The organism is Massilia sp. TWP1-3-3 (assembly GCF_049897805.1).
Taxonomy (GTDB): Bacteria; Pseudomonadota; Gammaproteobacteria; order Burkholderiales; family Burkholderiaceae_D; genus Telluria_A.
The window spans coordinates 226,218-268,203 of sequence record NZ_JAFCWX010000005.1; the positions used below are offsets into that span (position 1 = coordinate 226,218).

The window sequence follows — 41,986 nt, forward strand, 5'->3', positions numbered from 1 at the left end:
TTGCTGGCGTGTGGCCTGCTCTTCGGATCAGCGGCGCGCGCGGAAGTCGTCAACGTCTACACCAGCGCCAATTTTGCGCCCCTGATGCTGGGCGACGGGCGCGGCATCTATCCTGACCTGGTCAGTCACATGAACAGCCTTCACCTGGAGGGCTACACCTTCAGCTTGCGCTACCTGCCGCGTCGGCGGCTGCAGGTCAAGCTCGAGGAAGGCTCGCTCGACGGCATTGTGATTGGCATGATGCCCGAATGGCTGGCCGACCCCGCGCAGGAAAAATACCTGTGGACGGCGCCCTTTGCAACCGACCGCTTCGTCCTGGTGTCGCTTGATTCCCGGCCGCCTACTTCCCGGCCGCTGGCCCCGCTGGTGCCGCGGACGGCCCCGACGCAGTGCAAGCCGGGCGCGTTCGCCGGCGCCAGCGTGGGCGTCACCACCGGCTACGTCTACCCTGGCCTGGACGACTGGTTCGCCTCCGCGCACCTGCAGCGCAGGGACGGCGCCAGCGACGAGAAGAACATTGAAAAACTGCTGCTCGAGCGGGTCGACTGCGTCATCGTCGCCGAATCGATGGCGCGCTACTTCATGCGCACCCATAAGCTGAACGCGCGCCTGCGCATCGTCCCGATGCCCGGCCCCGGCACCGAGCGCCGCTTCCTGGTGCAGCACCGCGACGCGCGCCTGTATGAAGTGTTGGCGCCCGCCGTGCGGCGCCTCAGGGGAGACGCCGCGTGGCGCCGCGCCAGCGTGGCCTACGAATAGAACTGCGCGCAGGTGCAAGTACGGTCCCAGTACGTTGCAAGTACGCTGCAAGTAACTGCAAACAAGCTAGTCAAGCACGCGCCGAGCTGCCTCGCAGCCCCACCACGCCGCTTCCTCGAAAACAGAAAACCCGGTCAGATCGGCATGCGCGAAAACAATCGCGCCGTCCGCCTCGCGCAAAGCCTTCAGCCCCGCATTACTGCGAAAATGCGGCAACGGCGCCGCCATCGCGTGGCCGCGCAGGGTAATGTCGACCCGCTCCACGCACGGCGCGAACTTGATGCCGTACGCGGCCTTCAGGTCGGCGCTGGCCAGCGCCACCAGGTCGCGCGCGCTCGCTTCCTGCATCCACTTGCGCGCTTCCAGCGCGCTGCGGTCCGACAGCGCGACGTAGGCGCTGAACACGGTTTTTGAAGGCGGCGCGGCGCGAATGTCCTGGTGCGTCGAGACCACGTAGCCCAGCCCCGGCTCCTGGTAGACGACGTTGTCCCATGACAGCGGGGCCGCCGGCAGTTCGGCCGGAAAAGCCTTCATCAAGAAATTCGCCACCAGCCACGGCGCGTAGGTCGGCATGTGCCGCTTGGCGTCAAAGCCCAGGGCGCCGATGTTCTCGACCACGCGCGCGGCCACGTGCAGCGGCATTGCGCAAATCGCCTTGCGCGCGCGGACCAGATACGACTTCGCCACGCCGCCGTCCAGCGTAAAGCACAGCGCCTCCACGCCGCTTGCGGTGCGCTTGAGCGAAGCTGCGGTGCCGGCGCGGCGCGCAATGCTTGACGCGGCGGCCAGTTGCTCGGCCAGCGGCTGCATCCCGCCCGGCCAGGTCAGCCACGCGCCGCTGCCCGCGTTGGCGGCCTGCCCGCGCCGGCTGCAAAAATAATGCAGGCCGGCCCACGCCGAGACCTTGTCGTAGCGGGTGCCGTAGTCGTCGCGGCAGCAGTAATTGAGGTACCAGTGCAGCGTGGGCGAGCGGTAGCCATTTTGCTCCAGCCAGGCGCGCAGCGTGATCCGGTCCAGTGCATCGATCGCCGGATGGCTGGCTGAACGCACCGCAGGGAAGGCAAACACATGGCCGCCACCGGCGCCGCGCAACTGGCGCAGCCGTTCCAGTTCCGCGAAAAAACGCGCGTGCTCGGCCAGTTCGTGCGGCGCCACGCCCACGCTGGGAATGATCCCTTCCTGCCACGCGCCCTTGTACAGCAGCCGCTCCTCGGGGCCGTGCAGCAGCAGGCGTTCGTCGTAGTGGGGCTTTTCAGCCAGGGCGTCGCCGGTGATGATGCCAAGGTCGGACAGCATCTCGCGCACGTACGCCATCTCGGGCGAAGGCAGCGGCAGGTAATGCGCGCCGGTGGGGTACGCCAGGTCGCCAAAGCGGGCGCCGGCGGCGTTCCCGAACGGTTGCGGGCCGTCGATCATCAGCGCGCCTGCGTGGCCCAGTTTGTTCAGCTGCCAGGCGGCGGCCAGGCCCGCCATGCCGGAGCCAAGGATGACGACGTCAAGGTCGACCACCTCGGTTGGTGCCGGCAGCGCGCAGCGCTCGCGCAGGAAGTGGCCCTCGGCGCGGCCCGGATAGTGCAGCGTGGGCGTGATCTCCTGCCAGCGGTAAAAGCCGGCGCCGGTCACGGCAGCCGCGCCCGCGCCGCCCGCCAGCGCGATAAACGAACGCCGGTCCATCAGCGGATCACCTGGCGCCAGTCGTTCTCGAACTGGTGCACCAGGGACTGCGTGTTCAGGCGGTTCGGCTCGAGCGCGCGCGGCTGCATGTCGGGCGGGAAGGCAAACATTTCGCGGGTGGTCGCTTGGTTCAAAAAGCGCATCGGCAGCCGGTAGCTTGTAGGCGGCGCGTATTGCCGCTGGGGCGAGGCCAGGATGAAGCCCCACTCGCCAAACGACGGCACGTAGGCGTGGTAAGGCCAGGTATGCATGCCCACTTCGCGCAGCGTGGCGTCGATGGTCCAGTAAGCGTTGGGCGCGAAAAACGGCGACGTCGACTGCACCACCACCAGGCCGTTGGCGGCCACGTGCTTTTTAAGGATGCCATAGAACGGCACCGAATACAGCTTGCCGAGCGCGAAACTGGACGGGTCGGGAAAGTCGACGATGGCCGCGTCGAACATCTGGTCCGTGTTCTGCAGCCAGATCGCCGCGTCCGCATTGATCACCGTCACGCGCTTGTCGGCGAACGAACCCGCGTTCAGCTTGACCAGTTCGGCCCGCGTGGTAAAGGCGGCGGTCATGGCCGGGTCCAGGTCGACCAGGGTGACGTGCGTGATGTTCGGGTAGCGCAAAATCTCGCGCAAGGCCAGGCCGTCGCCGCCGCCCAGCACCAGCACCCGGCGCGCCCACGGCAGCGCTTCAAGCGCGGGATGCACCAGCGCCTCGTGGTAGCGGTATTCGTCGCGCGAGGAAAACTGCAGGTTGCCATTGATGAAAAGGCGCGTGTCGTCCTTCCATTTGGTGATCACCAGGCGCTGGTACGGGGTCGTGGTGGAATACACTACCTGGTCGCCGTACAGGCCATGCTCGCCCCACTGCACCATGCGATCCGAGGCCACAAAGCCGGCCACCAGCGCGGCCATCACGGCGCATGCGCGCAGCACGCGCGCGCCGGTGTCGGCCAGTTCATGGCGAAAGGCGTACAGCGTCCACATGGCCACGCCCACGTTGAGCATCCCGAACAGGAAACCGGTACGCACCAGTCCGAGCTGGGGCGCGAGCACCAGCGGGAACAGCAGCGACACCGCCAGCGCGCCCAGATAGTCGAACGTCAGCACGCGGCTGACCAGGTCATTAAAGGCAGTGTCGCGCGCGTTCAGGGCGCGCATCACGAGCGGCACTTCCATGCCCACCAAAGCGCCGATCATGAACACCAGTACGTAGAGCAGCGTGCGAAACGGCGCCGTGGCCCAGGCAAAGGTCATGAACAACAGCGCCGCCGACACGCCGCCCACCAGGCCGACCGCCAGTTCAATGTCGATGAAGCACGCCAGTACGTCTTGCTCGCGCACGTATTTGGAGAAATGCGCGCCGACGCCCATGGCGAACAGGTAGCAGCCGATGATGGTGGAAAATTGCAGGATCGAGTCGCCCAGCAGATAGCTCGACAGCGCCCCGGCGATCAGCTCGTACGCCAGCCCGCACGAGGCGACCACGAACACGGAAAGAATGAGAATTCGTTTGGTCATCGATGGTCTTTTGCTCTAAGATTCCGTGGTGCTATCATTTTGTCTATTCTACTTGGGGAGTGCCGCGTGCCCGCCATCCTAAACTATCTGCTCCACCTCGCAACGGCAGTCGCCATGGTGATGGTGTTTTTTGTCATCTACACGCGCTTAACGCCCTACGACGAAGTCATGCTGATCCGCGGCGGCAACCACGCGGCCGCCCTGTCGCTGGGCGGCACGCTGATCGGCTTTGCCTTGCCGATCTCGTCGGCCCTGCTGCATACGCCTGACTACTACAATTTTCTTGGCTGGGCCGGCGGCGCCATGCTGATCCAGGTGCTGGTGTTTCACGTCACCACGCGCCTGCTCAAGATGTCGAAAGACCAGATCGAGGCCGACAACGCGGCCTTCGGCGGCCTGCTCGGCGCCATCTCGGTGTCGATCGGCTTGATCAACGCCGGCTCCATTTCCTGACGCAGTTTTCACATCCCCCCCCAGTTATTCGCATCTCTTACAGGAGACTCTCATGTCACTTGGCTCATTCATCAAAAAGCAGTTTATCGACGTCTTGCAGTGGAACGAGGAGAGCGAGGGCGTACTCGCCTGGCGCTTTCCGATGCAGGACTTTGAAATCCAGAACGGCGCCATCCTCAACGTGCGCGAGTCGCAGGTCGCCGTGTTCGTCAACGAAGGCACGATCGCCGACGTGTTCGGCCCGGGCACCCACAAGTTGACCACGCAAACGCTGCCAGTGATGACCAACCTGCGCAACTGGGACAAGTTCTTCGATTCGCCGTTCAAGTCAGACGTGTATTACTTCAGCACGCGCGTGCAGACCGGGCGCAAGTGGGGCACGCCGCAGCCGATCACGATCCGCGACAAGGACTTCGACATGATCCGGGTGCGCGCCTTTGGCATGTTCTCGTACCGGGTAGCCGACGCGCGCAAGTTTTTCACCGAGATCAGCGGCACGCGCGAAGTCTACTCGCGCGACGACGTCGAAGAGCAGCTGCGCGGCATCCTGATGTCGAGCATGGCCTCGTCGCTGGGCGGGGCAAATGTCGCCTTCCTCGACATGGCGGCCAACCAGGCCTTGATGGCGCAGCAGGTCAAGGGCGACCTGGCCACCGCCTTTGCCCGCTACGGCATTGGTCTGGATGAATTCAACGTCGCCAGCGTCAGCCTGCCCGAAGAGCTGCAAGCCGCGCTTGACGAGCGCATTTCGGCCGGCATGAAAGGCGGCCTGTCGGCCGACAAGATGGGCGGCTTCACCAAGTTCCAGGTTGCCAGCAGCATTCCGCTGGCCGCGCAGAACGAAGGCGGGCTGGCCGGCATCGGCGCCGGGCTGGGCGCAGGCGCCATGCTTGGGCAAGCCATGGCGCAGGGCATGAGCGGCGCGGCGCAGCCGGCAGTTCCGTCGGCGCCGGCAGCGCCGGCAGAAGTGTCGATCGAAGACCGCCTCACCAAGCTCAAGGGCATGCTCGACAAGGGGCTGATCTCGGCTGCCGATTACGACAGCACCAAGGCGGAGCTGCTCAAGAAACTGATCGGCTGACCGGCGCCCCATGCAGACAGTTTCCTGCCCGAGCTGCGGCGCGCCCGTTCAATTCAAGTCGCACGCCGCCGTCATGGCGGTGTGCGAATTCTGCCGTGCGTCCATCCTCAAGGATGGCGATGCGGTCAAGGATGTGGGCAAGCTGTCGGCCGTGCTGGAAGACTACTCGCCGATCCAGATCGGCACCGCCGGCAGCTACGCGGGCCGCGGTTTTACCGTGGTCGGGCGCATCCAGCTGCGCTATGCCCAGGGCATGTGGAACGAATGGTACCTGCTGTACGACGACGCCAGCGTAGCCTGGCTGGGCGACGCCTCCGGCCAGTACACCATCACCATGGCGCGCCCAGCGAGCGGTCCCTTGCCCAGCTTCGACGAGATCGTGCCGGGTAATCTGTATCCGATCGGCAGCGAGCATTTCACCGCCGCCGACAAGCGCGAAGGCGAATGCATCGGCGGCCAGGGCGAGCTGCCGTTCCGGGTGGGCGACGGCTGGCGCATTCGCGCCGCCGATCTGCGCTGCGGCGCGGCGTTCATCACGCTCGACTACACGGACGGCGCGGTCCCGGTCGTCTACAACGGCAAGGCCGTCACGCTGCCTGAACTCACATGCCAGCTGCTGCGCAGCGATGAAGAAATCAAGGCCAGCGCCGGGCGCTATCGCGGCAAGCTCGATGCGCTTGACTGCCCATCGTGCGGCAGCGCGATCAGCTACCTGCCGGGCGTGACCACCAGTTTGGTGTGCCCGGCCTGTTCGGCGCAGCTCGACGCCGCCGGACCCGAAGCGCGCGTGCTGGCCGCCGGGGCCCAGGTCGAGGCCGTGATTTCATCGCTGGAACTGGGCGCCACGGCCAGCATCTTGGGCGAGCAGTACACCGTGATCGGGGCCATGGTGCGCGCCGACGACGAAGGCGCCACATGGACCGAGTACCTGCTGTACGGGACCAAGGGTGGCTTTTTCTGGCTGGTGGAAACCGACGAAGGCTGGTCGCGCGCGCAGGTGCTGGGCGACTGGCCGGCCTGGAATACACCGGCCGCAAGCAGCGCCACGCTCGGGCAGGATCGCTACGACAAACTGGTTGACTACGAAGCGACGGTGCGCTACGCCGCGGGCGCCTTTAACTGGCGCGTGACGGCCGGCGACAAGACGCGCGTGTATGAATTCAAGAAGAGCCAGGCTACGCTGTCGGCCGAACTGAGCGCCGAGGAGCTGACCTGGTCGCGCTCGACGCCGGTGGCCAACGACCAGGTGCTGGCGTGGTTCGGCAAGTCGGCCAAGGGCGTGTCCGCCGCGCCAAAGCAGCAGGCGGCATCGAATTACAGCACCCAGATGAAATTCGTCTGGTGGATCCTGGGCTTGAACGCGATTCCGCTGCTGGCCAATTTTGGCGGGACCTTCACCGTGCTGCTGCTTGCCTTGTTTGCCCTGTTTATCCCGGCCCCATTTTTCAAGAACGACGGTGACGATACATGAACAAAAAGTACTTTGTCTATTCAATCCTGGTCACCATCGTTACTACCTTGATCAACTGGAGCAGCATGAGCAACTCCTTTTCCTCGTCCAGCCGCGGCGGCAGCAGCTGGAGCTCGGGCAGCAGCGGTAGCAGCGGCGGCAGCTGGGGCGGCGGGGGCGGGCACAAATGACGCATCCGGCGCACCGGCCCGCCGGCACCCACCTGCTGGCCGATTTCTACGGCGTGGCCCCGGACCGCCTGACCGACTGCGCCCATATCGACGCCCTGCTGCGCGCGGGCGCCGATGCCGCCGGCGCGCGCATCCTGCACAGCCACTTCCACAGCTTTGGCGAAGCGATGGGCGTGACGGGCGTGCTGCTGCTGGCCGAATCGCACATTTCGATCCACACCTGGCCCGAATTCGGTTTCGCGGCCGCCGACATATTCATGTGCGGCTCGGCCCAGCCAAAGCTGGCGCTCGACGTGATGGAAGCGGCCTTCACACCGGCTTCAAGCATCGTCCAGACGATCGCCCGCGGCGGAGCACTCCCGCTATAATTGCTGCCTGTTCAACTACCCAGACACGCTCACCATGACACCAGCTTTGCAAGCCATGCCCAAGGCGCTCGGCCACATCCGCGTACTCGATTTGTCGCGCGTGCTGGCGGGCCCCTGGTGTTCCCAGAACCTGGCCGACCTGGGCGCCGACGTCATCAAGATCGAGCGGCCCGGCGTGGGCGACGACACGCGCGCCTGGGGCCCGCCGTACGCCAAAGACGCCGACGGCAACGACACCACGGAAGCGGCCTATTATCTCGCGGCCAATCGCGGCAAGCGCTCCGTCACGGTCGACATTGCGAGCGCTGAAGGCCAGGCGCTGATCCGCGAGCTGGCGCTGCATGCGGACGTGGTCCTGGAAAACTACAAGGTCGGGCAGCTCAAGCGCTATGGCCTGGATTACGACTCGCTCAGGGCCATCAAGCCGGACCTGGTCTATTGCTCCGTGACCGGCTTTGGGCAGGACGGCCCGTACGCGCACCGCGCCGGTTACGACTTTCTGATCCAGGGCATGGGCGGGCTGATGTCGGTGACCGGCGAACGCGATGATTTGCCCGGCGGCGGACCGCAAAAAGCGGGCGTGGCGCTGACCGACCTGATGACCGGCATGTACGCCACCGTGGCCGTGCTGGCCGCCCTCACCCATCGCGACCGCACCGGCGAAGGCCAGCAGATCGACATGGCGCTGCTCGACACCCAGGTTGCGATGCTGGCCAACATGGGCAGCAACTACCTTAACAGCGGCAAGGCGCCCAAGCGCTGGGGCAATGCGCACGCCAACATCGTGCCCTACCAGACCTTTGCCTGCGCCGACGGCCATCTTATTGTCGCCACCGGCAACGACGGCCAATACCAGAAGTTCGTCGAGGCAGGTGGCCGGGCCGACCTGGGCGCGGACGCGCGCTTTGCCACCAACCCGCTGCGCGTGCAGCACCGCGACGTGCTGGTGCCGCTGCTGGCCCAGATGGTCAAGACGCGCACGCGCGCGCAGTGGATCGCGGACCTGGAAGTGGTGGGCGTGCCGTGCGGCCCGATCAACGACATCGGCGAAGTGTTCGACAACCCGCAAGTCAAGGCGCGCGGCGTGGCCTTCGAGATGGACCATCCGGCGGCCGGCAAGGTTAAGCTGGTGCGCAGTCCCATGCGCATGTCGGCCACGCCGGCCGAGGCGACGCTGCCGCCGCCGATGCTGGGTCAGCACACCGATGAAGTGCTGCGCGAGGTCCTGGGACGCAGCGTGGAACAGATTGCCGCGCTGCGCGCCAACGGCGTGCTGTAAGCAGACCCGACTGCAATGAAGATCGTGCTGCAATGAAGATCGTGCTCCCATGAAGATCAAGCTGCCATGAAGATCGCGCTGCAAAGCCTGCAACAGGCATGGACCACGCGTGCAGTTTCCAGCGGCCAGTTGGCAGGCCTGACCTTTGTATTCCTGTGGTTTTTTATCGGGGGCATCATGCATTTTGTGGCGAGCGCTACCGAGGCGCGCATCGTCCCGCCTTATATTCCCTGGCCGCAGGCGGCGGTCTTGATCAGCGGCGTCTTCGAGTTGCTGGGCGCGGCCGGCATTGTGCTGCGCCGCACGCGCAGATCGGCAGGCGTTGGCCTTTTCCTGCTGACCCTGGCCGTCACGCCAGCGCACATCTACATGTTGCAGCGGCCAGAGCTGTTCAACGTCCCACTCTGGGCGCTGTGGCTGCGCTTGCCAATACAGGTCGTGCTGCTGGCGCTCATCGTGTGGAGCACCTGGCGTGATCGGCGCCCGACGCTGGCCGCCTAGTGGGTCCGGGCCCGCAGATGGGCGATGTGCATCAGCGTGGTATTGAGCGCGGCCAGATCCACCGGTTTGGCGAACAGATCGTCGAAACCAGCAGCGAGCGCCTCCTGCCGATCACGTTCTTGCGCGTAGCCAGTGACAGCGATCAGCACAGTTCCCGCCGTCGTCAAAGCGCTTCGGAGCGCGCGCGCCAGGTCAAATCCATTCATTTCGGGCAAACCGATGTCGAGCAGGCAGACGTCCGGCCTGAACGAGGGAAAGCGCGCGATCGCATCGGTGGCGCTGAGGACCGTACATACTTCATGGCCGAACGATTGCAAAAACAAGGCCAGGGTCGTGGCGGCGTCTTCGTTATCGTCAACGATGGCGATGCGTAGCGCCGGCATAGGCCGCGCTTCATCGTAGCGTGCAGTATCCAAAGCCGGCATCGCCAGATTCGACCTTGGCAGTTTTACTTCCAGCACGCTGCCTTTGTCGGCGCCATCGCTGCGCGCGCTCACTGTGCCGTTGTGCAGATGGACAAGGCTTTTTACGAGTGCCAGACCGATGCCCAGCCCGCCCTGGCTGCGATCGAGACCGCGCGTACCTTGCGAAAAAAGTTCGAAGGCGCTGCCAATCAGTTCGGCCGTCATCCCGATGCCGTCGTCGCGCACCGTGATCGTCAGCGTGTCGGCCCCGCACTCGAGCGCAATGTCGATGTTGCCACCATTGGGTGTGTACTTGGCAGCATTGCTGAGCAAGTTGGTCATGACCTGGACCAGCCGCTTGCGGTCTCCCACCAGGATCGACGGGTCTGGCGACAGGTGGACGCCGAGTCGATGATGATGCTTTTCAATCAGCGGCCTGACCTGCTCGATGGCGTCGGCAATGACATCTTTGGCGTCGAGCTGGGCGTGCTCCAGTTCGACTTTTCCGCGCGTGACGCGTGAGACGTCGAGCAAATCGTCGATCAGGCTGGTCATGTGCTTCGCCTGGCGCGCAATGATCGTACTGGCGCGGCGGACGGTAATCGCATCAATATTACGGGCAGCCAGGATTGCGGCGGCCGACGTGATCGGCGCCAGGGGATTGCGCAATTCATGGGCGAGCATGGCGAGAAACTCATCTTTTTTCTGGTCCGCTTGGCGCAGCGCTTCCTCGGCCCGGATGCGATCGGTGACATCCATCTGGGCCACGATGGCGCCCACAATCTCGCCATCGTCGCCGCGGATAGGCGCACCGGAATTGAGCACCACCCGGCGCTGCCCCGGCTGGTCGAAAGGCTCAATTTCAATAATCTGGCGCGGCGCGGCCTCGCCGGCGAGCGCGCGCGTCATCGCCCAGTCGCTCGGCTGCAGCGCTTGGCCGTGCCGATGCGAACCATCGGCCCACCAGCCTTTCCATTCCACGTAAGCATCGATGTCGGCCGACATGGGATGATTGCCCCACAAGCGGCGGTTTTCCGCATTGACCTGCACCAGCGAGCCTGCGGCGTTGGCGACAATGATTCCGACCGGCACGGCCTCGAGCAGCGCATCGAGGCGGCGGCGCTCGTTTTCGGCACTGCGCGCCACTATCAGGGCCAGCCGCTGGCTCTCGCGTAACGTTTCTTCAGCGTGCTTGCGGCTCGTGATTTCAAACACGATGCCGCTCATCCGTGTGGGAGTGGCATCGCGCCCGTAAACGCTGCCGTGAGCAGCGATCCAGTGGCTTGTCTGATCGGGCCAGGTGACGCGGCACTCGAAATTCCAATCCTTCAGTTCGCGCAGGGCGTTGGCGAACTGTTCCGACACAAACGTGCGGTCGTCCGGGTGCACATGCTCAATGAACGTGGCGAAACCCCAGTGCGCAATCGGCGCAGTGTAGCCGAAGCACTGGTCATGGCGCAGCGATCGGTACGCCGTGTCATCGGCCAGATTCAAGTCCCAGTCGCCGATCTGGGCCGCTTGCAGCGAAAATTCCAGCCTGTCAGCCGTTTCGCGTAGCGCGATCTCGGCCATTTTTCTGGCTGTGACGTCGCGGTAAAACACGGCAAGGCCATCGTTGGCGGGAAACGCGCGCACTTCGACCCAGAAGTTGCGCCCGTCGGGATATACATAATGATTTTCAAAGGCGACTTTTTGCCGCTCACGCATGGCCTTTTTGTAATGCTGCGCCAACGGCAGGTCTTCCGACCCGGGCCATATGTCCCAGTGCGAGCGTCCCAGTATCTGGTCGGCAGTGCGCGTTTCGAAACGCAAACCGCCCGGATTGATCTGGCGCACCCGGAACGCTTGGTCGAGAAAAATGAAGCCTTCGTCCATTCCCTCCAACAATTGCTGACTTTGATCACGCTCAAGCTTTAACTCGTCCAGAATGATTTGCTGCCGAGCCAACAGCTGCTGTTGCTCGGCCAGCGCCTTCTTCAGTTCCATCCTGGCCATGATCTGCTCGGCGAACGTCTCAAGAATAAAGCATTCGCGCGCGCTCAATCCGGACGGCCTTGGATTGACGTCGAGTACGCACAAGGTACCCAGGGGCACCCCCGCTGCCGTCTTGAGCACAGCGCCGGCATAAAAGCGCAGGCCCGGCGCCCCGGTGACGAGTACGTTGCCGCACATGCGTGCGTCTTGCGCCAGGTCTGGAATGATCATCCGATCTTCTTGTAGCAGGGCAAACCTGCAGATCGAGTTTTCAAGCGGCATTTCGCGGGTATGCAGTCCCACTTCGGCCTTGAACCATTGGCGCCCTTCGGCGATCAAATTGACTGCGGCAATCGGGGCGTTGAGCAATTCACTGAGCAAGTTGACGATATCATCAAACGCTTTCTCTGCCGGCGTGTCGAGTATGCTATATCCGTCCAGCACCGCGAGGCGCTTTGCCTCGTCAATTGTGTATGTGCTAGAGGTCATTTCTTTTCGCCGTCAAAAGATTGAATAATAGCAAAGTTATCAATGACCGAGCGTTCACCTCCCCTCTATACACACACCGGGGCAATACCCAACGGCACCAGCGAGCGCAGGCGCAGTCCGATTGCCAGCGCGCCGGACAAGGCCAGCGCCAGCAGGGCGACCACGCCGTTCCATCCGTGCGCGCTCCACATGGCGCCGGACAGCGAACCGATGAGGGCGGCGCCCACGTAATAGAAAAACAGGTACAGCGCCGACGCCATGGCCCGCGCGCCGCGCGCGCGCCGCGCCACCCAGCTGCTGGCCACCGAGTGGACCGCAAAAAAACTGGCCGTCAACAGTGCCATGCCGATCACGATGATGCTCAAGGTGTTTGACAACGTGAGCAGCAACCCTGCCAGCATGGCCGCCGTCACCGCCCACAGCACATTGCGCCTGCCGATGCGGTCGGCCAGGCGGCCCGCCCAGACCGCGCTGAACATGCCGGAGAGGTACAGCAGCGAACACATGCCCACGACCGTCTGCCCCAGCGAGAAGGGTGCGCCGAGCAGGCGAAAGCTGACATAGTTGTACAGGCTGACAAACACGCCCATCACCAAAAAGGCGAGCAGGTACAGTGCGCGCAGGCCGCCGTCCTGCAGGTGAGTGGCGGCGCCGCGCGCAACGGCGCGCACACCCGGCCGGGCGGCGACGAAGCGGCACTGGTCCGGCAGGCTGCGCCGGAACTCCCAGGCAGCGTACAGCCCCATCACACCCATCAACCCCAGCGCCCAGCGCCACGAAGCCAGGTCGGTAACGATGGCGGCCAGGACGCGGCCCACGGTACCGCCAAGGGCCGTGCCGGCGATATACATGCCCATCGCATGCCCCAGTTTGGCGGGCGCGATTTCGTCGTTCAGGTAGGCCATGGCCACGGCCGGCACGCCGCCAAGGGCAATGCCCAGCAAGGCCCGCAACGCCAGCAGCTGGACAAAGCTGTGCGCCCAAGCGCACAACAGCGCCAGCACGGCGGCAGCGGCCAGGGCGCACGTCATCAAGCGCTTGCGCCCGATCCGGTCCGACAGCGCGCCGCTGGCCAGCAGTGACAGCGCCATCGCGATGGTGGTGACCGACAGCGGCCAGCTGCTCTGCGCGGGCGTCACGGTGAACTGGCGCGCCATTTCAGGCATCAGCGGCTGCACGCAATAGAGCAGCGCAAAGGCGGAAAAACCGCAGCACAGCATGGCGTAGTTGATGCGATTGAAGGCGGGACTGGACATGGTCGATCCTGGTGGGCTGCTTGAAAGACCATCTTAGGATTGCGCATTCATACTGTCCAATATATATTTAAGCCACTTTTCATACATTTAAAAGATAAACAATGGAACTGCGTCACCTGCGGTACTTCATCGCGGTCGCCGAAGAGCTGCATTTCACGCGTGCGGCCAAGCGCCTGCACATCGGCCAGCCGCCCCTTAGCCATGCGATCCAGATGCTCGAGGCCGACGTGGGCGCGCTGCTGTTCGAGCGCACCAAGCGCTCGGTGCGCATGACCGAGGCGGGCAGGCTGTTTCTGGATGACGCGCGCCGCATCCTGGAGCTGTCCGAGCAGGCAGCGCAGACGGCGCGCCGCGCCCAGCGTGGCGAAGCGGGCGAACTGCGCATCGGGTTCACGTTTTCGACCCCGCTCACGCCCCTGTTCGCCACCGTGATCAACCGCTACCGCCAGCAGTTCCCGGCCGTGAGCCTGACGCTGCACGAGATGGCCACCCAGGGCCAGCTTGAGGCGCTGCGCCAGCGCCGGCTCGACCTCTCCTTCGTGCGTCCGCCCGAGGATGCCGACGCTGAAGGCATTGCGCTGTCGGCCCTGCGCGACGACCGGCTGGTGGTGGTGCTGCCCAGGGCCATGGCGCTGGCCCGTCAAAAGTCGATTCACATGGCGCAGCTGAAGGAACAAAGCTTTGTGATGTATCCAGCCAACGCGGGCACCGGCATCTATCCGCAGATTTTCAGGCTGTGCCGCGAGGCCGGCTTCGTGCCGCGCATCGGGCAGGTGGCGGGCGAAGCGTCGACCATCATCGGGCTGGTAGCGGCGGGCTGCGGGGTATCGGTGCTGCCGGCGTCTTTCGACCGGATCCGGATGGACGGCGTGTGCTACCGCCAGATTGCCGACGAGGGCGCCAGCACGCAGCTGTTGCTGGCGCGACGCGACGATGAGCGCTCGCCGCTGGTGGACGCGTTCGTGGCGCTGGCACAGGCTGCGGCGGCGCAGTAAGCAGCACATCGTTGCTGCAGTAAGGAGCGTAGGCCGGGCAAGCGCCAGGCCTTGGCGGGCCCCTTCCGGCATCCTTCGCGTTGACGCATGCCGGATTACGCGACGCTTATCCGACCTACCGCGCTCGCCCCTTTGCGCGCGAGCGGCGTGCGCGAGGCCGATGCCGGGTCAGCCGTAATCGGCTTCGAGTTCCGAGCCCGCGTAGTTCTCGAATTCGGCGAACAGCGTCTTCATCGCCGTGCGTGTGCGTACCTTCTGGATCACGGTGCAATGGGTGCGGTAGTTTTCGATCCGCTCAGCGAGCACTGCCTGGTGCTGCGCCGGCACCTGCACCATCAGGGCCGCCCAGCCCTCGTCGAAATCGGGCTTGTTCTTGCGCACCGACTTGACCATGCGCTCGAACTCCTTCTGGCTCGAACGCGCCATGATGCGCCCGCCGCCTTCGATCGCCGATATGATGGCCACGGCGATCACGCCCTCGGCATTCAAATCCGGATCGTTGATCGGCCCGGCCCAGTGATGGCGGCGCAGCCAGCCGGCCGCGCGCACGATCGCCTGCACGCTCTTGCGCTGCCCATGCAGCAACTCATATTTTTCGTAGCCCGACCAGTTCTGGCTCGGGTCGGCGCTGCACACGTCGACGAACAGTTCCTTCAGGCGCCGCTGCAGGTAGACCGGGTCCTGGTCGTACTCGCCGACCAACGCGTCCTCGGGCAAGGCCGACAGCTCGCGCACCAGGCGAAAGCCGGCCTGGAACGCATGCTCGGCGCCGTGCTCGATCAGGAACGCGAGCGCGGCCTCATCGCCTTCGTGCGCCAGCTCGTGATCAAGACCGAGCGAGACGCAGCCCACGGTCAGAAAAAAAGCGCGCTGTATGCCTTCTGCCGTTTTATCGTTGGTGAACTTTTCGGCCACCATTGCGGTGATGCCGGCCAGTTCGTCGGCCAGGATCACGCGATCGTCCTCGACGTCGTGCCCGGCCAGGCAGCGAATCGCCCGCACCAGGCGCGGCAGATTTTCGGCGACCAGCGCGGGCAGTGCCGACTGTGGTGTTTGCGCATCCATCATCACGAAAAGATACCCGTTCCGATGCTCTTGCGCGCGCCGCGCTTGGGCACATTGCTGCGCGAGGACGGCACCTGCTTGCGCAAGCGGTACAGCAGTTCCTTGGTCGAGCGCTGCAGGAATGCCGGCTCTTCGTCCGGGTCGTCCGAAAATTCGGCGTCGGCCAGGTCGCCGCTGTGGCGAAAGTCGGGGAACAGCTCGAACAGCGCGCGGTCCCAGCCGTCTTCGCTGGCCTTGGCCAGTTCGATTGCCAGCGGCACGATGTCGCTGTCGGACGAAGTCTGGCCAGTGATGTAGGGGCCCTTGGCCAGGATTTCGCCGGCCACCTCGAGGATCTCTTTCGGGGCCATCGAGAACAGGATCGCGAACACGGTCGCGCCATGGTCGGACGCGGACGCCTCGGCCAGCAGCTCGTGGCGCCGCTCCGGTTCATCGGTTGAAAACACGATCCCATGCACGTGCGAGAACAGCGTTTCGGCCACGCGCTCCGGGTCGTCCTCGATCATGTCGTCCGACCAGGTGGCGGCGAAAAAGGCCAGGCTGTCGGCCCAGGCCCTGGGCGGCACCAGCAGCGTGGCGAGCGAGGTCTTGCCGCCGTCAAAGCCGGACAGGTGCAGCGCGGTGACCTGCGGGGCGAGCGAGGCGATCACTTCGGCCACGACCAGGTCGCCGTGCTGCTCGACGGCGTCGGAAAACGCTTGTTCAGCATGGTGCAGGGAACCGGCCAATACCAGTTCGCTCACCTGCTTGCGCAAGGCGGGCAGATTGGCGCTGTTGTCAACAGCTTCGCTCACAGGGTCGCTCATTTAGTCCTCCTGGTCGAACATCTGCGCGAAGTCGTCGGAGACGCTGCCGTCGCCGCCGTCGTTGTCGCGGTCGTCGTCGCCGTCATCGTTATCCGACAGCTGGTCGAGCGACTGGTCGTCGTCGTCCCACAGGCGGGGATTCTTGAACAGGAAAGCGGTGATGATCGCCTGGCGCGCGAGATCGGGATGGCTTTCCTGGATCGCCGCGTACATCGCCTCGGCCTCGCCTTCGCAGGCGGCCATGGCAAACACCTTGGACGGCTCGCCGCCGTCGTATTCGACCGCTTCCTTGAGCAAGCCCTTGGAATCGCTGAAAGTGATGTGATCGACCAGCGCAAAGCTCATCATGTTGACGTCTTCAATGCCGCCCCCGCCTGCGTACTCGCCCACCAGCGCGGCGAGCATCATGGCGTAGTTCTTGCGGTTTGGCGGGTCGCCCAAAATGCCGTCGATCTGGCCGCCAAGCTCGCGCGACTGGTAGGCGAATTCGGGATGTACTTTTCTCATATTATTGGTCCTGTTGGTAGTGCATGGTACGCATTCGGCGCCGCTGACGCCGGCAAAGTCACGCCGGCAAGGTCACGCCGTTCAGATGAAACAGCGAGCGCCACAGCTCGAAGGCTTCGGCCTCGGCATCGAGAATAATGCGGTGGTTGACGCTCTGGTTGTATTCATCGCGCCGGGCGCGGTCGGACAGGATTTCGTAGGCCTTGGTGATGCTCTTGAAGCGCACCTCGGCGCCCGGCGCGTCGTTGCGGTCGGGATGGTAGCGCATCGCCAGCGACCGGTAGACCTTCTTGATCTCGTCATCGCTTGCATTGGGCGCCACGCCGAGGACATTGTATAAATTTTCCACGTAGAAACTCCCTGTGACTACTGCTAAAGCAGGATTATCCTATAGAAAGCGACTTGCCGGGCAGGTGCTTCACCAGCCGCGCGCTCCCCGGGGGAGATGTGGGGTGCTGGCAGATTCGCAAAGTGGGGGACGCCCGGGTACGGTAAAATGCTGCGACCTGAACATTTCGAAGCAATCTCCCATGAGCAACGACAAAAATAAAGCTGCAGCGGCGACGGCAAGTGCGCCGACCTCGAATTTCTTGCGCGCCATCGTCGAGCACGATCTAGCGGACGGCACCCATGCCCGCGCCGGTTTGCCAAGCGTCATTACGCGCTTTCCGCCCGAGCCCAACGGCTACCTGCACATCGGCCACGCCAAGTCGATCTGCGTAAATTTCGGCCTCGCGCGCGATTTCAACGGCCGCTGCCACCTGCGCTTTGACGATACCAATCCCGAAAAGGAAGACACCGAGTACGTCGACACCATCATCGAAAGCGTCAAGTGGCTCGGCTTCAGCTATGAACACGGCGGCCAGGAACACTTGCATTACGCCAGCGATTATTTTGAGCAACTGTACCTGATGGCCGAATACCTGATTTCTTCGGGTCACGCCTATGTCGACAGCCAGAGCGCCGACGACATGGCCAAAAACCGCGGCAACTTCGGCACGCCCGGCACCAACTCGCCGTTTCGCAACCGCCCGGCCGACGAATCGCTGGCCCTGTTTCGCGACATGAAGGCCGGCAAGTACAAGGATGGCGAACACATCGTGCGCGCCAAGGTCAGCGAAGATGCTATGGCCGCGCCCAACATGAACCTGCGCGACCCGGCCATTTACCGCATCCGCCATGCGCACCACCACCGCACGGGCGACACCTGGTGCATCTACCCGATGTACGACTTTACCCACCCGATTTCCGATGCGCTCGAGCACATCACCCATTCGGTGTGCACGCTCGAATTTGCCGACCATCGCCCGTTTTACGACTGGCTGCTGGCCACCTTGGCCGAAGGCGGCTTTTTCGCCCAGCCGGTGCCGCGCCAGTATGAGTTTTCGCGCCTGAACCTGACCTATGTCGTGATGAGCAAGCGCAAGCTGCGCCAGCTGGTCGAGGAAGGCATCGTTGCCGGCTGGGACGACCCGCGCATGCCCACCCTGGTCGGCCTGCGCCGGCGCGGCTACACGCCCGAATCGATCCAGCTGTTTTGCGAGCGCATTGGCGTATCGAAGGCGGACGGCTGGATCGACATGAGCACGCTCGAAGGCAGCCTGCGCGACGACCTCGATCCGAAGGCGCCGCGCGCCACCGCCGTGCTGCGTCCGCTCAAGCTGATCATCGACAATTTCCCCGAAGGCAAGTCGGTCGCGTGTACGTCGCCCGTGCACCCGCACTTTCCCGAGCGCGGCCTGCGCACCTTTCCGATCACGCGTGAATTGTGGATCGAGCAGGATGACTTCATGCAAGTGCCGTCCAAGGGCTATTTCCGCTTCTTTCCGCCGATTGGCGAGGCGCCGGGCAGCCGGGTGCGCCTGCGCCACGGTTACGTCGTCGAGTGCACCGGTGTCGACCTGGCCGCCGACGGCAGTGTCGCGGCGGTGCACGTCAATTATTTTGAAGACAGCAAGTCGGGCACCGAAGGCTCGAACAGCTACAAGGTCAAGGGCAACATCCACTGGGTCAGCGCTGCCACCGCGCTGGAAGCCGAGGTGCGCCTGTACGACCGTTTGTTTACGGAAGCGAACCCGGACGCCGGCGGCAAGGACTTCAAGACGCTGCTCAATCCCAACGCGCTGGAAGTGGTCAGCGCCTGGCTCGAGCCGGGCATGAGCGCCGCCCTGCCCGGCGAGCGTTTCCAGTTCGAGCGCCACGGCTACTTCGTGGCCGACATGGTCGACTCGGCACCGGGCAAGCCCGTGTTCAACCGGGTCACCACGCTGAAAGACAGCTGGGCAAAATAAGAATATTCCTAGGCGAAACGGACGTAAGAATACTCCTGCTCGCCCGTCGAAAATCCTGCTGCCCCGTCGCCTTAGTGCGACATTTCGCCCTCACAATCGCGCCGCGGCGCACGCTGCGGCGCAGCGCATTGATCCGAATCAATCCATTTTTTCAAAAACCTATTAAAACCGATAGGTACGCCATGGCATGACTATCGGTTAACTTAGATCAAACCATGCATCGCCGTTTGCGGCTATCGGAAGGATTGCAACAAACAATGCGAACCCTACAGACATCTGCCAAAGCACTGTCGAGCAAGCGCCCTGCGCTGTGGATCGGCCTGCCGCTGTCGATCGGGGTGGGACTGGCGATGTATGTACTGACCGCCAGTTCAATCGAGGCAGATTCGCGCATGCGCTTTTCGGCGCATGCGCAAAACGCCCGCAACATCATCGTGGCGCGCATCAAATCCTATACCGACGTGTTGCGCGGCACGGCAAGCATCTTCCAGACCAGCTATCCCTTGTCGCGCCGCCAGTTTCGCGGTTACGTCAGCGGCCTGGATTTGCCCCACAACTTTCCCGCCGTCGAGGTGATCAGTTTCGCCGAGTCCGTCAAGGACGAGAATCGCGCGGTCTTCGAAAAACGGCTGAACGCTGAGTTGGCGCTGGAACAGGAAGGCAACACGCAGTTCGAGATCCATCCGCCGGGCAGGCGCCCCGAATACAGCGTGATTACCGTCTTCGAACCTGTCAAGCCGGGCATCAAGGTGCTGGGCTTCGATTTGCTGGCCAACCCCCTGCAGGCGGAAAACCAGACCCGCTTGCGCGAAGGCGGCCACTTGATCGCCTCGGGAATGCCGATTCCCATTCCGTCCGGACCGCAACGCACCGTCCTGGCGATGCGCTTGCCGATCTACATGCCTAACGCGCCGACCGACACCGTGCACGCGCGGCGCGTGGCCTTCGTGGGCGCCGTTGGCATCGCTTTTTCGGTCGATACGCTGGTCTCGGGCGTCATCGATGAAATGCCGGTCAGGCATGTGCGCATGACGCTGGTGGACAACGACCCTGGCCTCGATAAAAAGCGCGGGCGCGTGTTGCTCGATACGCTGCGCGGCACGAGCACCTCGCATGGATTTTTTTCCGACCGCTTCAGCAATACCTTGCCGATCAACTTTCACGGGCGCCGGTGGGATGCCACGTTCAGCGTTGATGCGCGCGATTTGCACACGGGGTTCGAGGAATTCCTGCCGTGGCTGGCGATGCTGGCCGGCTTTGTCAGCTCGATGCTGCTGTACGCGCTGTTTCATGCACTGACCTCGTCGCGCCGGCGCGCCATCAAGATGGCCAAGGGCATGACGCGCGAACTGCGCGAAAGCCAGACCAAGCTGGAACAGTCGCACCACAACCTGCGCCGGCTGGCGGCCCATGCCGACCAAATCAAGGAAGGCGAGCGCAAACGCATCGCCCGCGAAATTCACGATGACCTGGGACAGAACCTGCTGGCGCTGCGCATCGAGGCCGACATGCTGGCCACGCGCACGCGCGACCGCCACCCGCGCCTGCATGCGCGCGCCCGCTCGACCCTGTCGCAGATTGACACGACCATCAAGAGCGTGCGCCAGATCATCAACGACCTGCGCCCGAATGTGCTCGACCTTGGTCTGTCGGCCGCCGTCGAGTGGCAGATCGCCGAGTTCCGACGCCGCACGGGCATCGCGTGCGAACTGGTTGCCGAACCGAAGGAAATCACGCTGGGCGACCATGCCGCCACCGCGTTTTTCCGCATCTTGCAAGAATCGCTGAGCAATATCGTGCGCCACGCGCACGCCACCAGCGTGCGGGTCGAACTGACCTCGACAGGTCAGGAACTGACCATGACGGTGATCGACAACGGCATCGGGCTGGGCGAGCGCGAGCGCGGCAAGGCAGGCTCGTTCGGCCTGGTGGGCATCGAAGAGCGCATCAGCATCCTGGGCGGGGCATTTTTGATCAGCAGCACCGACGGCGAAGGCACCACAGTGTGCGTCTCGGTGCCGCTTCATGGTGACGGCGCGCCTGATGCAACGCACAGCGGCGCCGACGCCGCCGGGCAGCAAGCGGAACTTGTCTGACACGCTGCAGCCCTGTCCTAAACAGACGCAGCGCGATGGGTCGGGAAACGTGTCAGCGGCTGCTTGAAGGGCTCGGATTTAACCCAAATAATTGTTGACGAAACTCAAGTTAGCAACGGCGCACCGGAGCAACATCTTCATCAAGTAACGAAAATCAATGTAAATAGGAAAGTGATTTTCGACTGGGACAAGAAAGGAGGATCGACGGGAACGCCGCTTCATCGGTAAAACTAGGGATGTCATCAAACCAAAACCACACTCTATAAAGAGGAACGATCATGAAAACGAATAACGTAATGCACGCTATTGCCGCCTTGAATCTGGAGCCAATCAAGAACAAGCTGATGGACGCCGAGCATGGCGAAGGATGGAGCAGGGCCAAGGTCGAGGCCATGGATGTTGAATATCGGCGTTTTCTTCACCTGATGCATGCTTTCCCCAATGAAGCAGCCTCGCCGACGAAAGCCGTCGATACCTTCTGGCACTACCACATTCTCGATACGCAAAAGTACGCAGCCGATTGCGATGATGTTTTCGGCTGCTTCATGCACCACAACCCGTACGGCGATGAAGGGAGCGCAGCCGATGTGGTGTCGCCCGGCGAGCGCATGCAGCAATTGTATGAAGCGACCTTCGGCGAAGCTTATATCCGGCCTGAAGCCTATTGCCTCGACCAGAGCGCCGGCGCAACGGCCGATGGCGCCCCCTCCCGGGGGGCCGCGAAAAATGCGAGCGCACAAGCAGGCGTGTGCATCGCCCGTTGCCACCCCTTTTGCATGATGCACGCCAAGCCGGCGAACGCTAAAACGGCGATCGGCGACACGCCCCGGATGCGGCGGCCAGTACCGGCCGTCGCCGCTCGGACCTTTGCCTGACGCGGGAAGCGCCTGAACAATGACGGCGACTATGGGCGCCTTGCCCATACGCCGCAGGCGCGCCCCGCCAGCCCTGGCGGGGCACGGAGCAACTAAGGCGCAGGCCCTTTGCGGACCTGCGCAGCGCGTTCATCAGGCCGCGATATGCATGGGGGTCACTTCGACCCCCATCAGCGACTTGAGTTCGCGAATGCTAAATTCGCTCACCTCATGCATGCGCAGCAAGATCGTGGCGCCGATCGGCAACGTATGGTGCCGAATCTTGCTGATCACCGGTGGCGCCACTTCCAATGCGCGCGACAGTGCCGCGTCATTTTTCAGGTTTAATTTCTCCATGATGGCATCGAGGACCTTGTTCGGGTCATAGGTCACTTCTTCGGGCATGTGTCGTTTCGTCATCATCAATTCTCTCAAAAATTCACATTCCGTGGCTTATTCGCCTCCGGCTCGTCTTTACCAGCCATAAGCAAGTCAAACAAGTCAATACTCGCAGAACGTACGGGGCTTACCAGTCATTCGGTAATAACCGGATATTTATTGGTATTTGCTCAAGCTGCGACATTTTCACACAAAAACGCGTTGTACTAAAGTAAATTTTCGCGAGTGTGTGCGGCAACTAACGCTGGACGCATGACGGCGAGCATCCATTCCAGCGTGAGCCTGGTCGCCATCTGGGTATAAGTTGTGGGAATTAGATAGAATTGAAACAACAGGCGGTCGTCATCACGCTGCAGGCGCCAGCCGAGCTGGCGACGGATTTCCTCGGGCGGCGGCGGCGGACGGCGCGCCGTCTCGCGCGCGACCATGTAGGCGCGGACTTGCTCCTTGGTGGGCTGTGTGACGCGATGCGGCATAGCGGGCTCTAGCACAAGTGAATGACCGTGGGTCGACATTGCTCACGATACGTGCGCGCGCCGCAGCGCGCTTGACGAAGCTCAAGTGCGCGCCTGCTTACTTTTTGCTTACTTTTTGCTTACTTTTTGCTTACTTTTTGCTTACTTTCTGCTTGGTTCCTGCTCACTTCTTCTGGCTGGCCAGGTACAAGGTCTTGGCGTCCTGATGCGCGCGATCGACCGTGCGCAAGGCTTCCTTGTCATCGTGTTCGATGAAAAAATCCAGATCCTGGGCCTTGACCACGAGCTTGATGGCGGCCGCGTCGCTCAGCTGGTACTTTTCGGTGATCAGCGTGGTTACTTCGTCGAGATATTCTTCGTAGGTCATGGGAGGCTCATCTGGTCTGGGAAGGCCGTCATTCTACCAGCAGCGCCGCGCGCCCCATCGCCGCCACGGCGCTCGCCAGCTCGGGAAACCGCAGGCGCACGCCCAGTTCACCCTTGATGCGCGCATTGCTCATGCGGCGCGACTCGGACATGAACGAGAGCAGCATGGGCGAGACGCGCTCTGCCAGCGGCGCGCGCGCCAGCCGTGGCGGACGCGGCATACCGAATGCATCAGCAACGGTGTCGAAATAATCGGCCATCAGCATGTGGGTGTCATCGACGGCATGATAAATCCGTCCAGGCAAACCCCTGAACAAGGCCAGTGCAACGATGTTGGCCAGGTCATCCGCATGAATATGATTGGTATAGACATCGTCTTGCGCCAGCAGCGCCGGCGTGCCCTGCTCCAGGCGCTTGAGCGGCAAGCGTTCGCGTGCATAGATGCCCGGCACGCGCAACAAGGCCACGCTTGAACCGCTGCGCCGGGCCCAGGCGCGCAGCACCCGTTCGGCATCGACCCGGCGCTGCGCGCGCGCATTGTGCGGCGCCACGGTGCGCGTCTCATCGATCAGCGCCCCGCCGCAGTCGCCGTACACGCCGCTGGTGCTCACGTACACCATGCGCGCATTGGCCTGCAGCACCGCGCACAGGTTGCGCGTGCGGCGGTCGAGCACGCCGTCAGGCTGGGGCGGGGCCAAGTGCAGCACATGGCGCGCCAGGCCCGTCAGGCGGCGCAGGGACGCCGGGTGATCCAGGTCGGCAACAATGGGCACGGCGCCCGCCGCGCGCAGTTCAGCGCAGCGCTCCGGCGCGCTGGTGACGGCAAACACCCGAAAGCGCGCGCGCAGCAGCGGCAGCACGCGCATGCCGACGTCGCCGCAGCCAAGGATCAACAGGCGCGGACGGCGCAGCTTCGGTGTGCTGGAATTCATGGTGGACGGTGCTCGGGTCGTGGTGCAGCCCAACAATATACTGGAAATCGCGTCGCCCCGCTGCGGGGCGCCAGGTGCGCGGCGGGCGCGGCAATGCAGGGGGCGGTGTAAAATGATGGAAACTATCAAGCGCAAAAAAACGCAAAGCGGACGGCGCCGGCAAAATCGCAACCTACTGTTTACTGTTCACCACTCGACGACATGACTTTCCAGATTACTGTTCAGCCTAGCGGCCACCAATTTTCGTGCGACGCCGATGAAACCATCCTCGGCGCGGCCATTCGCGCCGGCATCGGCTTGCCGTACGGCTGCAAGAACGGGGCCTGCGGTTCGTGCAAGGGCAAGGTCGTGGCCGGTGCCGTTACCCACCGCGCGCACCAGCAGCGCGCGCTGACGGACGAAGAAAAAGCGCAGGGCTATTCGCTGTTTTGCTGCGCCACCACTGAAGCGGACCTGGTCATTGAAGCGCGCGAAGTAAGCGGCAGCACCGATTACCCGGTGCGCAAGATGCCCTCGCGCGTGGCCAGCATCGACAAGGTCGCGCCCGACGTTGCCGTCATCACCCTGCAATTGCCCGCCAACGAAGCGCTTGCCTACCGGCCCGGCCAGTACATCGAATTGCTGCTGCGCGACGGCAAGCGGCGCAGCTACAGCATGGCCAGCGCGCCCGGCCTGGACGCACCGCTCACGCTGCACATCCGCTACATGGCGGGCGGGCTATTCACCGAGCAAGTATTCAATACAATGAAGGAGCGCGACATTCTGCGCTTCGAAGGCCCTCACGGCAGCTTTTTCCTGCGTGAAGAATCGGACAAGCCGATCGTGCTGCTGGCCTCGGGCACCGGCTTTGCGCCGATCAAGGCATTGATGGAACACATGATCCACCTGCAGTCGAGCCGGCCCGTCAGCCTGTACTGGGGTGCTCGCCGCCCGCTCGACTTGTACATGAACACGCTGTGCGAACAATGGGCCGCCACGCTGCCGCATTTCCGCTACGTGCCGGTGGTGTCGCACGCCTTGCCGGATGACCACTGGAGCGGGCGCACCGGCTTCGTCCATGCGGCCGTCATGCAAGATTTGCCCGACCTGTCCGGCTACCAGGTGTATGCCTGCGGCGCGCCGGTCGTGGTCGACTCGGCCCGGCGCGACTACGTCGCCCAGTGCGGCTTGCCGGCAGAAGAATTTTATGCGGACGCCTTTACCAGCGAAGCGGACCTGCACAGTTGAATTGAGGCGGCTTGTCAGCCGCGCTTGACGCTGGCGGGGTCGAACTGCTGGACATTCTTGCCGGAAATGCCGCTGTAGAAAGCCTGGATCTCGGCCATGTCGGCCCCGATGTCGCCGCTGGTGACGAACATGCGCCCGATGCCGCCCGCCTTGCGCGCAAAATCGAGGTAGGCCAGCGCGATCGGCACGCCCGCCCCGTGCGCGATATAGTAAAACCCGGTTTTCCAGTGCGTGACCTTGCCGCGCGTGCCTTCGGGCGCAACAATGACGGCCAGGCGCTCGCGCGCGGCGAATGCGGCAATCGTGTTTTGGACGGTGTTGTTGGCGGCGCTGCGGTCGATCGGGATGCCGCCCAGCCAGCGCGCCAGATAGCGGATCGGCCACGCAAACAGACTCGCCTTGGCCATCCAGTACACCTTCAGGCCCAGCTGAAAACACACCATCAGCGTGATCGGAGCATCCCAGTTGCTGGTGTGCGGCGCGGCAATGAGCACGTACTTGGGGAAAGCGGCGATCTGCTCGGCCGTCATGCCTTCCGTGCGCCAGCCGAGCGCGCGCAAGATCACGCGCGAGACGGCGCGCATCAGGGTGTTGACAAGCGGGGTTTCAAAGATGGTGTGGTGCATGGCCTGGCTGCGCCTGCCGTCGCGCCGCTCAGCGCGGGCGCGCAACATCGGGCACAATAACGGGATAGATTCCCTAAAGCATCATTCTACTCCAGCCCGTCCGCAGCCGAAAGGATTCATGTCCGTGATGTCGCCGTCCAGCGGGTTCCGCATCCTGCGCAACCGCAATTTTTCTTTCTATCTGTCGGCCCGTGTGCTCGGTACGCTGGCGGTCCAAATGCAAAGCGTGGCCATCGGCTGGCAGGTGTACCAGATGACGGGCAGCCTGTTTGACCTGGGCCTGATCGGGCTGGCCCAGTTCGCCCCCTTCCTGGTGCTTATCTTGCTGGCCGGCCACGTTGCGGACCGCTACAACCGCCGCAACATCATCATCGCCTGCCTGGCCGTGCAATTGCTGTGCGGCGCGCTGCTGCTCGGTTTTACGTGGACCGGCGCGCGCGTCGTATGGCCTGTGTTCGCGGTGCTGGTGCTGTTTGGCAGTGCGCGCGCCTTCATGATGCCGGCCACCCAGGCGGTGCTGAAAAACATGGTGCCGCACGAGCACTTCGGCGAGGCGGTCGCGCTCAGTTCGTCGGCTTTCCACGTGGCCGTCATTCTCGGGCCGGTGCTGGGCGGGCTGCTGTATGTGTTCGGGCCGGACACGGTGTACCTGGCCGCGGGCGCGCTGCTGGCCGCTTCGGTGGTGCTGATGGGCTTGACGCGCGCCGCGCCGCAAGCGATCAGCAGCGCGCCCGCAACCTGGCATACGGTGCTTGAAGGCTTGCGCTTCGTCTGGTCGCGCCCGATCATGCTGGGCGCCATCTCGCTCGACCTGTTCGCCGTGCTCTTTGGCGGCGCCACCGCCCTGCTCCCGGCCTATGCGCATGACGTGCTGCAGGCCGGCCCCGCCGGCCTGGGTTTGCTGCGTACCGCGCCCGGCGTGGGCGCTGCGCTATGCTCGGTTGCGCTGGCGTTTCATCCGATCCGGCGCCACGTGGGCGCGTGGATGTTCGGCGGCGTGGCTGTGTTCGGCCTGGCCACGCTGGCGTTGGGCCTGACCAGCAGCTTCGCCCTGGCGCTCGCGGCGCTGTTCGTGCTGGGCGCCGGCGACATGGTCAGCGTGTACGTGCGCCATTTGCTGGTGCAGTTTGAAACCCCCGATGAAATTCGGGGACGCGTGAGCGCGGTCAACGCCGTCTTTATCGGCGCCTCGAACGAATTGGGCGAATTTGAGTCCGGCATCACGGCCGGCTGGTTCGGCCTGGTGCGCGCCATTCTGTTCGGCGGCGCGGCCACGCTGGCGGTGACGGCACTGTGGATCGTCAAGTTCCCGGTGCTCGCGCGCATGGACCGTTTTCCGCATCACGACGGCGAAGAGCGCTCGCGCAAGGCCGGTTAGGAGCTGCGCCCGTTTGAAGCTGAACAAGATGGGCGAAAGGTGTAAGATAAAGTATGCGTGCAAGGGTAACGCCAGCTCGAGCAGCATGCATGCGCGAGAAGAGCTTGGCACAGTAACTTTATGAATAACCGGGAGTGAGCTTATGCAAATCAACATCAATACCGACAAGACGATCGAACGCCATCAAGGCCTAGACGATCATGTGCAATCCGTGGTCTCCGCTGCGGTGCAACGTTTTGCCGACCACATCACTCGCGTCGAAGTCCACCTCAGTGACGAGAACAGCCAAAAATCTTCCGACGGCGGCAATCGTTGCCTGCTTGAAGCGCGGGTCACCGGCTACCAGCCGATCGCCGTCAGCGACCATGCCGTCCACCTGCACCAGGCCATTTCCGGCGCGGCTGACAAGCTCAAGCGCGCGATCGAGAGCGCACTGGGCCGCCTGCACGACAAGCAACTGCACGCCACGCCAACTTTGGTTGATGAGCCGGACGAAGTGATCGAGTAAGTCGTCTTTCCTGGCGGCTGTTTAAGCCGCCAGGTGCAGTGCCGCAGTCCAGCCCCGCCGTATCAGCCCCGCCGTATCAGCCGACCGCTTGCCAGCCGTCCGTGTGCAAGACCAGCCGCTATACCCAGCCATTGCCTGCCAGCGCACGCAAGTACCCCAGCGCTTCGAGCGAACGGCTTCCGTACCACGACATCATTTCCCCATCGATTACATACACCGGCTTGCCGATCTGCTTTTCCAGCGCGTCGGCGTGTGCCTGCGTGAACCGGTACGGCTCGCTCGACAACAGCACGCAATCGATCTGCGCCAGCAAGGCCTCGTTCCAGGTGAACACGGGATAGCGCTGGGCACCGAGCACCGGCGTGCGCCAGCCGATTTCGGCCAGCATGCGCGCGATATAGGTGTCGCTTGCAATGCTCATCCACGGATCTTGCCAGATGCAATACAGTACCGTGGCGGGCCGCCCTTTTGGCGCCGCCTGCAAACGCGCGTACTCGGCCTCGAACGCGGCGCACCACGCTTCGGCCCGCTCCGCCACGCAAAACAGTGCACCCAGCAAACGCGCCAGCGCCAGGTTGTCGCGCGGCCCCATCGGATGGGTAACGACCAGGTGCGGCACGAAGGCGGCCAGCGCGTCGGCGGTGCTTTTTTCGTTCTCGTCAATGTTGACGATCACGTGCGTGGGCGCCAGCTTGCGGATCTTGTCGAGATTGACGTCCTTGGTCCCGCCGACCTTGGCGATGGCGCCCACGACAGAATGCGGATGAATGCAAAAGCCGGTGCGCCCGACCAGTTGCGGCGCCAGTCCCAGCGCGCACAGCATTTCGGTAATCGATGGCACCAGCGACACGATGCGCGCCTCTGGAGCGGGAACGTGTTCGGTGCCGAGGGCGTCAGTCAGGTGCATGGCAAGGATCTATGGCGGGCGAAGGTGCTATTGGAACACTGATATGATGCCACTGCCAAGTGTGGCGCGATTGATTGACAAGATGAACAGCGAGAGGATGGCTTTGGAACAGACAGGTAGCTTTGGTGCGTCCACCTACAGTATCCGGGATCTTCAATTGTTTCACGATTCCGACCACGACAATCTGGCGCCGCTGCTGGCCGGCTGCGCCATCGTGCGCCTTGTCGCCGGCGCGCGGCTCGCGGACAGCAGCCGCGCCCGCCTGTACATTGTGCTCTCGGGCATGCTGTCGGTGGCGGCGGACGCGGAAAGCGGCATGCCTGACGGCGCCGTCAGCCGCATTCTGCCCGGCGAGAGCGTGGGCGAGCAGTCGGTGCTCGACGACAGCGCCAACCTGGCGGCGATTGCCGCCGTCGTCGAGACCGAGCTGCTGGTCATCGATGCCGAGCTGGTCTGGAAGCTGATCGAGCGCTCGGGCGGCCTGGCCAAAAACTTGCTGCGCCTGCTGTCATTTCGGATCCGCGCCGCCAGCGCGCTGGTGCGGCGCGGCCACAAGCTTGGCGAGTTTTACCGCAAGATGTCGATGAACGATGGCTTGACGGGCTTGTACAACCGCACCTGGCTGGCCGACATGCTGCCCAAGATGGTGGCCACCGCGCACCGGGCGGGCACGCCGTTGGCGCTGGTGATGATCGACCTCGACCATTTCAAGGTATTTAACGATACCTATGGCCACCTGACGGGCGACGATGCGCTGCGCGCGGCGGCCGGGGTGATCGCCGTGGCGCTGCGCCCATCCGATTTTGCGGTGCGCTACGGCGGCGAAGAAATGATGGTGATTTTGCCCGAGACCAGCGAAGCGCTGGCCGTCATGGTTGCCGAGCGGCTGTGCGCACGCATGCGCGACGCCAGCATTTTTCCCGACATGCGCCAGCCGCTGCCGCACGTGACGGCCTCGGTCGGCGTGGCGGTGCTCAGCGCCGGCATGGACGACCTGGGCCTGATCGCCGCCGCCGACGCTGCGCTGTACCGCGCCAAAGATGGCGGGCGCAACCGCGTCGCCGTCTAGCCAGCAGTTCGGTTGGGTTAAGATGCGTGCATGAACCCAACAACACTTCAGCGCAAGCATCCCAAGCTTGCGCGCATCGTCCTGGCGCGACCGCGCCTGTTCGCGTGCATGCTGCTTGGCGTCGTCGCCGCGTTCGCCATTCCCGCCACGCTGGTGACGCAGCCGATCACGCGCGGCATCCTCGGCTGGAACGCCGGCGCGCTCGCTTATCTGGTGCTGACGTTGCAAATGATGTTCTTCTCATCGCGCGAACGCATGCGCAAACGCGCTGTCCTGCATGACGACGGACGCCTGCTGATCCTGGCGATGGTGGTGCTGGTGGCGATCGGCTCGCTCGCGGCCATCGTCTGCGAACTGAGCGTGGCCAAAGGCTTGCATGACGGCGAGCGCTACTGGCATGTGGGGCTGGTGGTGGGCACGCTGCTGTCGTCGTGGGCGTTCACCCAGGTCATGTTCGCCACCCACTATGCGCATGACTTTTACGCAGCCGAACGGCACGGCGCGCCTGGCGGCCTGAATTTCCCGGACGAAGCGGCGCCCGATTACGCCGACTTCCTCTACTTTGCCTGCATCATCGGCACCTCCGGGCAAACTGCCGACGTCAGCTTTACCAGCCGCGCGATGCGCCGCACGGGCCTGCTTCACTGCGTGCTCGCCTTTTTCTTCAATGCCACGCTGTTGTCATTGACGATCAATATCGCGTCGGGCATGTTTTGAGCTGATGGCGATGCCGGGCGAGCGAGACGTTCGCCTTACTTCAGGTAAACGCCGCCGCAGACCACCAAGTCGGGCAAGCCCTCGCAGTACATGGCCTTCGGCTCGATGTTGCCGCTGACGGGATTCGTGAATTTGTATTCCTGCCAGAACGAGGCTTTGGTCTTGGCCATCTCGACCCGCTCCTTGACGAAGGCCTTGCCATCGACATCCTTGATTTCCATGAGATTTTTACCGAGCATTTTGGGATTGGCACCATGCGCCAGCACCACGCCGTCTTTCCCGTAAGCGACCATGTACAGGTCACGGTCGGTGAACGGACCATCCTTGCGGTTGATCTCGGCAAAACTCTTTTCACGACCGTTGGCCTTCATATAAGCGACGGTCTTCTTGACCATGGCCTCGGCTTCCGGCTTGGTGACTTTGGTGTCGGCGGCGGCGGCGGCGGCGCCAGCACACAGCAGCAGGCCGGCGAGGCCGCTGATACACGGGTTAAGCAACAATGGGCGCATGATCATTCCTTTGACATTACAACGGTTGGCGACCCGTCGATGCTAGCACCGGACGCGCGCGCGCATTCATTTTTTTGGAAAGGAATATTGTTTTCAGGCAGCGAGCAAATGACCGGATCGGCCACCGGCGTTGGCAGAACGGGGATTGACAGCGCCACGGTTTTTGGTCCAGCATAAGCGCCGCACTGCGGCACCAGCATCACCCTTCATTATCGGAAATACCGGAACCTGCAGCCCGTCTGCAGTAACATGACCACTATGACCACCCATACCTTTCTCTGGCACGACTACGAAACGTTTGGCGCCCAGCCGCGCCGCGACCGCCCGGCCCAGTTCGCCGCCATCCGCACCGACGCCAACCTCAATGAAATCGGCGAACCCATCATGCTGTATTGCCAGCCGGCGCCGGATTTCCTGCCCGACCCGCAATCGTGCCTGATCACTGGCATCACGCCCCAGCAATGCCTGGAATGGGGCGTACCCGAGCACAAGTTCGCCGCCACGATCGAAGCGGCGTTCAGCCAGCCGGGCACCATCGGCGTGGGCTACAACACGATCCGCTTTGATGATGAAATCACGCGCTTCATGTTTTGGCGTAACCTGATCGACCCGTACGCGCGCGAGTGGCAAAACAATTGCGGACGCTGGGACTTGCTCGACGTGGTGCGCATGACGTACGCGCTGCGCCCCGAAGGCATCGAATGGCCCCTGCGCGAGGACGGACGGCCCAGCTTCAAGCTCGAACTGCTGGCCAGGGCCAATGGCTTGCTGCACGAGGCGGCGCACGACGCGCTGTCGGACGTGCGCGCCACCATTGCGCTGGCAAAACTGATCCGCGAGCGCCAGCCCAAGCTGTTTGACTTTTGCCTGGCGCTGCATAAAAAAGACAAGGTCTCCACTGAAATGGGCATGCACCTGGCGCCCGCGCAGCGCCAGCCTTTCCTGCACGTGTCGGGCATGTTTCCTGTTGAATACGGTTGCATCGGCCTGGTCTATCCACTGGCCACGCATCCGAGCAACAAGAACGAAGTGCTGGTGTGGGATTGCCGGCACGATCCGGCCGAGCTGTTCGACCTGGACGCCGATACGATCCGTTTGCGCATGTTCAGCAAAACGGCCGATTTGCCGGAAGGGATGACGCGCTTGCCGATCAAGAGCATCCATATGAACAAATCGCCGATGCTGGTGTCGAATCTGAAGACCCTGACGGCAGCGCAAGCGCTGCGCTGGGAAATCAACCTGGACCAGGCCCGTCTGCACGCCATGGCGGCGCAGGCCGGTCCCGATATGGGAGCGATATGGGATCAGGTCTACCACCGCCCTGCCCCGGTGGGCGAAACGGACGTGGATGAAGACCTGTACGGCGGCTTTATCAACAACAATGACAAGCGCAAGCTGGAGTCCTTGCGCGGCGAAAAGCCGGAGCGGCTGGCGACAGCCAATCCCTCGTTTGACGACGAACGCCTGGCCGAACTGTTTTTCCGTTACAGGGCGCGCAACTTTCCGCACACGCTCAGCGTGGACGAAGCGGCGCACTGGGAGCAGCACCGGGCCGCCCGCCTGTTCGATGGCGCGGCCGGCGCGCGGACCATCGAGCAATTGTTTGCGGAAATTGATACGTTGTCAGAAGACGCCGACGAGCGCGCTGAGGATATTTTGGGCGCCTTGTACGATTATGCCGAGGCGATTGCGCCAAGCCGCCGCTAGCGCTCTGTTGGATTCCCTCGGTTAAGTCCCGACGGACTGCTGGGTTCGCTGCGCAGGCGGCAATCCGGGGTATTTTTCAATCACGCAGCCGGGTGCAACAAACCGACACGGCGTCGGCACGGCGTGCACTGAACGCCGCGTTTCAGCGGTACTGGTTGATCGCGTCGCGCGTTTCCAGCGCCACGCGGCGCGCGGCCGCCACAAAATCCTCGCCGTCCCGCGGCGCGGCATACAGGATCGCGCGCGACGAATTGATCATCATCCCCGCGCCGGCCGCGCTCTTGCCCGACTGGACGGTGGCTTCGACGTCGCCGCCCTGGGCGCCCACACCGGGCACCAGCAGCGGCATGTCGCCGACGATGGCCCGCACTTCGGCCAGCTCATGGGGAAAGGTCGCGCCCACCACCAGCGCGCACTGGCCGTTGAGGTTCCATTTCTCCGCAACCATACGGGCAACATGCTGGTAAAGGGGCTTGCCGTCGACATCGAGAAACTGCAAGTCCGACCCGCCCGGGTTCGAGGTGCGACACAGCACGATCACGCCGCGCTCGCTCCACGCCATATAGGGTTCCACGGAATCAAAACCCATGTAGGGATTGACGGTGACGGCGTCGGCGCCGTAACGGTCAAACGCTTCGCGCGCATACTGTTTGGCGGTGGCGCCGATATCGCCGCGCTTGGCGTCGAGAATCAGGGGAATGTGCGGATAGGCTTCGCGCGCGTAGGCGCAGAGCCGCTCAAGCTGGCGTTCGGCGCCGAGCGCCGCAAAATAAGCGATTTGCGGCTTGAAGGCGCAGGCCAGGTCGGCGGTGGCGTCGATGATCGCACTGCAAAAGGTGAAAATGCCGTCCGGTTCATGTTGCAGCGCTGCCGGCAGGCGCGCCACATCGGGATCGAGGCCGACGCACAGCAGCGAATTGTTGGTGGTCCAGGCGGCGGACAGTTTGTTGATGAAATTCACGGCAGGCCTCGGTTCCATTTGCTAAGGCCATTATTGTACCGCGTCCGCCTGCACGCTTGAAATGGACGCAGTTCATGCATTTAAGGTATATTTTTGACCATTCGACAACTGTTACGGACTCAAGCTCATGACCTCTACCGCTCACTTCACCCGCTGGACACAGCTTTTTTTCGCGATGCTCATCGCCACCATGCTGTCCGGCTGCGGCTACAACACCTTTCAGACCAAGGACGAAGCAACCAAGGCGGCTTGGGGCGAAGTGGTCAACCAGTACCAGCGCCGCGCCGACCTGATTCCCAATTTGGTCAACACCGTCAAGGGCTATGCCTCGCACGAAAAAGACACCCTGGAAGCGGTGACGAAGGCGCGCGCCGCCGCCACCAGTTTCCAGATTACGCCCGAAGTGCTCAATGACCCGGCCGCGTTCGCCAAGTTCCAGGCGGTCCAGGGCGAGCTGTCGAGCGCGCTGTCGCGCCTGATGATGGTCACCGAAGCCTATCCCAACCTGAAGGCCGACGCCAGTTTCCGCGACTTGCAGTCGCAGCTCGAAGGCACCGAAAACCGCATCACCGTGGCCCGCAAGCGCTACATCGATGCGGTGCAGGAATTTAACGTCCAGGTGCGCCAGTTCCCGACCAACTTGACAGCGATGATGTTCGGCTACAAGGTCAAGCCATCGTTCACGGTTGAAAACGAGAAAGCCATTTCGACTGCGCCGGCCGTCAATTTCGGTAAATAAGATGGCACTGTTGCGCGCATTCTGGCTGGCATTGGCACTCGGGCTCGCTCTAGCCTTTCCGGCGCAGGCACAGGACTTCGTCCCGGTGCCGGCGCTGACCGGCCACCTGACCGACCAGGCCGGCATGCTGACGGCCGAACAGCGCGGCCAGCTCGAAGCCGTGCTGACCGACTATGAAACCAAGACCGGCAGCCAGATTGCCGTGCTGCTGGTCAAGACCACCGCGCCCGAACAGATTGAACAGTACAGCTTGCGCGTGGTCGAAGCCTGGAAGCTAGGTCGCAAGGGCGTCGACGACGGCGTGCTGCTGCTCGTCGCACCGGGCAACACGGGGGCCATGCGGCGCCTGCGCATTGAAGCGGGCCGCGGCGTGCAGGGCGTGCTGACCGACGCCCAGTCCAAACGCATCGTGCAAGACGTGATTGCGCCCTACTTCCAGAAGGAACGGTATTACGACGGTTTGGTGGCGGGCGTGGGTGCGATTTCCACGCTGCTGAACAAGGAGCAATTTCCGGCGGCGCCAGAGGCGGCAAATCGCACCGGCCAGGGCGAGCAGCAAGGCTCGATGCTCATTCCCCTGCTGATCTTTGGCGCCATCGTCCTGTTTCGCGTATTTCGCCCGCGCCGCTCCCGGCTGGCGCGTGGCGGCTGGGGCAGCGGCGCGACCGGTTTCATCCTGGGCAGCGCCTTGGGTGGCCTGGGACATGGTGGCGGTGGTGGCGGCGGCGGCTTTTCGGGCGGCGGTGGCTTTTCCGGCGGCGGCGGCAGCTTTGACGGCGGCGGCGCCTCGGGAGACTGGTAATGACCACGACTTTTATTGAACGCATTAAACGCCAATGGCGTCATTGGCTGGCGAGCGCGGCCAAGGGACGGCGCTTGTTCCCCGCCGACGCGCTCACGCGTCTTGGCCAGGCCATCACGGCCGGCGAGCAGCGCCATCGGGGCGAACTGCGGCTGATCGTGGAAAATGCACTGCCGTCGGAACTGATCTGGGCCGACGTTGGCAACCGCCAGCGCGCGCTATCTCTGTTTGCCGAGTACGGCGTGTGGGATACGGCCGACCGTTGCGGCGTGCTGATTTATGTGAACCTGGCCGAGCAAAAGGTCGATATCGTGGCAGACCGCAACATCGGCCAACAGATTGCGCCTGACACCTGGCAACAAATTTGCCGCGGCATGACCGAGGGCTTCAAGGCGGGCCAGTTCGAGCAAAGTACGCTGGCGGCCATCGAGCAAGTCAATGTGTTACTGGCCGCGCGGTTTCCGGCGACGGGAGAGCGCGCCAACGAATTGCCGGACCAGCCAGTGATGCTGTAAATAAGCCAGCGTCGCCTGGCCGCTATCGGTAAAATTCAGGTTTTCATACTGCGTGAAGGCGAGACATGAGACTGAACCAGAAAGTGGCAATCGTGACGGGCGCGACGCAGGGCATCGGACTGGCCTGCGCGCGCCGCCTGTTGCAGGAAGGCGCACGCGTGATGCTGGTCGATATCAAAACGGAGGGCGCGGCCGTGGCCGCAGAACTGGGCGGGCAGGCGCGCTTTTTTGCCGCCGACGTCAGCCTGAAGGTCGATGTCGACGCGATGATCGCCGCCACCATTGCCGCGTTCGGCCAGATCGACATCCTGGTCAATAATGCCGGCGTCACCCATGCCGCCGACTTCCTCGACCTGTCCGAAGACGATTTTGACCGTGTGCTGCGGATCAACCTAAAATCGATGTTCCTGTGCAGCCAGGCTGCCGCGCGGCACATGGTGACCCGGCACAGCGGCTGCATCATCAATATGTCGAGCGTGAATGCCGAGCTGGCCATCCCGAACCAGGTGCCGTACGTGGTGTCCAAGGGCGGCATCAACCAGCTGACCAAGGTGATGGCGCTCAATCTGGCGCCGCACGGCATCCGCGTCAACGGCATCGGCCCGGGCACCATCCTGACTGAACTTGCCAAGAAGGCCGTGCTGGCCAGCCCCGAGGCGCGCCATACGATCCTGTCGCGCACGCCGGCCGGACGCTGCGGCGAACCGGAGGAAATCGCCTCCGTGGCCGCCTTCCTGGCCAGCGACGATGCTTCCTACATGACCGGCCAGACCATGTACGTGGACGGCGGGCGCCTTGCGCTCAACTACACGGTGCCGGTGGCCGAATGAGCGCGCCCAAGCCGCCGCCGCAGCCGCAGCCGATCAACCGGCTCGCGCTCGACCATCAATTCTGCTTTGCGCTGTATTCGGCCTCGCATGCAATGACCAAGACCTACAAGCCAATGCTGGACCGGCTGGGCCTGACGTATCCGCAGTACCTGGTCATGCTGGTGCTATGGGAACAGGATGCCATCCTGGTCAAGGATATCGGCGCGCGCCTGTTTCTGGACTCCGGTACGCTCACGCCGCTGCTCAAGCGGCTTGAAGCACATGCCTTGGTCAGCCGCAACCGCAACGTGCTTGACGAGCGCCAGGTGCGCATTGAATTGACCGAGCAGGGACGCGCGTTGCGCCTTGATGCCGAAGCCATACCGGAGCAGGTGCTGTGCGCCAGCGGGCAGGACCTGGCGGCGCTGGGCAGCATGCGCAAGGAGTTGGCACGCGTGCGGGACGACCTGTTCAAGGCGCTCGACGCGAGCCTGTAGCGAAGTTCGCCCTGGGTGAATGAACGCAGAATAGATTGCACACAATTGAATTGTGCGATATATTCGTTCGTATCGGCACAGTCTGCCGCCCACCCATTCCAAGGAGTCATTCATGCAAGTACTTTACACAGCAAACGCAACAGCTACCGGTGGCCGCGAAGGCCGTGGCGTTTCCAGCGACCAGGCGCTCGACGTTGTGCTGTCGACCCCGAAGGAATTGGGCGGCGCCGGTGGCGCCGGCACCAATCCTGAACAATTGTTCGCGGCCGGCTATGCCGCCTGCTTTTTGTCAGCCATGAAAATGGTCGGTGGCTTGATGAAAACGCCGATCCCGGCCGATGCCAGCGTCGACGCGGCGATCGGCATAGGCAAGAATGACCAAGGTGGGTTTGGACTGAACGCCAAGCTGGCCGTCAATACGCCCGGCATGGACCAAGCCGCAGCCCAGGCAGTCATCGACAAGGCGCACCAGGTGTGCCCTTACTCGAACGCGACGCGCGGCAATATCGAGGTCGTCATCACGCTGAACACCTAAGGAAGCACTGATTAATTCTTGACGGCGGACTCGGCGCACGAAAAAAGCGCCCAGCTGCGTTGCAAATCCTCGCCATGCCCCGGCATGTCTGCGGTGTTGCGCCTTACCGGGCACTTTTTGCGTGACCGATTCCATTCGCCAGAATAAATCAGTGCCTCCCTAAGTTATTTCGTTTTTGAATATCTGATATGAGTAATGGCAATTAGACATATGATTTAAGACGCACCATAATAGTGCATTGTCTCCACTATTCCTCCTCCAAGAAGATAGTTTTAAGCCCGCTTTCACCAGCGGGCTTTTTTTTTGAGACGTCGGCGTCAGAAAATCGTTCGGTAAAACGTCAGCAACATTGAGCTATGTCATAGCTCAGTCATATAGCGCTCCTATACTCATTGATAGCCGCCAGTACATGCAACCGATATGCGTGACGCCCGGCCAGGTGTGCTTGCCGTAAGGCGGCACACCAATCCCAATTTCAAGCCTCTGCCCGGACCCTGGGTTTCCGCCTGCACCGCAAGCGGGCATTTTCCCCCTCCGCGCACCAAGTTGATCAGTTCGAGAAAAGCAGAAGAAAGTGGCCGTGTGCACTTGACGACCCGTAGCTTTCTACTATGATGAATATCCCTCGTAAAATTTAGAGCCTCTTCACACAACGCCAAGCGGAGTTTTCGAATGAGTCAATACGTTCTCGAAGCAGAAACAAGGGAAAAGCCCCAACAGGCCGACGTCGGACGGCGCCATCGGCACGGAATGGACGAGCATCTGGTCTTAAGCGAGCTCGACCCTGAGCAGGTGATCGACCACCTTGAACCGGACGACAAGGTCGAACTGATCACCTTCGGCACCGTGCGTGAAACCTGCCCCAACTGCCGCACCGCGCACCTGAAGCTGGTGCTGCGCCAGCGTCGCGTGCGCGTGGCACACCTGTTTTGCGCCGGTTGCCTGTGCTGTTTCGACGCCCATTACGTCAATGGGTCTTCTGCCCTGACGATCTGAGCCGATTTTGAGGCAGGCGGGGCGGACGCGACGCGGGCGCGCGCAACATGCTATGGTTGCGTATTTCAGCGATCGCCGTTTCCATGTTCTCCTTCGTTTCCCTGCTCGTGCTTGACGAGCGCCTGCGTCGCCGGCGCTTTTACGGCGCCTTCCTGATGTTTTCCGCCATTCTCGTCATGGGGTCGATTCCCGGCGCGCGTGCCGAAATCGGCGAGTTCGGCTCCGGCGTCGTCTTGCACAGCCTCGCCTACGGCAGCCTCACCTTTCTTCTGTACACGGGTTCCACAGGCAGCCGCAGCCAGCGCGCCATCCGCGCTGTGCTGACAGTGGCGCTGATGGGAGCCCTTGACGAGTTCGTGCAATCGTTTCTTCCCTACCGCACCGCCTCGACGCGCGACTGGCTGGTTGATTGCTGCGCCGCGTCAGTGATGGCAGGGTTGCTGTGGCGCTTTATGCCCGAACCCGTCGCGTCGCGCCACCCGTAGTCCAGTACCACGCGCCTGTGCCTGCTGTTCGACCTGCGCCTGGCGCACCAGTGCGTGCAGAGCTTGGCGCAGCACGTAGCGTTCACGGATTGCAGCCGCGTCCGCTTGTATCGACTCCACCAATGCTTCGATCAGGCTGTCCAAGGGGCTTGAATACATGAGAGTCGACTCCAAAAGTTTCGGTTAGGAATTATTCCTTAACGAACCGATGAGCGGTTTGCGAATTATCAAATGCTTGTCCGACAAGTAAAGCATCACCTTGCTTGATGCACCTCATGCAACAGCCTATTTCAGTGGAACGTTGTTCAATATCGAGCCTCTTACCCCAGTGGCACGCGGCATTGTCACGCACACACACGCAAAACACCCAAACAAAGGAGTTGATCATGAAGCGTAATGAACAGAGCGTGCTCTTGGCAGGCTTGCTGGCAATGGTACTTGCGGCATGTAGTTCCACCGGCATGAGCGGAAGCGACAGCGCCAGCAGAAGCGCCGGCGGCGCCTCGTCCATGGGCACCGGTGGCAGCACCGGCAGCGACACCGCCGGCACCGGTAGCTATGGCAGCGGCACGGCCGGCAGCGGCACCACGGCCGGCAGCGGAACAACAAGCAGCGGCACAACCGCCAGCACCGACCCGGCGACAGTCGGCGGCACCAGCGGCACCAGCGGCACCGGCAGCACCGATAGCACCAGCGGCACCGGTAGCACGAGCGGCACCGCCAGCAGCGGCACCGGCAGTGCCGGGACCAGCGCCAGCATGGGCGCCAGTGGGACCGGCGGCAGCACGGCTACGGGAGGTAGCGGGCAGGCAAGCACGGCCACCGGGGCTGCAGGCCAGTCAGGCAGTGCCACTGGCGCAGCGAGCGCAGCGCCCAATAGCACCGTGACCAGCATTGAAGTCGTGCAACGTCAGGCCGGCAGTGGCGCGACCGGTGCGGGCACGGTTGCGGGCGCAGCCGTAGGCGGCGCTACCAGCACCGGCGCTGGCGGCGCAGGCACGGGCGACCGCGTCTATCGCGTCACGCTGCGCGGCGACGACGGCCGCAGCCAGGTCATCACGCAGGAGTGGGCACCTACCTTTAGCACCGGCGACCGGGTGCGCGTGAGCAGCGGCGCCATCGCCCGCTGAAAAAGCGGTCAGGACGGCACGCCGGCCAAGCCATCGGGTTGCCCGCCAATCAGAAAACGCGTTCTACGCGGTAGCCGCGCTGCGAAAGCAGTTGCGGCAAGCCATCGTCGCCGAGCAAGTGCAACAAGCCGACGCCGACGAATGCCGTTTTCCCGCCTTGTAATATGCGCTCGATGCCAGAAGCCATCTCAGGATTGCGCTGGCCCAGCAGCACGCGCCGTGTGAACTCCGACATCATGCTGTTGCCACCGACGGCGTCCGGTACCAATGCCTCCAGCGCTGCGGTGTCGCCTGACACCCATGCGTTGATCGTTGCCCGGGCCTTGCGCAGCGAGCTGCCGTCGGATAGATCGCGCAGGCTTTCGAGCAGGTAGCGTTCCGCCTGCGCCGCGCTCAAGGTGTCGAACAGCGCGAGCTGGTAGTCTGCGCTTTCGAGTTCGGTAACGCGCTTTCCCTGCGCCTGCGCCAGCACCAGCAAAACCGCTTCATTGCCTTGCGTACGCTCATAGCCGCTGCGCTGCAGCTCCAGGCCCATCAGAATGTTCGCGATAAGCCACGGCTTCAAATGCTGCACGCTGGCAACCGTGATGCCGAGCGTGTGCAAGGCCTGGGTAAGGAGCGCGAGTGTCGCCGGCGCTATAAAATTCTGAATTTGCCCGCCCGAGCTATAACTGCCGTGCGCCAGCACGGCATGTGCGTACGCCAGCTCAGCATTTGTGTCAAGTTCGAGCACCAGCGCGCTGGAAGCGCCGAGTGCGTCGCTTACTTCGGGCGCGAGAGGGTAAAAGGAAGCAGCTCCCACGTGAATGGTACCAAACAGATAGGCCGCTTGACCGTCGCGGCTGACTTTATACAAGATGCCATGACGTTTCGCTGGCGCTGGCGACAGTTGAGCCTTCGCCCGCACTGTTCCCTGGACCAAGGGGCTTGGCGACACGTCAACCGCGCAGACACGCGCCGAGGCTGCGGATAGTAAACTAAGCACAACAGCGCTGCACAAGCAGCGCCGTACCAATTTCGGCAACATTAAACTTTCCTAGGGGACAGAACACGACAAGGTAACGATAGTATGTCAGGCTGTGTCCGCACGGATCATGTTTCCAGGAAAAATTTCCGGATGGCGATCTTGAGAGTAATTAACGTACAAAAAAACGACGCTGGCGAGGTGCGGATCTGGCATGCACGGCCAGTGTGTCTGTTCCGAAACTTCCCGATGGATGGGTTTGTCCGAGGGTGTGATGATTCAAGCGGCGAGCACGCCGCAGCCCTTACGCGCAGCACTTACTCGCAGCGACGAGACAAGCGAGCGACGAGACATGCAAGCGATGGGATCAAGCGCCGAACCCGTGTCAACTGACCTCAAAAAATTCCTGGCGGCGGCGCAACGCTGCCATTGCCTGACGCCATCTCTTGCGCGCCGGTTCAGCCTGAAGTGCCGCAGTGCGCAGTGCGGTTACTTGGGTGCAAAACGCACCAAATCGTAAATCGTCTCGAGGTCGGCATGCTGCGCAGGCCAGGCAGTGCGATAGCGAATATTTGTCCAAGTCAGCATGCCGCGTCGGACAGTGCAGGCGCTAGCCTGAATTTTGCATAAAAAAGGGCAAGAATGCCGTAAGTGCTTGATAAAATGTGAGTATCTCGAAACACAGTTCATCAAAACGAACGCCACCTTGCCCGACATGAATTCTACTT

Annotated in this window: 45 protein-coding genes (1 of these 45 running past the window's edge); 27 read left to right on the top strand and 18 right to left on the bottom strand. The window is 62.9% G+C overall.

Annotated elements, in window-relative coordinates:
* On the top strand, positions 1-759 hold the 3' portion of the coding sequence (locus ACP7D4_RS07120) for a substrate-binding periplasmic protein (protein ID WP_426208368.1). The gene continues 24 nt to the left of window position 1, outside the view; 759 of the gene's 783 nt are visible here — the last part of the coding sequence; its start codon lies off the left edge, out of view; it ends in the stop codon at positions 757-759.
* 66 nt (positions 760-825) lie between these two features.
* Here ACP7D4_RS07120 and ACP7D4_RS07125 read toward each other — a convergent pair whose 3' ends face one another.
* On the bottom strand, positions 826-2,433 hold the full coding sequence (locus tag ACP7D4_RS07125) for an NAD(P)-binding protein (protein ID WP_426208370.1): 1,608 nt from the start codon (positions 2,431-2,433) through the stop codon (positions 826-828).
* The gene (locus ACP7D4_RS07130; RefSeq protein WP_426208372.1) at positions 2,433-3,944 is read right to left on the bottom strand and encodes a polyamine aminopropyltransferase; all 1,512 of its coding nucleotides are present in this window, start codon (positions 3,942-3,944) and stop codon (positions 2,433-2,435) included. The genes ACP7D4_RS07125 and ACP7D4_RS07130 overlap by 1 nt, the downstream gene beginning before the upstream one ends.
* 66 nt (positions 3,945-4,010) lie before the next feature.
* Between ACP7D4_RS07130 and ACP7D4_RS07135 the strand changes: the two genes are divergently transcribed.
* From ACP7D4_RS07135 to ACP7D4_RS07165, 7 genes are all read left to right on the top strand, one after another.
* Positions 4,011-4,397 carry a DUF350 domain-containing protein gene (locus ACP7D4_RS07135; protein WP_426100374.1) on the top strand — a complete coding sequence of 129 codons (387 nt, stop codon included), beginning with the start codon at positions 4,011-4,013 and terminating at the stop codon, positions 4,395-4,397.
* A gap of 52 nt (positions 4,398-4,449) precedes the next feature.
* On the top strand, positions 4,450-5,478 hold the full coding sequence (locus ACP7D4_RS07140; protein WP_426100372.1) for an SPFH domain-containing protein: 1,029 nt from the start codon (positions 4,450-4,452) through the stop codon (positions 5,476-5,478).
* A 10-nt stretch (positions 5,479-5,488) separates the two neighbouring features.
* The gene (locus ACP7D4_RS07145) at positions 5,489-6,949 is read left to right on the top strand and encodes a DUF4178 domain-containing protein (RefSeq protein ID WP_426208373.1); all 1,461 of its coding nucleotides are present in this window, start codon (positions 5,489-5,491) and stop codon (positions 6,947-6,949) included.
* A complete protein-coding gene (locus tag ACP7D4_RS07150) occupies positions 6,946-7,119 on the top strand; it encodes a hypothetical protein (RefSeq protein WP_426208375.1) in 174 nt (57 codons plus the stop codon). The genes ACP7D4_RS07145 and ACP7D4_RS07150 overlap by 4 nt, the downstream gene beginning before the upstream one ends.
* Positions 7,116-7,487, top strand: a complete 372-nt coding sequence (speD, locus tag ACP7D4_RS07155) for an adenosylmethionine decarboxylase (protein WP_426208377.1) — start codon at positions 7,116-7,118, stop codon at positions 7,485-7,487. Before ACP7D4_RS07150 ends, speD begins: the two co-directional genes overlap by 4 nt.
* A gap of 34 nt (positions 7,488-7,521) precedes the next feature.
* Positions 7,522-8,766 (top strand): CaiB/BaiF CoA transferase family protein, encoded by a 1,245-nt coding sequence (locus ACP7D4_RS07160; RefSeq protein ID WP_426100364.1) that lies wholly within the window; start codon positions 7,522-7,524, stop codon positions 8,764-8,766.
* Positions 8,767-8,832: 66 nt separating this feature from the next.
* Entirely contained in the window at positions 8,833-9,267 is a 435-nt protein-coding gene (locus ACP7D4_RS07165) for a DoxX family protein (RefSeq protein WP_426100362.1), read from the top strand.
* Here ACP7D4_RS07165 and ACP7D4_RS07170 read toward each other — a convergent pair.
* Positions 9,264-12,134: an ATP-binding protein gene (locus tag ACP7D4_RS07170; protein ID WP_426208379.1), complete on the bottom strand. Its 2,871-nt coding sequence runs from the start codon at positions 12,132-12,134 to the stop codon at positions 9,264-9,266. The genes ACP7D4_RS07165 and ACP7D4_RS07170 overlap by 4 nt on opposite strands.
* Before the next feature lie 65 nt (positions 12,135-12,199).
* A complete protein-coding gene (locus ACP7D4_RS07175) occupies positions 12,200-13,390 on the bottom strand; it encodes an MFS transporter (RefSeq protein WP_426100358.1) in 1,191 nt (396 codons plus the stop codon).
* Positions 13,391-13,491: 101 nt separating this feature from the next.
* Here ACP7D4_RS07175 and ACP7D4_RS07180 point away from each other — a divergent pair, with 101 nt between their 5' ends.
* Positions 13,492-14,385: a LysR substrate-binding domain-containing protein gene (locus tag ACP7D4_RS07180; RefSeq protein WP_426100356.1), complete on the top strand. Its 894-nt coding sequence runs from the start codon at positions 13,492-13,494 to the stop codon at positions 14,383-14,385.
* Between the two features lie 168 nt (positions 14,386-14,553).
* Here ACP7D4_RS07180 and ACP7D4_RS07185 read toward each other — a convergent pair whose 3' ends face one another.
* The 4 genes from ACP7D4_RS07185 to ACP7D4_RS07200 are packed head-to-tail and all read right to left on the bottom strand — an operon-like array spanning position 14,554 to position 17,112.
* Positions 14,554-15,450, bottom strand: coding sequence for a hypothetical protein (locus ACP7D4_RS07185; protein WP_426208380.1), 897 nt, complete (start codon positions 15,448-15,450; stop codon positions 14,554-14,556).
* A gap of 2 nt (positions 15,451-15,452) precedes the next feature.
* Complete coding sequence (locus tag ACP7D4_RS07190; protein WP_426100352.1) at positions 15,453-16,256, bottom strand: hypothetical protein; 804 nt, start codon at positions 16,254-16,256, stop codon at positions 15,453-15,455.
* On the bottom strand, positions 16,257-16,763 hold the full coding sequence (locus ACP7D4_RS07195) for a hypothetical protein (RefSeq protein WP_426100350.1): 507 nt from the start codon (positions 16,761-16,763) through the stop codon (positions 16,257-16,259).
* A 58-nt stretch (positions 16,764-16,821) separates the two neighbouring features.
* Positions 16,822-17,112, bottom strand: coding sequence for a DnaJ domain-containing protein (locus ACP7D4_RS07200; RefSeq protein WP_426100348.1), 291 nt, complete (start codon positions 17,110-17,112; stop codon positions 16,822-16,824).
* A gap of 181 nt (positions 17,113-17,293) precedes the next feature.
* On the opposite strand from ACP7D4_RS07200, the gene ACP7D4_RS07205 reads away from it, so the two are divergent.
* The 3 genes from ACP7D4_RS07205 (at position 17,294) to ACP7D4_RS07215 (ending at position 22,025) form a co-directional block, all read left to right on the top strand.
* Positions 17,294-19,054 (top strand): glutamine--tRNA ligase/YqeY domain fusion protein, encoded by a 1,761-nt coding sequence (locus tag ACP7D4_RS07205; protein ID WP_426208382.1) that lies wholly within the window; start codon positions 17,294-17,296, stop codon positions 19,052-19,054.
* Positions 19,055-19,311: 257 nt separating this feature from the next.
* On the top strand, positions 19,312-21,150 hold the full coding sequence (locus ACP7D4_RS07210; protein WP_426208383.1) for a CHASE domain-containing protein: 1,839 nt from the start codon (positions 19,312-19,314) through the stop codon (positions 21,148-21,150).
* A gap of 296 nt (positions 21,151-21,446) precedes the next feature.
* Positions 21,447-22,025, top strand: a complete 579-nt coding sequence (locus tag ACP7D4_RS07215; RefSeq protein WP_426208384.1) for a glycine-rich domain-containing protein — start codon at positions 21,447-21,449, stop codon at positions 22,023-22,025.
* 132 nt (positions 22,026-22,157) lie between these two features.
* Here the strand turns inward: ACP7D4_RS07215 and ACP7D4_RS07220 are convergent, their stop codons facing one another.
* The 4 genes from ACP7D4_RS07220 to ACP7D4_RS07235 form a co-directional block, all read right to left on the bottom strand.
* Positions 22,158-22,424, bottom strand: coding sequence for a hypothetical protein (locus ACP7D4_RS07220; protein ID WP_426208386.1), 267 nt, complete (start codon positions 22,422-22,424; stop codon positions 22,158-22,160).
* A 185-nt stretch (positions 22,425-22,609) separates the two neighbouring features.
* Positions 22,610-22,879, bottom strand: coding sequence for a hypothetical protein (locus tag ACP7D4_RS07225; RefSeq protein WP_426208388.1), 270 nt, complete (start codon positions 22,877-22,879; stop codon positions 22,610-22,612).
* A 163-nt stretch (positions 22,880-23,042) separates the two neighbouring features.
* The gene (locus ACP7D4_RS07230) at positions 23,043-23,246 is read right to left on the bottom strand and encodes a hypothetical protein (RefSeq protein ID WP_426100336.1); all 204 of its coding nucleotides are present in this window, start codon (positions 23,244-23,246) and stop codon (positions 23,043-23,045) included.
* Positions 23,247-23,274: 28 nt separating this feature from the next.
* On the bottom strand, positions 23,275-24,177 hold the full coding sequence (locus tag ACP7D4_RS07235; protein ID WP_426208390.1) for an SDR family oxidoreductase: 903 nt from the start codon (positions 24,175-24,177) through the stop codon (positions 23,275-23,277).
* 201 nt (positions 24,178-24,378) lie between these two features.
* On the opposite strand from ACP7D4_RS07235, the gene ACP7D4_RS07240 reads away from it, so the two are divergent.
* The gene (locus ACP7D4_RS07240) at positions 24,379-25,404 is read left to right on the top strand and encodes a CDP-6-deoxy-delta-3,4-glucoseen reductase (protein WP_426100332.1); all 1,026 of its coding nucleotides are present in this window, start codon (positions 24,379-24,381) and stop codon (positions 25,402-25,404) included.
* A gap of 14 nt (positions 25,405-25,418) precedes the next feature.
* Here ACP7D4_RS07240 and ACP7D4_RS07245 read toward each other — a convergent pair whose 3' ends face one another.
* Positions 25,419-26,030 carry a lysophospholipid acyltransferase family protein gene (locus ACP7D4_RS07245; RefSeq protein ID WP_426208392.1) on the bottom strand — a complete coding sequence of 204 codons (612 nt, stop codon included), beginning with the start codon at positions 26,028-26,030 and terminating at the stop codon, positions 25,419-25,421.
* Positions 26,031-26,148: 118 nt separating this feature from the next.
* Between ACP7D4_RS07245 and ACP7D4_RS07250 the strand changes: the two genes are divergently transcribed.
* Positions 26,149-27,408, top strand: a complete 1,260-nt coding sequence (locus tag ACP7D4_RS07250) for an MFS transporter (protein ID WP_426208394.1) — start codon at positions 26,149-26,151, stop codon at positions 27,406-27,408.
* 142 nt (positions 27,409-27,550) lie between these two features.
* Positions 27,551-27,916, top strand: a complete 366-nt coding sequence (locus tag ACP7D4_RS07255) for an HPF/RaiA family ribosome-associated protein (RefSeq protein ID WP_426100326.1) — start codon at positions 27,551-27,553, stop codon at positions 27,914-27,916.
* A 118-nt stretch (positions 27,917-28,034) separates the two neighbouring features.
* Here ACP7D4_RS07255 and ACP7D4_RS07260 read toward each other — a convergent pair whose 3' ends face one another.
* Positions 28,035-28,823, bottom strand: a complete 789-nt coding sequence (locus ACP7D4_RS07260; protein ID WP_426100324.1) for a helical backbone metal receptor — start codon at positions 28,821-28,823, stop codon at positions 28,035-28,037.
* Between the two features lie 103 nt (positions 28,824-28,926).
* On the opposite strand from ACP7D4_RS07260, the gene ACP7D4_RS07265 reads away from it, so the two are divergent.
* Both ACP7D4_RS07265 and ACP7D4_RS07270 read left to right on the top strand, forming a co-directional pair.
* Complete coding sequence (locus tag ACP7D4_RS07265) at positions 28,927-29,892, top strand: GGDEF domain-containing protein (protein WP_426100322.1); 966 nt, start codon at positions 28,927-28,929, stop codon at positions 29,890-29,892.
* Positions 29,893-29,922: 30 nt separating this feature from the next.
* Positions 29,923-30,609: a DUF1345 domain-containing protein gene (locus tag ACP7D4_RS07270; protein WP_426100320.1), complete on the top strand. Its 687-nt coding sequence runs from the start codon at positions 29,923-29,925 to the stop codon at positions 30,607-30,609.
* A gap of 35 nt (positions 30,610-30,644) precedes the next feature.
* Here the strand turns inward: ACP7D4_RS07270 and ACP7D4_RS07275 are convergent, their stop codons facing one another.
* Both ACP7D4_RS07275 and ACP7D4_RS07280 read right to left on the bottom strand, forming a co-directional pair.
* Positions 30,645-31,118, bottom strand: a complete 474-nt coding sequence (locus ACP7D4_RS07275; RefSeq protein WP_426208395.1) for a cache domain-containing protein — start codon at positions 31,116-31,118, stop codon at positions 30,645-30,647.
* Between the two features lie 2 nt (positions 31,119-31,120).
* Positions 31,121-31,318, bottom strand: coding sequence for a hypothetical protein (locus tag ACP7D4_RS07280; RefSeq protein WP_426100316.1), 198 nt, complete (start codon positions 31,316-31,318; stop codon positions 31,121-31,123).
* Between the two features lie 58 nt (positions 31,319-31,376).
* On the opposite strand from ACP7D4_RS07280, the gene sbcB reads away from it, so the two are divergent.
* The gene (gene sbcB / locus ACP7D4_RS07285) at positions 31,377-32,825 is read left to right on the top strand and encodes an exodeoxyribonuclease I (protein WP_426208410.1); all 1,449 of its coding nucleotides are present in this window, start codon (positions 31,377-31,379) and stop codon (positions 32,823-32,825) included.
* Between the two features lie 142 nt (positions 32,826-32,967).
* Here the strand turns inward: sbcB and pyrF are convergent, their stop codons facing one another.
* Positions 32,968-33,786, bottom strand: coding sequence for an orotidine-5'-phosphate decarboxylase (pyrF, locus tag ACP7D4_RS07290; protein WP_426100314.1), 819 nt, complete (start codon positions 33,784-33,786; stop codon positions 32,968-32,970).
* 175 nt (positions 33,787-33,961) lie between these two features.
* On the opposite strand from pyrF, the gene ACP7D4_RS07295 reads away from it, so the two are divergent.
* The 9 genes from ACP7D4_RS07295 (at position 33,962) to ACP7D4_RS07335 (ending at position 40,294) form a co-directional block, all read left to right on the top strand.
* Entirely contained in the window at positions 33,962-34,525 is a 564-nt protein-coding gene (locus tag ACP7D4_RS07295; protein ID WP_426100953.1) for a LemA family protein, read from the top strand.
* A gap of 1 nt (position 34,526) precedes the next feature.
* Positions 34,527-35,327 carry a TPM domain-containing protein gene (locus tag ACP7D4_RS07300; RefSeq protein ID WP_426208396.1) on the top strand — a complete coding sequence of 267 codons (801 nt, stop codon included), beginning with the start codon at positions 34,527-34,529 and terminating at the stop codon, positions 35,325-35,327.
* Entirely contained in the window at positions 35,327-35,842 is a 516-nt protein-coding gene (locus ACP7D4_RS07305) for a TPM domain-containing protein (RefSeq protein ID WP_426100310.1), read from the top strand. The genes ACP7D4_RS07300 and ACP7D4_RS07305 overlap by 1 nt, the downstream gene beginning before the upstream one ends.
* A gap of 65 nt (positions 35,843-35,907) precedes the next feature.
* Entirely contained in the window at positions 35,908-36,672 is a 765-nt protein-coding gene (locus ACP7D4_RS07310) for an SDR family NAD(P)-dependent oxidoreductase (protein ID WP_426100308.1), read from the top strand.
* Positions 36,669-37,148 carry a MarR family winged helix-turn-helix transcriptional regulator gene (locus tag ACP7D4_RS07315; RefSeq protein ID WP_426100306.1) on the top strand — a complete coding sequence of 160 codons (480 nt, stop codon included), beginning with the start codon at positions 36,669-36,671 and terminating at the stop codon, positions 37,146-37,148. The genes ACP7D4_RS07310 and ACP7D4_RS07315 overlap by 4 nt, the downstream gene beginning before the upstream one ends.
* A gap of 112 nt (positions 37,149-37,260) precedes the next feature.
* Entirely contained in the window at positions 37,261-37,683 is a 423-nt protein-coding gene (locus ACP7D4_RS07320; RefSeq protein ID WP_426100304.1) for an organic hydroperoxide resistance protein, read from the top strand.
* A 672-nt stretch (positions 37,684-38,355) separates the two neighbouring features.
* Positions 38,356-38,679, top strand: a complete 324-nt coding sequence (locus tag ACP7D4_RS07325; protein ID WP_426100302.1) for a hypothetical protein — start codon at positions 38,356-38,358, stop codon at positions 38,677-38,679.
* A gap of 83 nt (positions 38,680-38,762) precedes the next feature.
* Positions 38,763-39,164, top strand: coding sequence for a VanZ family protein (locus ACP7D4_RS07330; protein WP_426100300.1), 402 nt, complete (start codon positions 38,763-38,765; stop codon positions 39,162-39,164).
* Positions 39,165-39,550: 386 nt separating this feature from the next.
* On the top strand, positions 39,551-40,294 hold the full coding sequence (locus ACP7D4_RS07335) for a hypothetical protein (protein ID WP_426208398.1): 744 nt from the start codon (positions 39,551-39,553) through the stop codon (positions 40,292-40,294).
* Positions 40,295-40,343: 49 nt separating this feature from the next.
* On the opposite strand, the gene ACP7D4_RS07340 is transcribed toward ACP7D4_RS07335, so the two are convergent.
* Positions 40,344-41,231, bottom strand: a complete 888-nt coding sequence (locus tag ACP7D4_RS07340) for a TraB/GumN family protein (protein ID WP_426208400.1) — start codon at positions 41,229-41,231, stop codon at positions 40,344-40,346.
* Between the last annotated feature and the right edge of the window lie 755 nt (positions 41,232-41,986).

Excerpts from the sequence above, each read along its gene's own strand:
- ACP7D4_RS07240 (WP_426100332.1), top strand. The coding sequence starts at position 24,379 with ATGACTTTCCAGATTACTGTTCAGCCTAGCGGCCACCAATTTTCGTGC.
- ACP7D4_RS07250 (WP_426208394.1), top strand. The coding sequence starts at position 26,149 with ATGTCCGTGATGTCGCCGTCCAGCGGGTTCCGCATCCTGCGCAACCGC.
- ACP7D4_RS07310 (WP_426100308.1), top strand. The coding sequence starts at position 35,908 with ATGAGACTGAACCAGAAAGTGGCAATCGTGACGGGCGCGACGCAGGGC.
- ACP7D4_RS07205 (WP_426208382.1), top strand. The coding sequence starts at position 17,294 with ATGAGCAACGACAAAAATAAAGCTGCAGCGGCGACGGCAAGTGCGCCG.
- sbcB (WP_426208410.1), top strand. The coding sequence starts at position 31,377 with ATGACCACCCATACCTTTCTCTGGCACGACTACGAAACGTTTGGCGCC.
- ACP7D4_RS07320 (WP_426100304.1), top strand. The coding sequence starts at position 37,261 with ATGCAAGTACTTTACACAGCAAACGCAACAGCTACCGGTGGCCGCGAA.
- ACP7D4_RS07335 (WP_426208398.1), top strand. The coding sequence starts at position 39,551 with ATGAAGCGTAATGAACAGAGCGTGCTCTTGGCAGGCTTGCTGGCAATG.
- ACP7D4_RS07325 (WP_426100302.1), top strand. The coding sequence starts at position 38,356 with ATGAGTCAATACGTTCTCGAAGCAGAAACAAGGGAAAAGCCCCAACAG.
- ACP7D4_RS07305 (WP_426100310.1), top strand. The coding sequence starts at position 35,327 with ATGACCACGACTTTTATTGAACGCATTAAACGCCAATGGCGTCATTGG.
- ACP7D4_RS07175 (WP_426100358.1), bottom strand. The coding sequence starts at position 13,390 with ATGTCCAGTCCCGCCTTCAATCGCATCAACTACGCCATGCTGTGCTGC.
- ACP7D4_RS07145 (WP_426208373.1), top strand. The coding sequence starts at position 5,489 with ATGCAGACAGTTTCCTGCCCGAGCTGCGGCGCGCCCGTTCAATTCAAG.
- ACP7D4_RS07315 (WP_426100306.1), top strand. The coding sequence starts at position 36,669 with ATGAGCGCGCCCAAGCCGCCGCCGCAGCCGCAGCCGATCAACCGGCTC.
- ACP7D4_RS07190 (WP_426100352.1), bottom strand. The coding sequence starts at position 16,256 with ATGAGCGACCCTGTGAGCGAAGCTGTTGACAACAGCGCCAATCTGCCC.
- ACP7D4_RS07130 (WP_426208372.1), bottom strand. The coding sequence starts at position 3,944 with ATGACCAAACGAATTCTCATTCTTTCCGTGTTCGTGGTCGCCTCGTGC.
- ACP7D4_RS07255 (WP_426100326.1), top strand. The coding sequence starts at position 27,551 with ATGCAAATCAACATCAATACCGACAAGACGATCGAACGCCATCAAGGC.
- ACP7D4_RS07230 (WP_426100336.1), bottom strand. The coding sequence starts at position 23,246 with ATGACCTACGAAGAATATCTCGACGAAGTAACCACGCTGATCACCGAA.
- ACP7D4_RS07215 (WP_426208384.1), top strand. The coding sequence starts at position 21,447 with ATGCACGCTATTGCCGCCTTGAATCTGGAGCCAATCAAGAACAAGCTG.
- ACP7D4_RS07195 (WP_426100350.1), bottom strand. The coding sequence starts at position 16,763 with ATGAGAAAAGTACATCCCGAATTCGCCTACCAGTCGCGCGAGCTTGGC.
- ACP7D4_RS07185 (WP_426208380.1), bottom strand. The coding sequence starts at position 15,450 with ATGGATGCGCAAACACCACAGTCGGCACTGCCCGCGCTGGTCGCCGAA.
- ACP7D4_RS07170 (WP_426208379.1), bottom strand. The coding sequence starts at position 12,134 with ATGACCTCTAGCACATACACAATTGACGAGGCAAAGCGCCTCGCGGTG.
- ACP7D4_RS07260 (WP_426100324.1), bottom strand. The coding sequence starts at position 28,823 with ATGCACCTGACTGACGCCCTCGGCACCGAACACGTTCCCGCTCCAGAG.
- ACP7D4_RS07210 (WP_426208383.1), top strand. The coding sequence starts at position 19,312 with ATGCGAACCCTACAGACATCTGCCAAAGCACTGTCGAGCAAGCGCCCT.
- ACP7D4_RS07270 (WP_426100320.1), top strand. The coding sequence starts at position 29,923 with ATGAACCCAACAACACTTCAGCGCAAGCATCCCAAGCTTGCGCGCATC.
- ACP7D4_RS07150 (WP_426208375.1), top strand. The coding sequence starts at position 6,946 with ATGAACAAAAAGTACTTTGTCTATTCAATCCTGGTCACCATCGTTACT.
- ACP7D4_RS07125 (WP_426208370.1), bottom strand. The coding sequence starts at position 2,433 with ATGGACCGGCGTTCGTTTATCGCGCTGGCGGGCGGCGCGGGCGCGGCT.
- ACP7D4_RS07275 (WP_426208395.1), bottom strand. The coding sequence starts at position 31,118 with ATGCGCCCATTGTTGCTTAACCCGTGTATCAGCGGCCTCGCCGGCCTG.
- speD (WP_426208377.1), top strand. The coding sequence starts at position 7,116 with ATGACGCATCCGGCGCACCGGCCCGCCGGCACCCACCTGCTGGCCGAT.
- ACP7D4_RS07225 (WP_426208388.1), bottom strand. The coding sequence starts at position 22,879 with ATGCCGCATCGCGTCACACAGCCCACCAAGGAGCAAGTCCGCGCCTAC.
- ACP7D4_RS07280 (WP_426100316.1), bottom strand. The coding sequence starts at position 31,318 with ATGCTGGTGCCGCAGTGCGGCGCTTATGCTGGACCAAAAACCGTGGCG.
- ACP7D4_RS07180 (WP_426100356.1), top strand. The coding sequence starts at position 13,492 with ATGGAACTGCGTCACCTGCGGTACTTCATCGCGGTCGCCGAAGAGCTG.
- ACP7D4_RS07220 (WP_426208386.1), bottom strand. The coding sequence starts at position 22,424 with ATGACGAAACGACACATGCCCGAAGAAGTGACCTATGACCCGAACAAG.
- ACP7D4_RS07245 (WP_426208392.1), bottom strand. The coding sequence starts at position 26,030 with ATGCACCACACCATCTTTGAAACCCCGCTTGTCAACACCCTGATGCGC.
- ACP7D4_RS07165 (WP_426100362.1), top strand. The coding sequence starts at position 8,833 with ATGAAGATCGCGCTGCAAAGCCTGCAACAGGCATGGACCACGCGTGCA.
- ACP7D4_RS07160 (WP_426100364.1), top strand. The coding sequence starts at position 7,522 with ATGACACCAGCTTTGCAAGCCATGCCCAAGGCGCTCGGCCACATCCGC.
- ACP7D4_RS07235 (WP_426208390.1), bottom strand. The coding sequence starts at position 24,177 with ATGAATTCCAGCACACCGAAGCTGCGCCGTCCGCGCCTGTTGATCCTT.
- ACP7D4_RS07295 (WP_426100953.1), top strand. The coding sequence starts at position 33,962 with ATGCTCATCGCCACCATGCTGTCCGGCTGCGGCTACAACACCTTTCAG.
- ACP7D4_RS07300 (WP_426208396.1), top strand. The coding sequence starts at position 34,527 with ATGGCACTGTTGCGCGCATTCTGGCTGGCATTGGCACTCGGGCTCGCT.
- ACP7D4_RS07330 (WP_426100300.1), top strand. The coding sequence starts at position 38,763 with ATGTTCTCCTTCGTTTCCCTGCTCGTGCTTGACGAGCGCCTGCGTCGC.
- ACP7D4_RS07140 (WP_426100372.1), top strand. The coding sequence starts at position 4,450 with ATGTCACTTGGCTCATTCATCAAAAAGCAGTTTATCGACGTCTTGCAG.